Source organism: Nonomuraea aridisoli (assembly GCF_003236395.1).
Lineage (GTDB): Bacteria > Actinomycetota > Actinomycetes > Streptosporangiales > Streptosporangiaceae > Nonomuraea > Nonomuraea aridisoli.
In genome coordinates this window covers 1-46,446 of the sequence record NZ_POUD01000038.1, presented here as the reverse complement: position 1 = coordinate 46,446, position 46,446 = coordinate 1, and the positions used below count along the sequence as shown (strand labels likewise).

44 protein-coding genes and 1 pseudogene are annotated in these 46,446 nt (G+C 74.1%); 29 read left to right on the top strand and 16 right to left on the bottom strand.

All coding sequences use genetic code 11. The features are described from left to right. Window positions 1–298, bottom strand: a pseudogene (locus C1J01_RS12230) (hypothetical protein); the annotation flags it as partial. A 76-nt stretch (window positions 299–374) separates the two neighbouring features. Further along, window positions 375–1,775 (bottom strand): hypothetical protein, encoded by a 1,401-nt coding sequence (locus C1J01_RS12225; RefSeq protein ID WP_111179060.1) that lies wholly within the window; start codon window positions 1,773–1,775, stop codon window positions 375–377. A gap of 155 nt (window positions 1,776–1,930) precedes the next feature. On the opposite strand from C1J01_RS12225, the gene C1J01_RS12220 reads away from it, so the two are divergent. From C1J01_RS12220 to C1J01_RS12195, 6 genes are all read left to right on the top strand, one after another. Further along, window positions 1,931–2,587, top strand: coding sequence for a response regulator transcription factor (locus tag C1J01_RS12220; RefSeq protein ID WP_111179059.1), 657 nt, complete (start codon window positions 1,931–1,933; stop codon window positions 2,585–2,587). Continuing rightward, the gene (locus tag C1J01_RS12215) at window positions 2,584–3,744 is read left to right on the top strand and encodes a sensor histidine kinase (RefSeq protein ID WP_111179058.1); all 1,161 of its coding nucleotides are present in this window, start codon (window positions 2,584–2,586) and stop codon (window positions 3,742–3,744) included. Before C1J01_RS12220 ends, C1J01_RS12215 begins: the two co-directional genes overlap by 4 nt. Window positions 3,745–3,814: 70 nt before the next feature. Next, a complete protein-coding gene (locus C1J01_RS53020; RefSeq protein ID WP_111179057.1) occupies window positions 3,815–4,699 on the top strand; it encodes an ABC transporter ATP-binding protein in 885 nt (294 codons plus the stop codon). Further along, entirely contained in the window at window positions 4,699–5,421 is a 723-nt protein-coding gene (locus tag C1J01_RS12205; RefSeq protein ID WP_111179056.1) for an ABC transporter permease, read from the top strand. Before C1J01_RS53020 ends, C1J01_RS12205 begins: the two co-directional genes overlap by 1 nt. 44 nt (window positions 5,422–5,465) lie before the next feature. Beyond that, window positions 5,466–6,647, top strand: a complete 1,182-nt coding sequence (locus C1J01_RS12200; RefSeq protein WP_146615565.1) for a sensor histidine kinase — start codon at window positions 5,466–5,468, stop codon at window positions 6,645–6,647. Further along, the gene (locus C1J01_RS12195) at window positions 6,644–7,237 is read left to right on the top strand and encodes a response regulator transcription factor (RefSeq protein WP_111179054.1); all 594 of its coding nucleotides are present in this window, start codon (window positions 6,644–6,646) and stop codon (window positions 7,235–7,237) included. Before C1J01_RS12200 ends, C1J01_RS12195 begins: the two co-directional genes overlap by 4 nt. 3 nt (window positions 7,238–7,240) lie before the next feature. On the opposite strand, the gene C1J01_RS12190 is transcribed toward C1J01_RS12195, so the two are convergent. After that, window positions 7,241–10,090 (bottom strand): NACHT domain-containing protein, encoded by a 2,850-nt coding sequence (locus C1J01_RS12190; protein WP_111179053.1) that lies wholly within the window; start codon window positions 10,088–10,090, stop codon window positions 7,241–7,243. A 112-nt stretch (window positions 10,091–10,202) separates the two neighbouring features. Further along, a complete protein-coding gene (locus C1J01_RS12185; protein WP_111179052.1) occupies window positions 10,203–12,068 on the bottom strand; it encodes a propionyl-CoA synthetase in 1,866 nt (621 codons plus the stop codon). 45 nt (window positions 12,069–12,113) lie between these two features. On the opposite strand from C1J01_RS12185, the gene C1J01_RS49765 reads away from it, so the two are divergent. From C1J01_RS49765 to C1J01_RS53015, 3 genes are read left to right on the top strand one after another with little or no spacing between them, the layout of a single operon-like run. Next, entirely contained in the window at window positions 12,114–12,752 is a 639-nt protein-coding gene (locus C1J01_RS49765; RefSeq protein ID WP_235854393.1) for a nucleotidyltransferase domain-containing protein, read from the top strand. Continuing rightward, on the top strand, window positions 12,749–13,498 hold the full coding sequence (locus C1J01_RS49760) for a nucleotidyltransferase domain-containing protein (protein WP_181448709.1): 750 nt from the start codon (window positions 12,749–12,751) through the stop codon (window positions 13,496–13,498). The genes C1J01_RS49765 and C1J01_RS49760 overlap by 4 nt, the downstream gene beginning before the upstream one ends. Window position 13,499: 1 nt before the next feature. Further along, entirely contained in the window at window positions 13,500–16,223 is a 2,724-nt protein-coding gene (locus C1J01_RS53015) for an ATP-binding protein (RefSeq protein ID WP_111179051.1), read from the top strand. A 24-nt stretch (window positions 16,224–16,247) separates the two neighbouring features. On the opposite strand, the gene C1J01_RS12170 is transcribed toward C1J01_RS53015, so the two are convergent. Then, on the bottom strand, window positions 16,248–18,884 hold the full coding sequence (locus tag C1J01_RS12170; protein ID WP_111179050.1) for a DUF7825 domain-containing protein: 2,637 nt from the start codon (window positions 18,882–18,884) through the stop codon (window positions 16,248–16,250). Between the two features lie 106 nt (window positions 18,885–18,990). Between C1J01_RS12170 and C1J01_RS12165 the strand changes: the two genes are divergently transcribed. Next, window positions 18,991–19,956 (top strand): serine hydrolase domain-containing protein, encoded by a 966-nt coding sequence (locus C1J01_RS12165; protein WP_220039864.1) that lies wholly within the window; start codon window positions 18,991–18,993, stop codon window positions 19,954–19,956. 40 nt (window positions 19,957–19,996) lie between these two features. Here C1J01_RS12165 and C1J01_RS12160 read toward each other — a convergent pair whose 3' ends face one another. Beyond that, window positions 19,997–20,755: an arylamine N-acetyltransferase family protein gene (locus C1J01_RS12160; RefSeq protein ID WP_111179049.1), complete on the bottom strand. Its 759-nt coding sequence runs from the start codon at window positions 20,753–20,755 to the stop codon at window positions 19,997–19,999. Between the two features lie 36 nt (window positions 20,756–20,791). Further along, window positions 20,792–21,736, bottom strand: coding sequence for a GNAT family N-acetyltransferase (locus tag C1J01_RS12155; RefSeq protein WP_111179048.1), 945 nt, complete (start codon window positions 21,734–21,736; stop codon window positions 20,792–20,794). Window positions 21,737–21,865: 129 nt separating this feature from the next. On the opposite strand from C1J01_RS12155, the gene C1J01_RS12150 reads away from it, so the two are divergent. Further along, window positions 21,866–22,795 carry a TorF family putative porin gene (locus tag C1J01_RS12150; protein ID WP_111179047.1) on the top strand — a complete coding sequence of 310 codons (930 nt, stop codon included), beginning with the start codon at window positions 21,866–21,868 and terminating at the stop codon, window positions 22,793–22,795. Between the two features lie 21 nt (window positions 22,796–22,816). Then, entirely contained in the window at window positions 22,817–23,332 is a 516-nt protein-coding gene (locus C1J01_RS12145) for a hypothetical protein (RefSeq protein ID WP_111179046.1), read from the top strand. Between the two features lie 21 nt (window positions 23,333–23,353). On the opposite strand, the gene C1J01_RS12140 is transcribed toward C1J01_RS12145, so the two are convergent. Continuing rightward, window positions 23,354–24,151: a methyltransferase domain-containing protein gene (locus C1J01_RS12140; RefSeq protein ID WP_111179045.1), complete on the bottom strand. Its 798-nt coding sequence runs from the start codon at window positions 24,149–24,151 to the stop codon at window positions 23,354–23,356. A 141-nt stretch (window positions 24,152–24,292) separates the two neighbouring features. Between C1J01_RS12140 and def the strand changes: the two genes are divergently transcribed. The 5 genes from def to C1J01_RS12115 all read left to right on the top strand — a co-directional run bounded on the left by def (window position 24,293) and on the right by C1J01_RS12115 (window position 27,712). Continuing rightward, a complete protein-coding gene (gene def, locus C1J01_RS12135; protein ID WP_235854392.1) occupies window positions 24,293–24,832 on the top strand; it encodes a peptide deformylase in 540 nt (179 codons plus the stop codon). Window positions 24,833–24,840: 8 nt separating this feature from the next. Beyond that, entirely contained in the window at window positions 24,841–25,461 is a 621-nt protein-coding gene (locus tag C1J01_RS12130; RefSeq protein ID WP_181448708.1) for a helix-turn-helix domain-containing protein, read from the top strand. After that, entirely contained in the window at window positions 25,454–26,857 is a 1,404-nt protein-coding gene (locus C1J01_RS12125) for a pyridoxal phosphate-dependent decarboxylase family protein (protein ID WP_111179043.1), read from the top strand. Before C1J01_RS12130 ends, C1J01_RS12125 begins: the two co-directional genes overlap by 8 nt. Before the next feature lie 78 nt (window positions 26,858–26,935). Further along, window positions 26,936–27,352, top strand: coding sequence for a CBS domain-containing protein (locus C1J01_RS12120; RefSeq protein ID WP_111179042.1), 417 nt, complete (start codon window positions 26,936–26,938; stop codon window positions 27,350–27,352). Window positions 27,353–27,361: 9 nt separating this feature from the next. Next, complete coding sequence (locus tag C1J01_RS12115; protein ID WP_111179041.1) at window positions 27,362–27,712, top strand: MmcQ/YjbR family DNA-binding protein; 351 nt, start codon at window positions 27,362–27,364, stop codon at window positions 27,710–27,712. Here the strand turns inward: C1J01_RS12115 and C1J01_RS12110 are convergent. After that, window positions 27,709–28,569: an SDR family oxidoreductase gene (locus C1J01_RS12110; protein ID WP_111179040.1), complete on the bottom strand. Its 861-nt coding sequence runs from the start codon at window positions 28,567–28,569 to the stop codon at window positions 27,709–27,711. The genes C1J01_RS12115 and C1J01_RS12110 overlap by 4 nt on opposite strands. A gap of 84 nt (window positions 28,570–28,653) precedes the next feature. Beyond that, the gene (locus tag C1J01_RS12105; protein WP_220039863.1) at window positions 28,654–29,520 is read right to left on the bottom strand and encodes a hypothetical protein; all 867 of its coding nucleotides are present in this window, start codon (window positions 29,518–29,520) and stop codon (window positions 28,654–28,656) included. Between the two features lie 21 nt (window positions 29,521–29,541). On the opposite strand from C1J01_RS12105, the gene C1J01_RS12100 reads away from it, so the two are divergent. Further along, window positions 29,542–30,153 carry a class I SAM-dependent methyltransferase gene (locus tag C1J01_RS12100; RefSeq protein WP_111179038.1) on the top strand — a complete coding sequence of 204 codons (612 nt, stop codon included), beginning with the start codon at window positions 29,542–29,544 and terminating at the stop codon, window positions 30,151–30,153. A 52-nt stretch (window positions 30,154–30,205) separates the two neighbouring features. On the opposite strand, the gene C1J01_RS12095 is transcribed toward C1J01_RS12100, so the two are convergent. Further along, complete coding sequence (locus tag C1J01_RS12095) at window positions 30,206–31,081, bottom strand: D-alanyl-D-alanine carboxypeptidase family protein (protein WP_111179037.1); 876 nt, start codon at window positions 31,079–31,081, stop codon at window positions 30,206–30,208. Between the two features lie 102 nt (window positions 31,082–31,183). Between C1J01_RS12095 and C1J01_RS12090 the strand changes: the two genes are divergently transcribed. Genes C1J01_RS12090 through ptsP form a run of 8 tightly spaced genes read left to right on the top strand, consistent with a single transcriptional unit; the run spans window position 31,184 to window position 37,839 of the window. Continuing rightward, the gene (locus C1J01_RS12090; protein WP_111179036.1) at window positions 31,184–31,945 is read left to right on the top strand and encodes a DeoR/GlpR family DNA-binding transcription regulator; all 762 of its coding nucleotides are present in this window, start codon (window positions 31,184–31,186) and stop codon (window positions 31,943–31,945) included. Then, window positions 31,942–32,907, top strand: coding sequence for a 1-phosphofructokinase (gene pfkB / locus C1J01_RS12085; protein WP_111179035.1), 966 nt, complete (start codon window positions 31,942–31,944; stop codon window positions 32,905–32,907). Before C1J01_RS12090 ends, pfkB begins: the two co-directional genes overlap by 4 nt. Window positions 32,908–32,949: 42 nt before the next feature. Beyond that, entirely contained in the window at window positions 32,950–34,224 is a 1,275-nt protein-coding gene (mtlA, locus tag C1J01_RS12080; RefSeq protein WP_235854391.1) for a mannitol-specific PTS transporter subunit IIC, read from the top strand. A 3-nt stretch (window positions 34,225–34,227) separates the two neighbouring features. Continuing rightward, window positions 34,228–34,536 carry a PTS sugar transporter subunit IIBC family protein gene (locus C1J01_RS51210; protein ID WP_220039862.1) on the top strand — a complete coding sequence of 103 codons (309 nt, stop codon included), beginning with the start codon at window positions 34,228–34,230 and terminating at the stop codon, window positions 34,534–34,536. Next, window positions 34,529–34,954: a PTS mannitol transporter subunit IIA gene (locus tag C1J01_RS12075; protein WP_111179034.1), complete on the top strand. Its 426-nt coding sequence runs from the start codon at window positions 34,529–34,531 to the stop codon at window positions 34,952–34,954. The genes C1J01_RS51210 and C1J01_RS12075 overlap by 8 nt, the downstream gene beginning before the upstream one ends. Further along, entirely contained in the window at window positions 34,951–35,955 is a 1,005-nt protein-coding gene (locus C1J01_RS12070) for a zinc-dependent dehydrogenase (protein WP_111179033.1), read from the top strand. Before C1J01_RS12075 ends, C1J01_RS12070 begins: the two co-directional genes overlap by 4 nt. Before the next feature lie 14 nt (window positions 35,956–35,969). Further along, a complete protein-coding gene (locus C1J01_RS12065; protein ID WP_111179032.1) occupies window positions 35,970–36,251 on the top strand; it encodes an HPr family phosphocarrier protein in 282 nt (93 codons plus the stop codon). Further along, window positions 36,244–37,839 (top strand): phosphoenolpyruvate--protein phosphotransferase, encoded by a 1,596-nt coding sequence (gene ptsP, locus C1J01_RS12060; RefSeq protein WP_111179031.1) that lies wholly within the window; start codon window positions 36,244–36,246, stop codon window positions 37,837–37,839. Before C1J01_RS12065 ends, ptsP begins: the two co-directional genes overlap by 8 nt. Here the strand turns inward: ptsP and C1J01_RS49755 are convergent, their stop codons facing one another. Next, window positions 37,840–38,472: a hypothetical protein gene (locus C1J01_RS49755; protein ID WP_111179030.1), complete on the bottom strand. Its 633-nt coding sequence runs from the start codon at window positions 38,470–38,472 to the stop codon at window positions 37,840–37,842. Window positions 38,473–38,602: 130 nt separating this feature from the next. On the opposite strand from C1J01_RS49755, the gene C1J01_RS12050 reads away from it, so the two are divergent. Continuing rightward, window positions 38,603–39,244: a DNA alkylation repair protein gene (locus C1J01_RS12050; RefSeq protein ID WP_111179062.1), complete on the top strand. Its 642-nt coding sequence runs from the start codon at window positions 38,603–38,605 to the stop codon at window positions 39,242–39,244. An 18-nt stretch (window positions 39,245–39,262) separates the two neighbouring features. Here C1J01_RS12050 and C1J01_RS12045 read toward each other — a convergent pair whose 3' ends face one another. The 3 genes from C1J01_RS12045 to C1J01_RS12035 all read right to left on the bottom strand — a co-directional run bounded on the left by C1J01_RS12045 (window position 39,263) and on the right by C1J01_RS12035 (window position 43,511). Next, window positions 39,263–41,761: an ATP-dependent Clp protease ATP-binding subunit gene (locus C1J01_RS12045; RefSeq protein ID WP_111179029.1), complete on the bottom strand. Its 2,499-nt coding sequence runs from the start codon at window positions 41,759–41,761 to the stop codon at window positions 39,263–39,265. A 71-nt stretch (window positions 41,762–41,832) separates the two neighbouring features. Beyond that, complete coding sequence (locus C1J01_RS12040; protein WP_111179028.1) at window positions 41,833–42,867, bottom strand: aldo/keto reductase; 1,035 nt, start codon at window positions 42,865–42,867, stop codon at window positions 41,833–41,835. A 5-nt stretch (window positions 42,868–42,872) separates the two neighbouring features. Next, window positions 42,873–43,511 carry an SDR family oxidoreductase gene (locus C1J01_RS12035; protein ID WP_111179027.1) on the bottom strand — a complete coding sequence of 213 codons (639 nt, stop codon included), beginning with the start codon at window positions 43,509–43,511 and terminating at the stop codon, window positions 42,873–42,875. 23 nt (window positions 43,512–43,534) lie between these two features. Here C1J01_RS12035 and C1J01_RS12030 point away from each other — a divergent pair, with 23 nt between their 5' ends. Together C1J01_RS12030 and gnd are read left to right on the top strand one after the other, a co-directional pair. Beyond that, window positions 43,535–44,227: an HAD family hydrolase gene (locus C1J01_RS12030; RefSeq protein ID WP_111179026.1), complete on the top strand. Its 693-nt coding sequence runs from the start codon at window positions 43,535–43,537 to the stop codon at window positions 44,225–44,227. A 61-nt stretch (window positions 44,228–44,288) separates the two neighbouring features. Beyond that, window positions 44,289–45,713 carry an NADP-dependent phosphogluconate dehydrogenase gene (gene gnd / locus C1J01_RS12025; protein WP_111179025.1) on the top strand — a complete coding sequence of 475 codons (1,425 nt, stop codon included), beginning with the start codon at window positions 44,289–44,291 and terminating at the stop codon, window positions 45,711–45,713. A gap of 4 nt (window positions 45,714–45,717) precedes the next feature. On the opposite strand, the gene C1J01_RS12020 is transcribed toward gnd, so the two are convergent. After that, a partial coding sequence (locus C1J01_RS12020) for an acyl-CoA thioesterase domain-containing protein (protein ID WP_111179061.1) occupies window positions 45,718–46,446 on the bottom strand: 729 nt, incomplete at its 5' end.

Sequence of the window (46,446 nt, the reverse complement as noted above, 5' to 3'; positions counted from 1 at the left end):
CCGCCCACCCGGCCGCCCGCCGTCCGGCGGCGACGGCCGTGAACACCGCGATCAGCGCGGGCACCGGCCACAGCGCGATGGCGTACCCGAGCGTGAAGATCACCGCCGCCGCGCCCACGGACACGGCCAGCGCCGCCTCCGGCCGCCTGCGCCACCACGTCAGCCCGAGCACGGCGGCGGCCAGCAGCGCGTACCCGAGGGAGTCGAGGGGCCGGGCGCCCGGCTGATTGCCGTAGGCCATGAGCGTGGAGAAGAAGACGGCCGTCGCCAGGACGCACACCAGGGCAATCGTCTTCACACCTGCACGGTAGTGCGCCCCTTCCCGGCAGGGCGATACTCCCGCCGCGGTACCCGGGTACGGCGGGCGCGGGAGCCTAGGCGCGCCCGGAGGCGGCCTTCCGCCGGGCGGCGGACACCGCCCGCCGGATGGCGGGTGCCGCGGCCACGCAGGCCAGCGGGATGGCGGGCACGACGTAGCGGTGGTCGAAGTCGAGCGCCGCCACCGGCCCGACGAGCAGGACCATCGCCAGCGACCACGGCAGCAGCGCCTCGCTCCGCCGCCGCAGCGCGCCCAGGCCGCCCGCCACCAGCAGCACGGCGAGCAGCGGCCCGTGGAGCGGCCACGGATACCGGTAGGCGGCCAGGATCGACGCGTACGGCTCCACCGAGCTCATGCCGCGAATGTCGGGGTCGTACTCGCGTCTGACCTCCCCGATGAGGGCGTGCTGCTCGGGCAGCGGCCACGCGCCGCGCGGGAAGGACGTGTGGGGGCGCACCCGCTTCGGGTGGGCGACCGGCTCCCAGGTGAAGGCGAGCGAGGTGTCCCGGACGACCTCGCGCAGGTAGTCGAGCGGCTGGGCGGCGATCACGCGCAGGGCGAACGACCGGGCCAGGTCGTTGTGGGAGAAACGGTCGCCGGGCAGGAGGTTGAGCGAGGAGCGGGGGTGCCAGACGTACTCGGAGGCGGCGTCGGTGACGGTGCCGTTCGGGCAGAGGGCCGCCTCGGCGGGCGGCGGCCGGACGATCGAGCAGTCGGCGAAGGTCATGGTGCGGGCCCACAGGGCGACCCCGTCGGAGCCGGTCAGGGCGAATCGGCCGTGGTGCTGGGCGTACCAGCCGGCGTAGGCGGCCAGCGGCAGCGCCGCCGCGACCAGCAGGGCCGTGGTCCTGCGCCACGGCGTGCGGCGCACGAGCAGCCAGAGCGCGGCCACGCCGATCAGCGGGACGGCCGCCGTCCGGGTCAGGCCCGCCAGGGCGAGCAGGACGCCGGCCGCCGCGGCCGCCCGTACGGACGCCTCGGGCCGCCAGGTGAGCACCAGCAGGGCCGCCGTCACCAGGACGATCACCTGCAGGTCGGACAGCACCGCGTGCTCCAGGCGCAGGAACGCCGGGTCGAACAGCACCGGCACGGCCGCCGCTGCCGCCGCCCAGCCGGGCAGCGACCAGCGGCGCAGCAGCGCGTAGATCATCATGCCCACGCCGAGCCCGAGGGCGTGCTGCACCCCGGCGATCAGCTCCACGCTGCGGAACGGCCGCAGCAGCCAGAGGAACCACGAGTACCCCGCCGGATGGAAGGCCCCTTGCGGGCGCAGGTGCACGGCGGTGTCCAAGTAGGTGAAGGAGTCGTACCAGTAGAGCTGGGCGGTGTCGTAGCCCAGCATGACGAGCACGCGCAGTGCGACGGCCGGCACGAGCACCCACCAGAGCGCCCGGTGACCCCTGGACGTCCTGATGAGCGAGCCGTCCGGGTGCGGCCGTGTCGTGACGGCTGTCATGAACCACCCCTGAGACGCGGGCCGGGCGGTTCCCGGCCGTGGGCAGGCAGTTCAGCCCGTGGCGGATAACGCCGGCGTCACCCGAAGTGGTTATGCGCGCGTTATGCGATCTGGTCCACACTGGTTGCTCTTTGCCGACTGTCTGGGGGTACGGGGTGCGTGTTCTCGTCGCCGAGGACGAGCGGATGCTCGCCGACTCGATAGCCGAGGGTCTGCGGGGCGAGGCGCTGGCCGTCGACGTCGCCTACGACGGCGACGCGGCGCTCGAGCGCCTCGGCGTGCACGACTACGACGTGCTCGTCCTCGACCGTGACCTGCCGGGGACGCACGGGGACGAGGTCTGCAGGGCGGTCGTGGAACGCGGCCGGCTGGTCAGGGTGCTCATGCTGACCGCGGCCGGCGACGTGCGCTCCCGGGTGGCGGGGCTGGCCCTCGGGGCGGACGACTACCTGCCCAAGCCGTTCGCGTTCGAGGAGCTGGTGGCCCGGGTGCACGCGCTGGGCCGCCGGTCCAGGCCGGCGGACCCGCCGATGCTGGAGCGGGCGGGGGTGCGGCTGGACTGGGCGCACCGGCAGGTGTTCCGCGACGGCCGGTACGTGCCGCTGGCGCGCAAGGAGTTCGGCGTGCTGGCGGAGCTGCTGCGGGCGCGGGGGGCGGTGGTCTCGGCCGAGCTCCTGCTGGAGAAGGTGTGGGACGAGCACACCGACCCGTTCACGAACACGGTGCGCACCACGATGATGAAATTACGCAAGAAACTGGGTGAGCCCCAGGTGATCGTGACCGTGCCGGGAGCGGGGTACCGCATCCCATGAGCGTGCGCCTGCGTTCCGCGCTGGCCTGCGCGGCCGTGTTCTTCATGATCTCCGCGCCGGTCGTCGCCGGTCTCTATCTTGTCGTGCGATCGAGCCTGGAGTACCGGGGCTCGGTCCTCACTCCCGACTTCATCAGGGTCACGCGCGACCACCACCTGTACTTCGCGCCGCGGTACTCCGACGGGTACGAGCTCGCCCGCGGGTTCGGCATGCACGTGCGGAGCGCGTACCAGGACGACGTCCTCGGCGACCTGCGCACGTTCGGCTGGATCGCGGTGACCGCCGGGACGGCCGCCGCGTTCGGGCTCGGCTGGCAGGCGTCGGGCCTGGTGCTGCGCCCGCTCAGGAAGGTCACCGAGACCGCGCGCAGGGTGGCCCAGAGCCACGACCTGACCGAGCGCATCGGCCACCGGGGGCCCCGGGACGAGGTCGGCGAGCTGGCCGAGACCTGCGACACTATGCTCGAACGGCTGGCGCGCGCGTTCGACGGGCAGCGGCGCTTCGTCGCCAACGCCTCCCACGAGCTGCGCACGCCCCTGACGATCAACCGGACGCTCGTCGACGTGGCCGTGCGGCGGCAGGACGCCACCGAGGACGTCAAGCGGCTGGGCGAGTCGCTGCTGCTGGTCAACGCCCGGCACGAGCGGCTCATCGACGGCCTGCTGGCGCTGGCCGAGGGTGAGCGGGCCGTGCTCGACCGGCGGCCGTTCGACCTGTCGGACGTGGCCGAGCACGTCCTCGACCAGGCCGCGCGGGAGGCGGCGGAGCGGAAGGTGACCGTGCACCGGCTGCTCGATCCGGCCCCGACGGCGGGCGAGGCGGTGCTCGTCGAGCGGCTGGTGCAGAACCTCGTGGAGAACGCGATCCGGCACAACCACCACGATGGCGAGGTCTGGGTGACGACGCGGCGGCGGGCCGAGCGGGTGGAGCTGCTCGTGGCCAACACCGGGTTGCAGGTGCCGCCGTACGAGATCGAGACGATCTTCGAGCCGTTCCGGCGGCTGCACGGCGACCGGCTCCGCTCGGAGCGGGGCAGCGGACTGGGGCTGTCGATCGTGCGGGTGATCGCCGACGCGCACGGCGGCACGGTGACGGCGACCCCTCGCGAGGAGGGCGGCCTGACGATCACGGTGGAGCTGCCCGCCGAGCCGGCATGACATCCGTCATACGGGCCCGGCTGACGTACGGCACTACACCCGGTCCCCCTGCTCCGAGCAGGCTGTTCCCATGAACGCATGGGAATTCAAGGGCGTGACCAAGAGGTACGGCCCCGTGACGGCGCTCGGCGGCGTCGACCTGGACGTCGGCGAAGGGGAGACGGTGGCGCTGCTCGGCCCCAACGGCGCGGGCAAGAGCACGCTGCTGTCCATCGGGCTCGGGCTGGTCGCCCCCGGCTCGGGCACGGCCACGGTGCGCGGCCGCCCGCCGCTGGAGGCGCTGCGCGCGGGCGGGGTGGGGGTGCTGCCGCAGGACTCCGGGCTGCTGGAGGACGTACGGGTGGGCGAGCTGGTGACCGCGGTCGCCGGGATGTACCCGAGGCCGCTGCCGCCGGAGCGGGCGATGCGGGCCGCGGGCGTCGAGGAGCTCGCCGGCCGCCGCGTCGGGGCACTGTCCGGCGGGCAGCGCCAGCGGGTCAGGTTCGCGCTGTGCCTGGCGGGCGACCCCACCCTGCTCGTGCTGGACGAGCCGACCGTCGGCCTGGACGTGGAGGGCCGCCGCGCCCTCTGGCAGGAGGTGCGGGCCAGGACGGCGGCCGGGCGCACGGCCGTCTTCGCCACCCACTACCTGACCGAGGCGGAGGAGTACGCCGACCGGGTCGTCCTGCTCGCCGCGGGCGAGGTGGTCGCCGACGGCCCGGTGGCGACCGTCAAGGCGCTGGTCGGGGGCGCCGAGGTGCGCTGCACGCTCGACGGCGCGGACCCGTCCGGGCTGGAGGCGCTGCCCGGCGTGCGGCAGGTGAGCGTCGAGGGCCGCGCGGTCACGCTGCGCACGAACGACTCCGACGCGACGCTGCGGGCCCTGTTCGCCGCGTACGAGGGGGTCAGGGACGTGCGCCTGGAGGGCACCGACCTGGAGAGCGCGTTCGTGACGCTGACGGGAGGGCGGGGCTGATGGGCGCGTACCTGAGGCTGGAGCTGGTGCGCGGCTTCCGCAGCCCGGTGAACCTCGTCATGCTGACCGGGTTCCCCGTGGTCCTCTACCTGCTGTGGACCAACGTGCTGGACGTCGCGCCGCGGGGCTGGCAGGGCGACGCAGCGGCGTACGCGATGGTGTCGATGGCCACGTACGGCGCCATGGGCGGCGCCCTCTTCGTCGGGGGCGCCATCGCGCTGGAGCGGGGCAACGGCTGGCTGCGGCAGCTCGCGGTGACGCCGCTGCCGGCGCACGGCTACGTGACGGCCAAGCTGGTCAGCGCGGCGGCCGGGGTGCTGCCGAGCATCGTGGCGGTGCTGGCCGCCGGGGCGCTGCTGTCGGGCGTGCGCCTGCCGGCCGGCACGTGGGCGGCGCTGGTGCCGCTGATCTGGGTGGGCGTGCTGCCGTTCGCGGCGCTGGGGGTGGCCTTCGGCTACACCCTGAAGGGCCAGGCGGCCACCGTGGCCATGATCGCCGTCTACTTCGCGCTGTCGGTGCTGGGCGGGCTCTGGCTGCCGGTGGAGACCATGCCGGACGCCATGCGGACGCTGGCCGAGTACAGCCCCGCCTACCAGGCCGGCTCCATGGGCTGGCGGGCCCTGGCGGGGCAGCCGCCGGAGGGCGTCTCGCTGGCGGTGCTGGCCGGGTGGACGCTGCTGTTCGCCGCCCTGGGCCTGTGGCGTTACCGTCGGGCACTGTGACAGGCACTGTGACGGGCACTGTGGTAGGGACTGTGACGGGTGCTGTGACGGGTGCTGTGACGGGGGTGCAGACGCCGGTGCAGGAGCTCGACTTCAGCCGGGGCCGCAGGGCCGGCCGGGTGGGCTCCTGCGTCTGGTTGCTGCTGGTGGGCTGGCCGCTGTGGTCGTTCCTGTCGGGACGGCCGGAGCCGTGGGCCGTGGTGGCGGTGGTCGCCGGGGTGGCGGTGTTCGCCGCCTGCTGGGTGGCGATCATGTGGCGGATACTGAGCGGGCGGGCGGCCGAACCGCGGCCGTGGGCCCTCGCGGGGCTGGTCGTCACGGGGCTGGCGCTGATGCCGGCGTTCGGGCCGCCGTGGGCGTACGTGTCGTTCGTGTTCGCGGTGAGCGCGTTCGGCACGACGTGGGGCGGCCGGGCCTTCGCCGTCGCGTGCGCCGCGACGGCCGCCTTCGAGGTGGGCGTCCTGCTGTGGTATGGCGAGCCGTTCGGGCGGGTCTGGTGGGTGCCGCTCGTGGTGATGGCACAGGCGATGGCGGGCGACAGCCTGAAGCGGATGGGGCTGCTGATCGCGCGGCTGAACGCGGCCCGCGCCGAGGTCGCCCGGCTCGCCGTCGAGAACGAGCGGCTGCGCTTCGCCCGTGACCTGCACGACACGCTGGGGCACACGCTGACCTCGATCACCATCAGGAGCCAGCTCGCCGCCCGCCTCGCCGCCACCGACCCCGTACGGGCCTCCCGGGAGATGACCGAGGTGGAGGGGGCGGCGCGGCGGGCGCTGGACGAGGTGCGGCACGCCATCGCGGGCTACCGCGCGCCGTCGCTGTCGGAGGAGCTGGAGACGGCCGCCCGCAACCTGAAGGTGGCCGGGATCGAGGTGGCGGTCTCCCCCGCCGACGGGCCCATCCCCGCCGCTGCGGAGACCCTCCTCGCCTGGGCGGTACGCGAGGCCGCCACGAACGTCCTGCGCCACAGCCGCGCCCGCCACTGCTGGATCGACCTCGGGGTGGACGAGACGTCCGCCACCCTGGACGTCCGCGACGACGGCCGCCCGCCCGAGCCCGCGCCGGGCGGCGACGCGGCCGCCGCGCAGGACGCCGGGTCCGGGGGGAGCGGGCTGGCGGGGCTGGCGGAGCGCGTCGGCGCCGCGGGCGGCCGGCTGGAGGTGGGGATGCCGCCCGGTGGGGGCTGCCGGCTGCACGTGCGGGTTCCGCTGGGTGGCGGCTCGTGATCCGGGTGCTGATCGCCGACGACCAGGATCTCGTCCGGGGCGGGCTGGCGGCGCTGCTCGGGCTGGAGGACGACATCGACGTCGTGGCCGAGGTGGGCCGCGGCGACGAGGTCCTGCCCGCCGTACGGGAGCACGCGCCCGACGTGGTGCTCCTCGACATCGAGATGCCCGGGATGTCCGGCCTGGCGGTCGCCGAACGCCTCCGCGACCGCAAGGTGATCATCGTGACGACGTTCGGCCGGCCCGGCTATCTCAGCAGGGCGCTCGACGCGGGAGTCGCCGGGTACGTGGTGAAGGACGCCCCGGCCGCCGAGCTGGCCGCCACCGTCCGCCGGGTGATGGCGGGCGAGCGGGTCGTCGACCCCAGGCTGGCCGTGACCGCGCTGACCACCGGCCCGAGCCCGCTCACCCAGCGCGAGGCGGAGGTGCTCCGCACGGCCTCGGTCGAGGCGACCGTGGCGGACATCGCCCGCCGCCTGTTCCTGACGGAGGGCACCGTACGCAACTATCTGTCGTCGGCCATCGGCAAGACCGGCGCCCGCAACCGCGCGGAGGCCGTCAGGGTGGCCGAGGAACGCGGCTGGCTCTGACGTTCAGTCGAGCCGGCGCGGGTCGCCCGGGAGGAGGGCGTCCTGGTGGATCTCCCACAGGGCCGACTCCGGGATGCCGGCCTTGACGAGCTGGTCCCAGGTCGACAGCCGGTCGGTGGGGTCGGAGAGCAGGACCTCCAGGAGGGGGCGCAGCTCCGCCTGGTCGGCGTCCTGCTCGCGCCACAACGCGCCGAGCGCATGGTGCAGGGCGGGCGTGCGGACGCCGGCCGTGCGCAGCAGTTCCTCCAGGATGCCGGCGCGCTCCCGGAACGGCAGCGACCGCCCCTCCCCCACCGCCCGCAGCAGCAGGTCGAGCAGCCTGCGGTGGCGGGGGGTGTGCCCGGTGGCGACCGCGACGACCACGTCGCCCATGCCGCCGGCGTCCGCGCCCGCCCCGAGCAGGACGTCCTCCACGCCGTCCGTCATGATCCGGCGGGCCGCGAGGGCGGTGACGAGCCCGTCCCAGCCCTCCTGCCCGAGCTGCCCCTTCCACAGGTACGTCAGCGACGACCACCGCTCCAGATGGTCGGGCCCGCGCAGGATCGACGAGACGGTGACCGGCTGCTCGGAGGCGGCCACGATGAGGAGGGTGAGGTTCGCGGAGTAGGCGGCCAGGCGGCGGGTCATCGTGTGCCGTACCGGGCGGAAGCCGGTGAAGTGCCGCCGCGGTCGTTCGTGCAGGGAGCGCCGCAGCAGCCCGGCCAGCTGGTCCACGCAGCGGGCCCGCACCGCCGAGGGCACCTCGGCCAGCAGCTCCAGGAGGAACCCGACGGCCGGCCCGCGCTCGGCCAGGCACGAGTGGGACGTGACCGCGTACAGCAGGTCGTCGTCCACGGCCTGCACGAGGGCCAGCGGCTCGTCGCCGACCAGGCGGCGGCGCCGGTCGAGGTCGCGCACGGCGTACAGGGTCAGCCAGGCGACGAGGAACTCGGCGAACGTCGAGTGCAGGAAGGCGTGGCCGCCCCGGCGGACGAAGAAGAACCGCTCGGTGGCCCGGCGCGCCCAGTCGACCCGCGGCTCGTCCTCGCCCGGGTCCTCCTCGCCGCCGTGGCACAGGGCGGGCAGGTCGCGTTCGAGCGCCTCGTCGGTGATGACCTGGCTGCCGCGCGCCAGCATGGACAGCGCCACCGCGCCCAGCAGGACGAGCTCCTGGTCGATCGCCACGCGATGGGCGCCGCCGGTCTCGCGTTCGGTGTAGTCGCGCAGCAGCACCTCGTACAGGCGGGAGCGGGCCAGGGGGCCGTGGTCGTGCTGCAACGCGTTGCCGCCGGCGTCGTAGAGGGCGAGCAGCAGCAGGAGCAGCGGATGGCGGGCCATCTCGCCGTGCACGAGCGCCGCCTCGGCGGGCAGCGGCTTGAGGTCGCGGCGGGCGAGCAGGGCGCGGTTGGCCTGGTCCCAGATGTCGAGCCACTGGCGTACCTGGTCGTCGTCGAACGGCTGCAGCTCCAGCGCGAGCAGCCCCTCGGGGAAGCGGATGCGGTCGGCCACCACCGTGCGGCTGGTCACGATGACCGCGACGGGACGCCCGTGGCCGGCCTCGGCGGCCTGGAACTCGCGGACCCGCTCCAGGTAGTCGTAGCGGTGCACGCCGCCCTGGACCAGCTCGTCGAAGCCGTCGAGCAGGATCACCGGCAGCGCGCCGTCGCCGGCCGCCACGAGGTCGGCGTAGGCGACCCGCTCCCCCGGCACGGCGGCGACGGCCTGCTCGATCTGCTCGGCGACGCCGGCGCGGGCGCGTACGGCGCCGAGCTCCACCCGGATCGGCAGGAACTCCGAGCGGGCCAGGCGCGCGGCCAGCACCTCGGTCAGCTTGGTCTTGCCCGAGCCCGGCTCGCCCAGCACGAGCAGCGGCGCCTGCGTGGCGCGCAGCGAGGTCAGGTGACCGACCAGGAACGCCTCCGGGTCGGGCAGCAGCCGCCGCTCCTCCCACCAGGCGCGCTCGGCGGGCGCGGACTCGCGGGTCAGCTCGGCCACCCGGCAGCGCGGGCTCAGGTAGCCCTCGCCGAGCAGCGGCAGCGAGACGTCCTCGGGGAGCTTGCCGGCCAGCAGCAGCGGCTGGTCGAGGGCGTTGGCGGCCATCCTGACCCGGTGGATCAGCGGCCGGTCGCCGACGCGGGGCGGGGCCAGCTCGGCCAGCAGCCAGGCCACCCGCGACAACGCCGTGGCGCGCTGCGGGCGCTCGGTGACGAGGCTGCGCACCCCGAACTCATGGCTGTCGAGCGCCAGCGACCGGTAGTCCTCGTCGTAGGCGCGCAGGGCCAGGGCGGGCGGGCCCTCGGCGAGCAGCCGGGGCAGCAGGAGCCGCTCGTCGCCGCTCAGCTCGTCCCAGACGCTCAGGCCGCCGACGTATCCCGCCACGGCCTCGGACATGCGCTGGAAGACGCGTTCGACCTCCTTGCGGGTGTCGGCGTACGGCACGTGCGGCTCGGGCGTGGGCAGGCGCTCCAGCAGCAGCGCGGCCACCAGCCGGGCGAACCGCTCCCGGGTCGGCACGCCGTGGGAGATCGTCCCGCCGCGGTCGAGCCGCTCCAGCGTGAACGGCAGCCGCGCCTCCCCGAGCGCCCGGAAGTACGCCGACACGACGATGACGGCGTGCGCCGCGGCCAGCCGCTGGGTGCGGGTGAACCGGTCCAGGCCGCCCCTCGGCTCCGGCATGCGGCGCACGACGTCCTCGCCGAAGGCGACGATGGCCTCGCGCATGTCGCGCAGGCTCGTCGTGGCCAGCTGCCCGCTGCCGGCCAGCGCGTATCCGGTGCGCGCCGCGGTCGAGGCGAACCCGACGACCTTGACGAGCCTGCCGTCCTTGCAGCCGAGGATCCTCAGGGCATCGGCGTAGCTCGGGGTCTCGATCATGGCCTGCTCCCGGGGGACTGGGGATGTCCCATCATGCGTCGTACGCCCCGGTCGCGCAGGCGCCTTCGCCAGACGATCTCATGTCCCTTTCAACGGCGTCCTCACGGCGTCTTCACGGCGTCTTCATGGCGTCGGCGATCTCCGGCAGCGCCGCCGGGTCCTCGATCGTGGACGGCGTCGTGTACGGCCGGCCGTCGGCGATGTCGCGCATCGTGGCCCGCAGGATCTTGCCGGAGCGGGTCTTCGGCAGGCGGGCGACCACGACGGCGCGACGGAAGGCGGCGACGGGGCCGATGCGCTCGCGGACGAGGGCGACGAGCTCGCGCTCGACCTCCTCCGGCTCGCGCCGCGCGCCCGCCTTCAGCACCACGAAGCCCATCGGGGCCTGGCCCTTGAGCGGGTCGGCGACGCCGATCACCGCGCACTCGGCCACGTCGGGGTGGGCGGCGACGACCTCCTCCATCGCGCCGGTCGACAGCCGGTGGCCGGCCACGTTGATCACGTCGTCGATGCGGCCCATGACGTAGAGGTAGCCGTCCTCGTCGAGATGGCCGCCGTCGCCGGTCAGGTAGTGGCCGGGGTAACGCTCCAGGTAGGAGCGGGTGAAGCGGGCCTCGTCGCGGTAGAGGGTGGGCAGCGCGCCGGGCGGCAGCGGCAGCTTGACGGTGACCGCGCCCTCGACGCCGGGCGGGCAGTCGTTTCCGTCGGAGTCGAGGATGTGCACGTCCCAGCCCGGCACGGCCTTGGTCGGGGAGCCGGGCTTGACGGGCAGCCGTTCGATGCCGACGCAGTCGGCGGCGATCGGCCAGCCGGTCTCGGTCTGCCACCAGTGGTCGATGACGGGGATGCCGAGCAGGTCGGAGGCCCAGTGGTAGGTGTCGGGGTCGAGGCGCTCGCCGGCGAGGAAGAGGTAGCGCAGGCCGGACAAATCGTACTTTTTCGCGAAATCTCCGGAGGGGTCCTCTTTCTTGATGGCGCGGATCGCGGTCGGCGCGGTGAACAGCGTGCGCACGCCGTGCGCGGCCACCACCCGCCAGAACGCGCCGGGGTCTGGGGTGCCCACGGGCTTGCCCTCGTACAGGACGGTCGTGCAGCCCGCGAGGAGCGGGGCGTAGACGATGTAGGAGTGGCCGACCACCCAGCCGACGTCGGAGGCGGCCCAGTAGACCTCGCCGGGGGCGGCGCCGTAGACGTTGGACATGCTCCAGTGCAGCGCGACCGCGTGGCCGCCGTTGTCGCGGACGACGCCCTTGGGCGAGCCGGTGGTGCCGGAGGTGTAGAGGATGTAGAGCGGGTCGGTGGCGGCCACGCTCACGCAGCCGGCCGGCTCGGCGCCGGCCACGGCCCGCGCCCAGTCGAGGTCGCGTCCGTCGCGCAGCTCGGCCGCGCACTGCGGCCGCTGCAGGATCACGCACCGGTCGGGCGTGTGCCCGGCCTGCTCCAGCGCGGCGTCCAGCAGCGGTTTGTACGCCACCACCCGCGCCGGCTCGATGCCGCACGACGCCGACAGCACCACCTTGGGCCGGGCGTGGTCGATCCGCACGGCCAGCTCCCCGGCCGCGAACCCGCCGAACACCACCGAGTGCACCGCCCCGAGCCGCGCGCAGGCCAGCATGGCCACCACGGCCTCGGGGACCATCGGCATGTAGATCACCACGGTGTCGCCGGCCGTCACGCCGAGGCCGCGCAGCATGCCCGCCGTCCTCGCCACCTCGTCGAGCAGCTCGGCGTAGGTGTAGGTGCGGGTGGTCCCGGTGACCGGGCTGTCGTAGATCAGCGCCGGCTGGTCGGCGCGGCCCGCCGCCACGTGCCGGTCGAGGGCGTTGTGGCAGGTGTTCAGCCGGCCGTCGGGGAACCACCGCCCGCCGGCGTACACGGTGGCGGGCGTCTCGTCCCAGGAGATCCCGAGCGCCGCCTCGCCCCAGAACGCCTCGGGCCGCTCGATGCTGTGCCGGTAGGTGTCGTCGTAGCCGCTCACTTCTCGATCAGAACAGGCGCTCCCCCATGGCGCAAGATATGTCGGGTGAGCGAAGACATGATCCTTTCCGTGGTGGTGGGATCCCGCGCGTACGCGCTGGAGACGGACGCCTCCGACATCGACCGGCGTGGCGTGTTCGCGGCCCCCACCGCCGCGTTCTGGCGGCTGGACAAACCGCCCACGCACCGGGACGGGCCCCTGCCCGAGCAGTTCTCGTGGGAGGTCGAGCGTTTCTGCCGCCTCGCCCTGGAGGCGAACCCCACCGTTCTGGAGTGCCTGTGGTCGCCGATCGTGGAGGTGGTCACGCCCGCCGGGCGGCGGCTGCTCGGCCTGCGGGAGGCGTTCCTGTCGCAGCGGGCGCACCGGTCGTTCGCCGGTTACGCCCAGGACCAGTTGCGCCGCCTCGATCCGGAGCGGCCGAAGTGGAAACAGGCCATGCACATGATCCGGTTGCTGCTGAGCGGCCTGCACCTGGTGCGGCACGGCGAGCCGCTGGTGCGGGTCGGGGAGCACCGGGAGCGGCTGCTCGCGATCCGGCGCGGCGAGGTGCCGTGGGCGGAGGTGGAGGCGTGGCGGGCGGCCCTGTCGGCGGAGCTGGCCGCCGCCCCGAGCGTCCTGCCGCCGCTGCCGGACCGCGACCGGGTGGACGACTTCCTGGTCGGCGTACGCGAGGAGTTCCTGTGACGGCGTTGCCCGGCTGGCTGGCGGAGATCCCGGGCGGGCAGCCGTACCCGTCGGTCTTCGCGACGGTGAGCGGGGCCCACCTGTACGGGTTCCCCTCGGCCGACTCCGACGTGGACCTGCGCGGAGCGCACGTGCTGCCGGTCGCGGAGGTCGCGGGGCTGCGCGACGGCCCCGCGACGCTCGACCGCACGTGGACGCGCGACGGCGTGGAGGTGGACCTCGTCACCCATGACGTGGCCAAGTTCTGCCGGCTGCTGCTGGGGCGCAACGGCTACGTGCTGGAGCAGCTGCTGTCGCCGCTGGTGGTGGCGTCGTCGCCGGTGCACGAGGAGCTCGTCGCGCTGGCCCCGGGGTGCGTGACCCGGCATCACGCCCACCACTACCTCGGGTTCGCGCGCACGCAGTGGCGGCTGTTCGGCACGAGCGGCGAGCTGAAACCGCTGCTGTACACCTTCCGCGTGCTCGCCACGGGCATCCACCTGATGCGCACCGGCGAGCTGGAGGCCGACCTGACCCGCCTGTACGCGTACGGGCCCGCGTACCTGCCGGACCTGGTGGCGACGAAGCGGGCGGCCGAGCACGTCGCCGCGCCCGCCGGGCTGGACCCGGAGGCGGACATGGCGCGGATGACGGCCGCGCTGGAGGAGGCGCGGGAGGCGTCGCGGCTGCCCGAGCGGGCCACGGCCGGGGACGCCCTGCACGACGTCGTCGTCCGCGCCCGGCTCTCCGGCGGGCAGAATCGCTGACGTGGACCTGGTGGGCAGGCGCGACGCGCTGAACGCGGTCGCCGAGGTGCTGGCGGCCGGCTCCGGCGCCCTGGTCGCCGAGGGGCCGGCCGGGATCGGCAAGAGCCGCCTGCTGGAGGAGGCGGCGGGGCTCGCGCGTGCGCGCGGCATGACGGTCGCGTACGGACGCGCCACCGAGCTCGACCGCGTCGCCCCCCTCTCCACCCTCCTCCGCGCCCTCGCCCGGCTCGACGCCGGTGGACGGGATGACGGGCCCGTGAGTGTACGCGGCGGTGGCGGGGCCGACGGGTTCGCGGCCGTCGAGCGGGCCGGGGCGGTGATCGGGCGGGCCGCCCTGACCCGGCCGGTGGCGGTCGTGCTGGACGACGCGCAGTGGGCCGACGAGCTGACCTGCCTGGCGTTACGGCATCTCGTCCCGGAACTCGCCGGGTCCCCTGTGGTGTGGCTGCTGGGGCAGCGGCCGTTCCCCGCGCGGGCGGCGATGGACGCTCTCGTCTCCGGGGGCGCGCGACGGGTGACGCTGCCGCCGCTCGATCCCGGCGAGGCGGCCCAGTTCTGCGCGCTGCTGCTCGGTGCCGAGCCGGGCCCGTCGGTGCTGGAGCTCGCGCGGGCCGGTGGCGGCAACCCGTTCCTGCTGGAGGAGGTGCTGAACGGGTTGCGCGCGCAGGGCCGGATCTCCGTGACCGGCGGCGTGGCCGAGGCCGAGGGATCCGAGTTGCCCGCCGGGTTCGGCGCCGCCGTCGAACGGCGTCTGCGCGACCTGCCCGCCGAGGCGCGGCGGCTGCTGGAGGCGGGCGCGGTGCTGCGGCGGCCGTTCACCGTGCACGAGGCCGCGGGCCTGCTCGGCGCGCCGCCGGGCGCCCTGCTCGGTCACGTCGAGGCGGCGGTACGGGCCGGCGCGCTGGCCGGGACCGGCGACCGGCTGACGTTCCGGCACGACCTCATCCGCGAGGCGGTTTACGACGGCCTGCCGGCGGCGGTCCGGGCGGCGCTGCACCGCGAGGCGTCCGCCGTGCTGCGGCGCGAGGGCCGACCGGCGGCCGAGCAGGCCGAGCACCTGCGTCACGGGGCGCGGGCGGGCGACGTGGCGGCGATCCGGGAGCTGCGGGCCGCCGCCGAGGACATGACCGACGTCGCGCCCTCGGCCGCCGCCGACCTCATGCTGCGCGCCCTGGAACTGGCGGCCCCCGCCGCCCCGGGCACGCCCGCCGCACATGAGCGCCAAGGGCTCGCGGCGAGGGTGGTGCGGCTGCTGGCGTCGGCGGGGCGGCTCGCCGAGGCTCGTGAGGTGGCTGACGCCCGTGACGTCAGCCTGGGGCCGGCCGAGGCGGCAGGGGTGGCGCTCGGGCTGGCCGAAGCGCTCAAGCACACCGGTGACGACCGCGGCGTCATCCGGCGCACCGCCCGGGCGCTCGCCCTGCCCGGGGTGCCGGCGCGGGAGCGGGCGAGACTGCTGGCCGTACGCGCGCACGCGCTCATGATGGCGGGCGAGATCGACGCGGCCGACCAGGCAGCCGCCGCGGCGGTGGCGTCAGGCGAGGCGTTCGCGCAGGTGGTGGCGTTGGAGGCGCGTTCAGCGGTGGCGCTGTTCCGCGGCGGCGCCGAGGACGCGCTGCGGCACGCCGAACGGGCAGTGGCGCTGGCGGACGCGGCCGGGGGCGAGGCGGCACACCGTCATCCCCGCCTGTGGCTGGGCGCCGCGCTGACGGCCCTGGACCGGTTCGAGGAGGCGGAGGAGACGTACGCGGTGGTCGAACGGGAGTCCGGACGTCTCGGCACGGCGTGGTCGTCCCCTCTGCTCCACCGCTTCAGGGCCGGCCTGCTGCTGGCGGCGGGGCGGGTGGACGAGGCGGCGGCGGAAGCGGAGACCGGCCTGCGCGTGGTCCACCGCCTCTCCGCCTCCGCCCTCACCCCGGTCCTGCTCGGGGTGCTCGGCCAGGTCGCGCTCCTGCGCGGCGACCTGGAGGCGGCCCGCGCGCACGTGGACCGCGCCCGCGACCTGTGCGGCGACACCCCCGGCCTGGTGGCCGCCGAACTCCACTGGCGCCGCCTCCTCCTGGCCGCCGCCCCTCCCGACCGCACGCTCCCCCCGGCCGACCCGTTCAGCCAGGGTGGGAGGCCCGCTCGGCACGAGCGGGCGGGGGCGCTGGCGTACCTGGTCGTGCAGGAGCCGTGGGAGGCGGCGCGGCTCCGCGCGCTGCCGGGCGTGCGGGAGTTCGTCCGGGACCTCGCACGGCGCAATCCCGGCGTCAGGTCCTTGACGGCCGCGGCCGCGCACGTCGAGGGGCGCCTGGAGGAGGCGATCGAGCTGTATCGTGACGCGCCCCGCCCGCTCGGGCTGGCGGCGGCGCTGGACGCGGCGGGCCGGCACGCCGAGGCCCGCGAGGTGTATCGGCGGTGCGGCATCTTCCGGAGCCCCTCCGGCGATCAGCCTGAGGGTGCGGGCGACGACCGGCGGGGCGGCGGCGGGACCGGGCCCGCCTCCACGGCGGCGGGCGCTCACACCTGTACGCCACGGGACTGCGGGTGGGCGGCGTTGACGCCGGCCGAGTTGCGGGTGGTGCGGCTCGTCGCGCAGGGCATGACGAACAGGGAGGTGGCAACGGCCCTGTTCCTGTCACGGCACACGGTCGACAGCCACCTCCGCCACGCCTTCGCCAAACTGGACGTGCACAGCCGAGTGGAGCTCACCCGCCACGTCCTCACCCACGACCACCCGGACTGACCCGGAGGTCACGCCGGTGACGGGTCACCCGTGCGGGGAGATGGCCTCGTACAGGCGTCGAGCCTCGTGCAGCACGAGGCTCGACCCCTTGCGCGCGGCCATCTCCGCCAGCCCCGAGATCTCGCCTTCCGCGCCCGCGAGCACGGCCGCCCGCGCGGCGACCCCCAGCAGCTCGCCGAGTCCGGCGCGCGGACGTTCCCCCGGGCGGGGCAGCAGGAGCGGGAGGGCGACGGAGAGCGTCCGCCACACCTCGGCGTGGGCGCCGGCCGCCGTCAGGTCGCCGAGCCCGGCGGCGATGCGCTTGAGGATGACGAGTTCGTGCCGGATCAGCTTCCCGACCGCCTGCCCGAGCTCGGTGGCCGGGAACTGCCCGCGTGCGGCGAGCGTGAGCGCCGCGTCGGCCGCCGCCGCCCGCTGCTCGTCCCGGCGGTTCCCCAGCCCGGCCGCGATCGCGACCGCGGTGGCGGCGCCCACGGGCCCGTCGCCGTGGGCCAGGGCCGCCAGGGCCGCCATCCTGAAGTCGCCGGAGGCGTCGGCCGGCCAGGGACGGCAGCGCACGAGAGAGGCGGCCACGACCTCGCGGTGCGAAGGCATGATCACCGGCCACCACAGGGCGTCGCTCCGGTGGGACAGATAGACGTTGTGGGGTCTGCCCACCCACAGCTCCTCCAGCCAGGCGGGCAGGCCCGCGGGCGGCACGACCCTGGGCCGCAGGTGGCGGCCCCAGCCGCGAGAGGCATGGCCCGACGTCTCCTCGAGCGGCTCCCACTCGACGGCAGGGTCCGGCCACCCGCCGTCGCGGAACCAGGCGGCCAGCACGCGGCCGGCCTGCGAGGGCAGCTTCTCCGCGCGTACGAGGAGGTCGGGGTCGATGCGCCGGGGCAGCCGCAGCAGCGCCTGCCGGAAGTCGGCCGCGAGCGGCTCCGTGTCCCCCAGCCGCTCCATCCGTCGCACCACGGTCGCGGGGTCGACGTGGCCGGTGGGCGCGGTCGGCGTGGCGAGCAGCGCGGGAATCGTCTCCCCGCGTTCGAAGAGCTCGATCACCTCCTCCAGGCGCCGCCGGACGAGGCTCTGGGGCGGCCACTCGCTGGAAACGCGGTACGGGCTCATCCGGGCCAGTGACGTGCTCACGTGCCGGCTGTGCTCGGGCGCCACGACCGCCAGCGCGCAGCGGATCAGCAGGCCGTTGACGCTGTCATCGTGCAGGTGGCGGCCGAACAGATAGAGGTCGGGTTCGCCAGGCCGCGGCCGGGTCTCCTCCCACCACGGCCGCAGCGCCGCCGCCACGCCGTCGCGGTCGCGGTGGGTCAGCTCGACCAGCCCGGCCAGGACGCGCTCGCACCGCTGCGGCTCCTCGGACCAGCGCGCCCGCAGCTCCGCCACCAGCTCGCCCGGCGAGGCGAACGGCGGAGCGAGGGCGGGCGGCGCGGGCGCGTGCAGGACGGCTGCGACCGGGCGTTCCGGCTCCGCCGGGGCGATCGCGCCGTACGCGCTGGCCACGCGCTCACGCAGGTCGGCGGGCAGCCGGGCGGCGGCCTCGCGGATCGCCTCCCGGCCGGCGTCGTCCGCGTGCGGGGCCAGCTTGACCGCGAGCCGCACCGCGCGTTCCCTCAGCGCCGGGACGTCCAGGTCGAACACGGTGGCCAGCGCCGGCACCGCGCCGCCGCCTCTCGGCGCGGGCGCCCCCGCCAGCCACCGCACGGCGTACTGGACGAGCTTCTTCTCCGGACGGTACGCCAGCGACCCCACGGCCTCGGCGAACAGCTCGTCGTCCAGCAGCCCCGCGCTCTCGGCCCGACGCAGCTCCTCCAGCGCGAGCTGCGCCAGCGGCGGGGCAGCCGCCGGCAGCAGGCGGACGAAGTCGAGGACCGGGATCTCCTCCGGCTCCGGCCGCAGCAGCCGCCACAGCCGGACGAAGGGGGCGATCTGCTCGGCCGGGCCGCCGGTCAGGAACCGGCGCGCGCAACCGTCGATCACCGTCCGGCGCCGCCCCCGGCCCGCGGCGGCCAGCTCGGCCAGCTCACCGAGAACGCCGGAGTTCCGGCGCCCGTCCAGTGCCAGCGGCTCGGCCACGTCCTGCGCCTCGAACAGGCGCGGCAGCAAGGGCCCGAGCAGCGGATCACCGTCGAGGCCACGGCCGCCCATGCCTCGCCGCAGGACCAGCCGCCAGGCCCACCCGGCGACGAAGGCGTCGCCGTCCGGCGGCTCCATGCCCGTCTCGGCCACCAGCGCGGCGACCAGATCCCAGCCAGGCACGCCCTCCGTGCGCTCCCACCTGCGCCCGGCCGGCGGCCTCAGCCGTTCCGCCAACCGGGCGGCCAGGTCACGGCGCCACTCCACGGGACGGCGGCGCAGCAGGGACACGATGCGGTCGGCGTCCTGCTCAGGTGCGCGCGGCCGGCGCAACTCCCTGCGGTTCAGCCAGGCCGCCACCTGCTGGGCGCCGGTGAGGCAGGCCGCCCCCGCCAGCCGGTAGCCGGACGCCAGGCCCTCGATCTCCCACCGGGCCTCGAAGCCGCCGCGCAACTCCTCGGTCAGGTGGCCGGGGAGCCGGACGGCGACCGCCCGCCGGCCGAGGTCGCTCAGCCCGTCCAGGAACGTCACGAGGTCCTCGTCGTCGCCCGCCTCGATGCGGTCGAGAACCTCCAGCCAGGGATTCATGCGGCCACCTCGTTCGCCCGCGCGCCGCCGGCGGCGCGGTGCGCCTGCCCTAAACAAACGATCATGGCCCGGACCCTAACGACCGCCTCCGACAGTCCGCGCCGACGTGGCCCGACACGTCTGGGCGTTCGGCGACGCCGAAGGGATGCTCGATCGGGGGGCGTGCGGACTGGCCGATCCCACCGATCCCGGGTCCGCGATGCGGCCCGACACGCTGTTCGACCTCGCCGGCCTGACGAAGATCGTCGCCGTGTGGGCCGTCATCGGCCACCTGTGGGAGGAGCGGCGGCTCGCGCTGGACGATCCGCTGGCCGGCTTCTGGCCCGAGGTCGCCGGGCATCCGCTCGGCCAGGTCACCGCCCGGCATCTGCTCACCCACACCGCCGGCGTACCGCTGCGGGCCAACCTCCAAGCCCTCTACGGAACGGACCCGCGGGCCGTCCGGGACGGCGTCCTGCGTGAGGCCCTGCACCGCCCGCCCGGCGAGGCCGTCGAGTACACCGACCGCGCCGCCCTGATCCTGGGGTTCCTCGCCGAGTACCTCACCGCCGTCCCGCTGGACCGCCTCGCCACCGAACGGATCTGGCGGCCGCTGGGCATGACGGGCACCCGGTTCGGTCCGCTGCCGGCCTCCGAGCGGGCGCGGTGCGCGCCGACGGAGTTCGACCCCGGCCTCGGCACCCACCTGCGGGGCGTCGTGCATGACTTCTCCGCCCGCCTGCTCGGCGGCGTGTGCGGCGTCTCCGGCGTCTTCTCGCACCTGGACGACCTGGCTCGCTTCCAGCGGCACCTCCTCGGCCCCTCATCCGGGGTCGGTCACGGGGACGCCTGGATCACGGAATCCCTCCAGATCCACACCGGCGACCTCACACCCCGGCGCGGCCTGTTCTGGTATCCCAGCCGGGACAGCGGCGACGTCTTCGTCCATTACGGCTTCACCGGGACCGGCCTGTGGGTCTCGCCCAAGCGGGCGCGATGGGCCGTCCTGCTCACGAACAAGCTGTACCACTCGCGGGATCGACAGCCGTTGATGACCATCCGTCACGCGTTCCGCGCGCTCGCCTTCGGCTGACGACCGGCCATGTGTCGCTCACCACGCCGATCGAGGGCGGTCACCGCCCGAGGTGGGGCAGGAGGGCTTCGACGTCGTCGGGCGGGAGGTCCAGGGCGAGTTCGGTGGTGAGCCAGTCGGCCAGGTCTGGGGCGGTGGTGAAGGTGTGGTCCTGGAGGCGGATCCGGGCGCCGGCGGTCGTGCGCTGGGCGAGGACGTGGCGGGTGAACAGCGAGTGGGGGTTGCGGGAGACGTAGAAGTTCGCCACCTCGAAGTCGCTCGGGAAGTGCGGCTCGTCGGGCCGGAACGCGTACAGCTCCGTCTCGCCCGCGCGCAGGACCCAATGGTCGTCCTCGCGGCCGAGCCGCCACCGCCACGGGCCCGACTCCAGGGTCGCGCCGTCCTCGAACGGCATGGGCGCGACCAGCCCGTCCCCGCCGAACCCGACGTCCGCGAGCCACGTGCGGCCCTCCGCCTGAACGGTGAGCGTGGCGTGCGAGCGGGGCAGGTGGCGGCGGCCGAGGCGGATGCGGGCCAGGTGGCGGGTCACGGTGAAGCCGAGCCGTTCCAGCGCGGCGGCGAACAGCAGGTTGTGCTCGTGGCAGTAGCCGCCGCGCCCGCCGGTCACGAGCTTGTCCTGCAGGCCGCCCAGGTCGAGGAGGATCTCCCGGCCGAGGATCACGTCGAGGTTCTCGAACGGGATGGCCCGCACGTGCGCCAGGTGGACGGCGCGCAACGTGCGCGCGTCAGGGGTGCGCGGCCCGCCGTGACCGATCCGGGCGAGATAGGCGTCGAGGTCGAGCTTGTCGATGTCCCACATGGGGCCCACCTTCGCCGGTACGGCGGGCCAAGCGCATCACGCGTTCACGGGATTCGCCGACAGGACCAGACGGATGGCGAAATTTCGGTATCCGGCGCGTTCGAAGGCCCGCGCCATCGGCACGTTGCCCGCGTCCGTGTCGGCCACGATCCGCCGCACCCCGCGCCCGGCGTGGCAGCGGATGATCTCGCCGAGCAGGTCGTCGACGTACCCATGGCCGCGACGTTCCGGCACCACCCCGAGGTAGCCCACGACCGGCCCGGCGTCGTTGGCGGACGGCAGGGCCACGCCGGCCAGCTCCCCGTCCCGGTCGTACGCCAGCCGCCACCACGCCCGGTCCCCCGGCATGGAACGGTAGTCGCGCACGTCCTGCCGGGCCTGCTCCACCGGGTCGGTCGTGCGCAGCGCCTGGCGGGTGTGGAAGTCGAGCGTCCCCACCGCCACCCGGCGGAAGGCCGCCACGAACGCCTCGTCGTCGTCATCGCCGCGGAACTCCAGCCGCCGCGACGGCTCAGGGACTGGCGCGTCGTCGGCCGTCCAGGCGTAGCGCAGGCGTTCGAGCTCCTCGGTCAGCCCGGCGCGCCCGGCGGCCTCCCACCGCCAGGCCACGGCCGCGCCGGTCGCGGGGTGGTCGCGCCGGCCGTTCATGACGAAGACGTGGTACTCGGGCGCCTCGCCGTACCCGGCGTGGGCCCGCCGCAGCAGCTCGGCGGCCAGGCCCACGCGGTCGGCGGCCGACGGGTGGACGTAGAGGCAGTCCAGGGCGAGCGGGCGGTCGCCGTCCGGGAAGCCCCACCAGACGGCGCGGGCGAGGATCTCGCCGGTGCGCTCGTCCTCGGCGAGCCAGATGCGGTCGAGGCGGTAGTTGCCGCTGTCCAGGTACGACAGCAACCGTCCGGGATGGGCCCAGCTGATCGATTCGTCGACGACGCAGCCGAGCAGGCGGTCTAGGTCGTCCTTGACGGCCGTGCGGAAACGCATGCTTCCTCCGAGAAGCAGAAGCGGGCGCGATGGGCGCCCGGGAACGAGCGGAACATCACAGCGCCTCCTTTCTTCCTACTTTTCGGTTTCAGCGGCACTTTAGTCGAAATCTCGCGACAGGATGGGCGGGTGAGCTCCTACGACGACTACACGCTGCCCCTGCAGCCCCCGGTCCGGCTGCCTGGCGAGGCCACGCTCGCGGCGGCCGTGCGCGCCGCCCCTCTCGCCGCCGAGCTGAAACCGGAGGGCGACGACGCCGCCGTGCTGGCCGCCTGGACGCAGCACTGCCGCGAACGGCTCGCCGCCGACGAAGGGCTGCTGCTCGAACTGATCAGGATGTACCTGTCGCGCGAACCGCTCAAGGACGCGGCGCCCGAGACGCTCACGGGCCTCGGGCTGGTACGCCAGGAGGAGCCGTACACGCTGAGCTGGCTCGGCCTGTGGGCGGCGCGGATGGTCATCGCGGAGACCACCGGGCAGGACATCCCGGTCATGGGCTCCTTCGCCGACGCCGACGCGGCGACCCTGCTGCACGCCCTGCGCTCCTACCCGCGGGCCGAGCGGGCCGAGGAGCTGGAGGGGTGGCTGAAGGGCCGCGAGCGGGCCGCGGCGGCGTTCGAGATCGCCTCGGTGATCGGCGAGGTCAGCCCGCTCAGCCGCGCGGTCGGTGTGGAACTGCTGGGCTCCAGCCTCGGTGACGAGGGGCGGCTCGCGTTGTCGGGGCTGATCGGCGAGCCCCGGCTGGGCGCCGTGATCGCCGCCAGGGTCGGGCGGGAGGACCGCCGTCCCGCCCCGGAGGAGCTGGCCTGGGTGCTGGTGGACATGGCCGCGGCGCTGCTGGAGTTCGGTGGCGAGACCGGCGAGGTGATCGAGTCGGTCGCCATGGGGATGGACGCCGAGGAGCAGGCCGGGACGATCGCCATCCTCGCGTTCGGCGACCATCCGTGGACGGCGCGGGTGCTGCGCGTCTTCATCGACCACCACCCCGACGAACGGGTCTCCGCCGCCGCACGCAAGGCCCTGCGCCGCCTGCACGGCCTGGCGGACCTGCGCGCCTGACCCGGCGGTAGAGTCGAACCGATGACGAATCATGCGATCTCCCCTCAGACCGGGATGCCCGGCGACGCGTACGCCTGCACGTGCGGAGCCGTGCTGACCGGGCGGATGACGGCGGAGGTGCACGCCGCCGAGAACGGTCTCTGCTCGGCCTGCCTCGGCTCGACGGAGGAGGATCTCGCTCCGGGCCTGCGCCGGCCGTGCACGTCCTGTGCCGGTACGGGGCGGCGCAGCGAGCAGGTCACCTGGCAGCTCGCGCACGCCGAGGCGGAGCACCTGATCACTATGACCATGGTGCGCGGGGTGGTGGAGCACTTCGACGGCCCGTTCCGCCTGTCGGAGATCGCCGACACGATCAGGGACGGGCTCGGCCTGCCTCCCGGGCGGCTGCCGGTGGGGCCGCGGGTGCGGGACCTGCTGCTGCAGCTGCAGGCCGCGGGCGAGATCACCATGTTGTCGGCCCCGGACGAGATGGTCGGCACGGACATGGTGATCTACCGCGACCCGCAGTGGCAGCGCGCCCACACGCTCGGCCTCTGACCCGAACCCGAGCGAGGGGTCCTAGCCGGCCCGGCAGATGATCTCGCCGTGCAGGAGGGAGAGCCAGCCGTCCTCGGCGGCGGCCCACTCCAGCCAGCCCTCGGAGATGCGCCGCAGGTCGGCCTCCGTGGCGGCGCCGGTGGCCAGGGCCCGCTCGGCCATGGCGGAGCGCAGGACGCGCTCGCTCCACATGCCGCCCCACCACGCCCGGTCCTCCGGCGTGGCGAAGCACCAGGTGGACGAGGTGGCGGTGACGTCCGTGAAACCCGCCGCGCGGGCCCAGGAGAGCAGCCGCCGCCCGGCGTCCGGCTCGCCGCCGTTGCCCCGCGCGACCCGCTGGTAGAGCGCCATCCAGTCGTCCAGCGCGGGCACCCGCGGGTACCACACGAAGCCCGCGTAGTCGCTGTCGCGCACGGCCACGTACCCGCCCTGCCTGGTCACCCGGCCCATCTCGCGCAGCGCCCGCACCGGGTCGCCGACGTGCTGGAGCACCTGGTGGGCATGGACGACGCAGAACGTGTCGTCGGGGAAGTCCAGCGCGTGCACGTCGGTCACGGCGAAGTCGACGTTGCCCAGCCCGCGGGCGGCGATCTCGGCCCTGGCCAGGCCCAGCGCGTCCTCGCTCACCTCGGACGCCGTGACGTGGGCGACCCGGGCGGCCAGGTCGGCGGTGATCGTGCCGGGCCCGCTGCCGACGTCGAGCAGCTTCATGTGCGGCTTGAGGTGCGGCAGCAGGTACGCGGCCGAGTTCTCGGCGGTGCGCCAGCGGTGTGAGCGCAGCACGGACTCGTGGTGGCCGTGCGTGTAGACGGCGTCCATCGGCAAACCCCTTCGTTCGGCTCCGATCACGCCACCATAGCGCCATCTCATTATTCAAGAGAGAATGTCTTGAAATATGAGACATAGCAGGACATGTGCCTTCCGCTCGTACACTTGTCGCGTCTACCTGGAGGGAGAGCCGTGGGAGAGGTCCGGCCGATCGTGCACGTGGGCGACCCGGTGCTGCACCACCCGTGCGAGCCCGTCACCCGCTTCGACGACGAGCTGGCGGCGCTGGTCGCCGACATGTTCGCGAGCATGTACGCCGCCGAGGGCGTGGGCCTGGCCGCCAACCAGATCGGCGTGCCGCTGCGCGTGTTCGTCTACGACTGCCCCGACGACGCCGGTGAGCGGCACAAGGGCGTGGTGGTCAACCCCGAGCTGGAGCTGCCCGGCCTGGGCGAGCGGCGGCTCGACACCGGCGACGAGGGCTGCCTGTCGGTCCCCGGCCAGTACGCGCCGCTCCCCCGCCCCGACCGCGCCACGGTGCGCGGCCTCGACGCCGACGGCCGGCCGGTCACGGTCGAGGGCACCGGGCTGCTCGCGCGCTGCCTGCAGCACGAGACCGACCATCTCGACGGCCACCTCTACATCGACCGGCTGCCGGCCAAGCGCCGCAAGCAGGTGCTGGCCGCGTACCAGGCGGCACAATCCACTAAAGCGGACATTTCGCCGCTATAGTGGAAAACATGGACGGCGAAGGGGTGTTGTCCAGCGGGCTGTCCATGGCCGAGCTGGGCATGCGGGTCCGCGGCGAGCGGCGGGCGCGCGGGTTGTCCATCGAACGGCTGGCCGCGCTGAGCGGCATCAGCCGCAGCATGGTCTCCGAGGTCGAACGGGGCGCCAAGACGCCGACCGTGCTCGTGCTCGACCGGCTGGCCACGGCGCTCGGCACGTCCATCTCCCGGCTGCTGGACGAGCCCGCGCACGAGGCGGTGCGGGTGCTGCGCCACGCCGAGCAGCGGGTGCTGCGCGACCCGTCCGGCTGGGAGCGGCGCGTGTTGTCGCCGGTGCTGGACGAGGTGGAGTTCGAGTTCATGCGCACGACCCTCGGTCCTGGCGTGGACGCGGGCGAGTTCGCGCCGCACGCGCCGGGGTCGCGGGAGTACCTCGCCGTCGAGAGCGGCAGCCTGCGGCTGACCATCAACGGCAGGCCGTACGCGCTGGCGGCCGGCGACTCGGCGTACTACCCGGGCGACTGCCGCCACTCCTTCGCCAACGACGCCACCACCGACTGCGTCTACTACCTGGCCATGGAGCTGGGCGGAGTCGGGCAGCACGACATATGGAAGGACACGCCCGATGGATGAGCTGCGCCTGGCCGGAGCCAAGGCGGCCGAGATCATGGCCGACCACCTCGCGGGCGTCGCCGACCGGCCGGTCTGGCGGCCGGTGCCCGGCGACGAGCTGGCCTGGCTGACCGGACAGGACCTGCCCGAGGAGGGCCGCCCGCTCGACGCGCTGCTGGAGGACGCGCGCGAGCACGTGCTGCCGTACCCGATGGGCAACGGGCACCCGCGGTTCTTCGGCTGGGTGAACTCGCCGCCCAACCCGGCGGGCGTCGTCGTGGAGCCGCTGGCCGCGGCGTTCAACCCGAGCTGCGCGGGCGGCGACCACGCCGGGCCGCACCTGGAGCGGGCGGTGGTGCGCTGGCTGGCCGGGCTCGTCGGCTTCCCGCACCCGCCCGGCGGCGGGCTGCTGACCAGCGGGGCGTCCATGGCCACGGTGATCTGCCTGGCGACCGCCCGGCAGCGGGCGGCGCTGGCCGACGGGTGGGACGCCCGTGAGGAGGGGCTGTCCGGCCGGCCGGCCATGGTCATGTACGTCACCGAGGAGGGCCACAGCTGCCTGCACAAGGCGGCCCAGCTGCTCGGCCTGGGGGCGCGCAACGTGCGGACGGTGCCGGTGGACGCGGCGTACCGGATGGACGTGGCGGCGCTGCGTTCCATGGTGGCCGAGGACCTGGCGGCCGGGCTGCGGCCGTTCTGCGTGGCGGGCAGCGCGGGCACCGTCAACTCCGGCGCGGTGGACCCGCTGGACGAGATCGCCGACGTCGCGGCCGAGCACGGGCTCTGGTTCCACGTCGACGGCGCGTACGGCGCGCTCGGCATCCTGGCCGACGGCGCGGCGCCGCACTACGCGGGCCTGGAGCGGGCCGACTCCCTCGCCCTCGACCCGCACAAGTGGCTGGGCGTGCCCGTGGGCTGCGGCTGCGCGCTGCTGCGCGACCCGTCGGCGGCGCGGGCGGCCTTCAGCCTGGTGCCGTCGTACCTGGTGGACGAGAACGCCGGCGACCTGGGGTGGTTCGCCGAGTACGGTCCGGAGCAGACCCGCCCGTTCCGGGCGCTGAAGACGTGGGCCACCATGTCGTACCTGGGCCGGTCGGGCATCACGCGCCTGGTGAACCACACGACGTGGCTGGCGCGCAGGCTGGCCGAGCTGGTGGCGGAGTCCGGCGACTTCGAGTTGCTGGCGCCGGTGACCACCTCGATCACGGCCTTCCGGTACACGGCGGGCGCCGGCGACCTGGACGCGCTCAACCGGGCCCTGCCGGTGGCGGTGCAGCGGCGGGGCAACGCGTTCATCACCGGCACGCGGCTGGGCGGGCGCGACGCGCTGCGGGCGTGCTTCCTGCACCCGGACACCACCGAGCAGGACCTGGTCGTGCTGCTCGACGAGATCAGGCTGGCGGCCAAGCGGCTCTGACGCCGGATGCGGGTCGCGTCGTGATTCGCCCATCGACCCGGGTAGAGGGTGCGGCGACCGACCTACCAGGAGGTTCCCATGGCGAAGACCGTCGCAGATGTGATGACGTCGCACCCGGCGACCGTCGAGGGCGATCAGCCGGTGTCCGTCGCGGCCGCGCTGATGCGCGACAACGACACCGGGGCCATCATCGTCAACGACAACGGCCGCATGCAGGGCATCGTCACCGACCGCGACATCACGGTGCGCGTCATCGCCGACGACCGCGGCCCGGACACGCCGGTGCGTGAGGCGTGCAGCCCGTCGATCGAGGCGGTCGGCCCCGACACGAGCATCGACCAGGCCGTGCGGCTCATGCGCTCGCACGCCGTACGCCGCCTGCCGGTGGTAGAGGACGGCCGCGCGATCGGCATCGTGAGCCTGGGCGACCTGGCCGTCGAGCGCGACCCGGACTCGGCGCTCGCCGACATCTCGGCCGCGGAGGGCAACCGGTAGCGTGGCCGCATGGTCACCGTCGAGGACGTACGCCGGTTCGCGCTCACGCTCCCGCGCACGTCGGAGCACCTCATCCGCGACCGGGTGAAGTTCCGGGTCGGCAGCATCGTCTACGTGGCGTTCTCGCGCGACGAGACGCTGATGGGCTTCGGCTTCCCGAAGGAGGAGCGGGCTGCGCTGGTCGCGGCCGAGCCGGCGAAGTTCCTGCTGCCCCGCGAGTCGGACCTGCGGTTCAACTGGGTCGTGGCCCGGCTCGCCGCCCTCGACGCCGCCGAGACGCGCGAGCTGGTGCTCGACGCCTGGCGGATGTGCGTGCCCAAGAAGGTGCGCCTGGAGCAGGAGCGCGCCGCCCAGCCCTAGGCGAAGTCGGCGGCGTGGTCGCGGGCCCACTCGGCGAACGTGCGGGCGGGCCTGCCGGTGACCGCCTCGGCGGTCGGCATCGGCCCGAACGCCGCCGGGCCGGGCTCCTGCTCCTCCTCCGGGTCGGCCGCCTCTCCCGAGTAGTCCTCGAAGCCGGTGAGGAAGTCGGCGTTGGCCGCCGCGAAACCGCCCTGCGCCAGGTAGAGCTCCCTGGCGTGGGCCGCGGTGACCTGCTCCAGGCGGATCTCCTCGCCGACGGCCGCGGCGATGGCGCGCACCTGGTCACGGCGGCTGACGAACTCGGGGCCGTTCAGCGTGTACGCGACTCCGTGGTGGCCGTCCTCCAGCAGGGCGGCCACGGCCACGTCGGCGATGTCGTACTCGTGCACCGGGCACCAGGCCAGGTCGGGCAGCGGCTCGCGGACGACGCGCTCGGCGCGGATCGACGGGCCCCACAGCCAGAGCTTGTTCAGCATGAACTCCCCCGGGCGCACGTGCGTCCACTCCATCCCCGACTTCTCCACCGCCTGCTCGACCGGCAGGTGGAAGTGGTCGTCGTACCCGCCGGTCACCGCCCCCGACGACAGGACGACGACCCGGCGCACGCCCGCCCGCTCCGCCAGGCCGGCCACCTGGCGCGCGGTGGCGGCGTGGGGGAACAGGTACATCCGGTCCACTCCCTCCAGCGCGGGCCGCAGGCTCTCGGGGTCGGCCAGGTCGCCGCGCACCGGTTCGACGCCCTCGGGCAGGCGGGCGGGGTCTCTGCTCATCGCGCGGACGGTGACGCCCGCCCGGACGAGCCTCTCGACGACGAGCCGGCCGATGTTTCCGGTCGCTCCGGTGACAAGGACGCGCATGCCGCCATCCTGACGGGCCCGTTTTCCGGACGCAAACGCGAACAACGCGTTCACATACGGCGCTGACCTGGGAAAACTCCGGAATCAGGCCAGCCGGTCGAGGCCGAGGCCGCTGATGATGAGGCGTTCCTTGCGGTTGCCGAGCAGGCGGGCCGTCCAGTCGACGAAGCCGCCGTCGCCCACTTCCAGGCCCTTGCCGTGGACCTTGTAGCACAGGCCCTTGTAGTAGCCGCGCCCGCCGGCGCGCCCGGGGTCGGGCTTGGCGTCGAGCTCGGCCGCCACCCGCTCGAAGCGTTCGTCCAGGACGGTGACGCGGGCCTGCGGATCGGCCTCCCCGCAGGCGCGTACGGCGGCGGTCAGGACGGCCAGGTGCTCGGCCGCGTGCTCGCGCTCGAACGCCAGGTCGCCGGTGTCGCGTCCGGCGGTGACCAGCGCGAACAGGGTGAAGTGGGCGTGGAAGCCGGCGCCTTCGACCTGCTGGGCGCGCACCACGCGCTGCACGGCGGCCAGGCGCACCGTACGGGACGGGTCGGCGCGGCGGCGCGCCGCGGCCTCCAGGGCGAGGGCGTTGGTGGGGTCGGCGGCGACCTCGCTGTTCCTGATGGTGGTGACCACGTTGTTCTGGTCGACCGGGCCGAGCACGGCGTGGGTGCCGAGCGGCGCGACCGGCGCAGGTGTGATCACCTCGACGTCGTCCGGCAGCGCCGACAGCACCGCTTCCTCGGTGCGCCGCAGCCGGGCGAACGGCACCTGCGCGGGGGCGACGAAGCGGTCGTGACCGTAGCGGCGCAGCACGTCGGCCGGGGTGAGGCCGCGCGAGCGGCGGCGCATCACCTCCAGCAGCAGCGTGGTGAGGTCGGCGCCGGACAGCCGCTCGGCCAGGACGTCGAGGACCTCCGGGCCGCCCGCCTGCCGCAGCACCCGGGACAAAGGGGTTGATCGTTCGTCCATTCCCCACAACTATCAGTCATCATGACGGGGATCGACTGGGTTTCCTGGCACGACCACTACGACGAGCCCGGCTCGTCGCTGGAGCGGCGGCTGCGCGCGGTGCGGCGGTGGATCGGGGCGGCGCTCGACGAGGGGGCCTGCCGGGTGGTCAGCCTCTGCGCCGGGCAGGGGCGCGACCTGCTGCCGGTGCTGGCCGCACATCCGCGGCGCGGCCAGGTGCGGGCGCGCCTGGTGGAGCTGGACGAACGCAACGTCGCCGAGGCCCGGCGCAACGCCCCGGAGGGGGTGGAGGTGGTGTGCGGCGACGCCGCCGTGACGGACGCGTACGCCGGGGCGGTGCCGGCGGACCTGGTGCTGGCGTGCGGGGTGTTCGGCAACATCACCGACGACGACGTCCGCCGTACGGTCGCCACGCTCCCCCGGTTGTGCGCCCCCGGCGCGACGGTCATCTGGACGAGGGGCCGGCACGAGCCCGACCTGGTGCCGGTGATCTCCGCCTGGTTCGAGGCCGAGGGCTTCGAGCAGGTGGCCCAGGAGGGCGCCGAGTACGGTTACGGCATCGGCGTCCACCGCTACACCGGCCCGCCCGTGCCGCTGGAGCCCGGCAGGCGCATGTTCACCTTCCGCGCCTGACCACGGAGCCGGGCAAGGGTGGGCTCGCGTCACGGCGGGACGCGGTGAAGGGTCAGCGGGCGGCGTACCGATAGAGGTCGCGGGCGAGTGTGGTGATGCGCTTGACGGAGGCGTTCCACGTGCCGCCCGCCGGGTGGGCGGTGAGCAGCGCCATCACGTAACGCTCGCCCTTGCCGACCAGCCCGGACGTGTGCAGCACCGGCCGCCCGTAGTCGGGCACGCCCGACCCGGTGGCGCGCTGGGCGACCCACGAGATGGGCGCCCCCACGGCCTTGGCGTCGCCGCCGCACCTGACGGGCGGCGTCGTGCCGAAGCCCGACCAGCCCTGCTTGACCGCCCACGGCCGCGGCACCGCGTCGGGGATGCCGAAGGTCTGGTCGAAGCCGTCGGCCCCGCACGGCGTGGCCTTGCGCAGGTGGCCGAGGATCGTGTCCCTGACCCTGGGCTCGGCCCGGTCGAGCAGGTAACGGTAGGTGCGCACGATGTCGTACGCGCTCAGTGACGTGTAACCCCAGAACCCGGGCTTGGACGCGGGCGGCGGTGTGGTGTCGGACAGGCCCAGTTTGCGGGCCGTCCTGACGATGATCTGCCCCTTGCCGAGGCGGTCCCAGAACGCGGAGGCGGCGTCGTCGTCGCTCGAGCGCAGCATCACCTGCAGCAGCCTGGCGTCGGCGGGCGGCACGCTCTTGCGCCGCTCCAGGTAGTCGATCGCGATGAGGATCTTCACGACCGAGGCGGAGCGGTACTTCCGGTGGGCATTCCGGGTGGCCACGATCTTGCCGGCGTGGCGGTCGTACACCACCCAGGCCGCGGTCGTGCCGGCCGGGACGCGCGGCGGCTGCGCCGCCGCGGGCAACGCGGCGGCGTGGGCGGGCGTCGCGAGCGCGGCGACGAGCAGGGGCACGGCGGTCAGGGGTGTCGTTCGCACCCGCCTATACCTACCAGATCTTCGCACGACACCCTTGACCCGTCAACGAAAACGGGTATAAACACAGAGGAAACCAACTCGAAACGGTGGTGAATCAACATCATGTACGCCGAGGAACGGCAGCAGGAGATCCTGCGGAGGGCGCGGGCCGCGGGCCGTGTCGACGTGGTGACGCTGGCCGCCGAGCTCGACGTGACCACCGAGACGATCCGCCGCGACCTGACCGCGCTGGAGCGGGCGGGCGTGCTGCGCCGGGTGCACGGGGGCGCGATCCCCGTCGAACGGCTCGGCTTCGAGCCCGCGCTGGCCACCCGCGACGAGGTGATGACCGCCGAGAAGGAACGCATCGCCAAGGCCGCGCTGGCGGAGCTGCCCGAGGACGGGTCCGTGATCATCGACGCGGGCACCACCACGGGCCGCCTGGTCCAGGTGCTGCCCGCCGACCGGGAGCTGACCGTCGTGGTCAACTCCCCGCCGCTGGCCACGGCCCTGGCCGCCCGCGCCAACCTGCACGTGATCATGCTGGGCGGGCGGGTGCGCGGCAAGACCCTGGCCACGGTCGACGACTGGGCGCTGCGCCCGCTGGCCTCGCTCAACGTGGACGTCGCGTTCATGGCGACCAACGGCTGCTCGCTGGCCCGGGGCCTGACCACGCCCGACCCGGCCGAGGCGGCCATCAAACGGGCCATGGTCGAGGCGGCGCAGCGCAGCGTGCTGCTGGCCGACCACACGAAGTTCGGCAACACGTACCTGGCCACGTTCGCCCAGCTGGGCGAGATCGACGTGGTGATCACCGACACGGGGCTCGACGCGGGGCAGGCCGCCGAGGTGGCGGCGGCCGGCCCGGAGGTGATCCGCGCGTGATCCTCACCCTGACGCTGAACCCCAGCCTCGACCGCACCATCGAGATCTCCGCGCTCGACCGGGGCGCCGTGATCCGCGCCGCCACCGCCCACCTCGACCCCGGCGGCAAGGGCGTCAACGTCTCGCGCGCGCTGCTCGCCAACGCCGTCGCCTCGCGGGCCGTGGTGCCGTACGGCGGCGACGAGGGCAGGCAGCTCGTCGGCCTGCTGGCCGCCGAGGGGCTGGACATGGTGACCGTCCCGGTGAACGGGCGCACCCGGTCGAACGTCACGCTCGCCGAGCCCGACGGCACCATCACCAAGATCAACGAGCCGGGCACGGCGCTGTCGCCCGGCGAGCTCGACACGATCGCCGAGGCCGTGCTGTCCGCGGCTCACGAGGCCGACTGGGTGGTCGCCTCGGGCAGCCTGCCGCCCGAGGTGCCGGCCGACGTCTACGCGCGGCTGTGCCGCAGGTTCGCGGGCGCCGGCATCCACATGGCGGTCGACAGCAGCGGCCCGGCGCTCGAACACGCGCTCGGCGCCGCGCCCGCCCTGGTCAAGCCCAACCTGGACGAGTTGTCGGCGGCCACCGGCATGCCGATCACGTGTCTGGGCGACGTGGCCGCGGCGGCGGCCGAGCTGCGCGCGGCCGGGGCGCGGGCGGTGCTGGCCAGCCTCGGCGCCGACGGCGCCGTCCTCGTCGAGGACGACGGCATCTGGTACGGCGAGGCGCCCGTGACCGAGCCGCGCAGCTCCGTCGGCGCCGGCGACGCCATGCTGGCGGGCTTCCTGGCCGCGGGCGGCCGCGGTCCGGCGGCCCTGGCGCAGGCGCTGGCCTGGGGCTCCGCCGCCGTCCGCCTGCCCGGCAGCCGCATGCCGGGCCCCTCCGACATCGACCCGGGCCGCGTCGCCGTCGGCGCGCCCGACCTCGCGCGACCGCTCTCCTCGCCCGCCCTGCCCGCACCGGCGCACCTCCCATAAGCCGGCGGCTGATTTCTGCTCATCCCCGAAGGAGCACGTCCCATGGCCGACACCTACACACCCCCGGTCACCGGAACCGGGGTCAAGGCCACCATCCAGCGCATCGGCGGCCACCTGGCCGGCATGATCATGCCGAACATCGGCGCGTTCATCGCCTGGGGTTTGATCACCGCGCTCTTCATCCCGACCGGCTGGCTGCCCAACGAGACGCTGGCGCAGATGGTCGACCCGATCATCAAGACGCTGCTGCCCGTCCTCATCGCCTACACCGGCGGCCGGATGGTCCACGGGCAGCGTGGAGCGGTCGTCGGCGCCGTCGCGGTGATGGGCGTCGTGGTGGGCACGGACGCGCCGATGTTCCTCGGCGCCATGATCATCGGCCCACTCACCGCCCTGATCCTGAAATATGTGGACAAGTTCACCGAGGCGCGGACCAAGGCCGGCTTCGAGATGCTGGTGGACAACTTCTCCGCCGGCATCGTGGGCGGCGCGATGGCCGTGGCCGGCATGCTCGCCATCGGCCCGGTCGTCGAGACCGTCACCACCGCCGCAGGCAACGCGGTCGAATGGCTGGTCCACAACAACCTGCTGCCGGTGGCGTCCGTGCTCATCGAGCCCGCCAAGGTGCTGTTCCTGAACAACGCCATCAACCACGGCGTGCTCAGCCCGCTGGGCGTCGCCGAGGCCGCCGAGCAGGGCAAGTCGATCCTGTTCATGCTGGAGTCGAACCCCGGGCCGGGGCTGGGGCTGCTGCTGGCGTACCTGCTGTTCGGGCCGCGCACGCTGCGGCCGAGCACGCCCGCCGCGATGATCATCCACTTCTTCGGCGGCATCCACGAGATCTACTTCCCGTACGTGCTCATGAAGCCCCGCCTCATCCTGGCCGTCATCGCGGGCGGCGCGGCAGGGGTGTTCGCGTTCATCGTCACGGGGGCGGGCCTGGTCGCCACGCCGTCGCCGGGCAGCATCTTCGCCTACCTCGCGGTCACCCCGAGGGGCGGCTGGCTGGGCTCCGGCCTGGGCATCCTCGTGGCGACGGGCGTGTCGTTCCTCGTCGCCGCGGTCCTGCTCGGTTTCGGCCGGGGCGAGAAGGCCGAGCCCGAGGCCACCGAGCCGGACACCACCGAGCCCGCCGCCACTGAGCCCGCCGCCACTGAGCCCGCCGCCACCAAACCCGCCGCCACTGAGCCCGCGACCGCCCAGTCCGACACCATCAAGTCCGCCAAGTCCGACACCGCCAAGTCCGACACCGCCGAGCCGAACACCGCCGAGCCCGGCACCGCATCCACCACCGCACCCGTCACCAGGGAGGCCTGAGCCATGGCCGGCATCGACAGCAAGGACATCCACAAGATCATCGTGGCCTGCGACGCGGGCATGGGCAGCAGCGTGATGCTCGCCTCCACGCTGAAGAAGCAGCTCAAGGGCACCGGCGTCACCGTCGAGCACACCCCGGTCGACTCCATCCCGGCCGACGCCGACGTGGTGCTGTGCCACTCCGGCCTGGCCGCCCGGGCGCGGGCCGCCGCGCCGGGCAAGCCGCTGGTGGCGTTCCAGATCTTCCTGGGCGACCCGGCGGTGACCAAGCTGGTCGACACCATCAAGAACGGCGGCACGGTCGATGCGTGACGACCTGCTCGACCCGCGCGCCGTGCTGCTGCACGAGAGCGCCCCCGACCGCGACGCGGCCATCCGCCGCTGCGGCCGGGCGCTGGTCGAGGTGGGGGCGGTCGCGGAGGCGTACGTCGAGGCCATGCTCGACCGCGAACGCACCATCTCCACCTACGTCGGCGAGGAGGTGGCCATCCCCCACGGCACCGCCGCCTCCAAGGAGGACGTCGAACGCGACGCGATCTGCGTGGTGCGCTTCCCCGATGGAGTCGACTGGGACGGCGAGCGGGTCACCCTGTGCGTCGGCATCGCGGCCAAGGGAGACGGTCATGTTCCGCTGCTGGCGGAGCTGGCCGAGATCCTGCTCGACCCCGACCGCGCCAGGACGCTGCGCGAGGCCACCGAGGTCTCGCAGATCATGAAGGAGCTCACATGAAGGTCGCCAGATTCCACGCCCCGGGCGACATCCGCATAGAGGACGCCCCCGAGCCCGTCGCGGGCCCGGGAGAGCTGAAGATCAGGGTGCGCAACTGCTCGACGTGCGGCACCGACGCCAAGATCCGCAAGCACGGCCACCACCACATCGTGCCGCCTCGCGTGATGGGCCACGAGATCGCCGGCGAGGTCGTCGACACGGGCGCGCGGGTGCAGGTGATCGCCGCGATCCCGTGCGGGCGGTGCGAGGAGTGCCGGCGCGGCCGGCAGACGATCTGCCCGAACCAGGAGTCGATGGGCTACCACTACGACGGCGGCTTCGCCGAGTACATGACCGTCCCGGCGAAGGTGCTGGCCGTGAACGGCGTCAACGCCATCCCGGACGGCGTCGGCTTCGCCGAGGCGTCGGTGGCCGAGCCGCTGGCGTGCGTGCTCAACGGCCAGTCGCTGGCCCGCGTCGGCGCCGGCGACGACGTGGTGGTCATGGGCGCGGGGCCGATCGGCTGCCTGCACGTCCGCCTGGCGCGGGCGCGCGGCGCGGCCCGGGTCTTCCTGGTGGACGTCAACGCCGAGCGGCTGGCGATGGCCGCGGAGCTCGTCCGCCCTGACGCCGTCATCGACTCCGACCCGGTCGAGCAGGTGCTCAAGCTGACCGGCGGCCGGGGCGCCGACGTGGTGATCACGGCGGCGGCGTCGGGCGCGGCGCAGGAGCAGGCGGTGCGGATGGCGGCCCGGCAGGGGCGCGTCAGCTTCTTCGGCGGCCTGCCCAAGGACGACCCGATCATCGCGCTCGACTCCAACCTCGTGCACTACCGTGAGCTGACCATCGTCGGCGCGAACGGCTCCAGCCCGGCGCACAACGCCGAGGCGCTGCGGCTGGTGGCCGAGGGCGCGGTGACGGTGTCCGACCTGATCACGCACCGGCTCGGGCTGGAGCAGGTGCTCGACGGCATCGACCTGGTCAGCCGGGGCGCGGCCATCAAGGTAACCATCGAGCCGTAGAGGAGGCGCTCGACATGGCACAGCGTACGGTGACCGTGGCCTCGGCCAGCGGCCTGCACGCCCGTCCCGCCAAGCTGTTCGTGCAGGCGGCGATGAACGTGGGGGTTGCGGTGACCATCCGGGCCGGTGAGAAGACGGTGCCGGCCAAGAGCATGCTGGGCGTGCTGTCGCTGGGCGCCGTCCACGGCACGGAGGTGACCCTGGAGGCCGACGGCCCGGGCGCCGAGGAGGCGCTCGACACCCTGGCCGCGCTCCTGTCCCGCGACCTCGACGCGGAGGACCCGGCCCATGCCTGACACCCCCACCCAGGCGCTGGCCGGGCTCGGGGTGAGTCAGGGGCGGGCGGCCGGGCCGGTGGTCCGGATGGCGGGGCCGCCGGCGCTGCCCGCCCCCAGGCCGGTCACCGACCCCGGCGCCGAGGCGGCGGCCGTCGGCGCGGCGCTGGAGGCGGTGGCCGCGGACCTCACCAGGAGAGCCGCGGCCGCCGAGGGCGAGGCGGCGGAGATCCTGGAGGCGCTCGCCATGATCGCCGACGATCCGACGCTGCGCGAGGACGCCGAGGCCCGGGCCCGCGACGGCCTGGACGCGGCGCACGCCCTCGACGCGGCCTTCGCCCAGCACCGCGACGCTCTTTCCGCGCTCGGCGGCTACCTCGCCGAGCGGGCCGCCGACCTGGACGACCTCAAGCACCGGGCGGTGGCGTTCACGCTCGGCCTGCCGATGCCGGGCCTGCCCGCGCCCGGTCACCCGTACGTGCTGGTGGCCGAGGACCTGTCGCCCGCCGACACGGCGGGCCTGGGCCCCGACGTGCTCGCGCTCGTCACGGAGCGCGGCGGCCCGACGAGCCACACGGCGATCCTGGCCCGCAGCCGCGGCCTGCCCGCCGTCGTGGCCTGCCGCGGCATCACGGGCGTCCCCGGCGGCACGCTCGTCGGCGTGGACGGCGCCACCGGCGAGGTCGCCGTCGGCCTGACCGGCGAGGAGGCCGAGCTGATCCGGGAGCGCGACCGCGCCGAACGGGCCCGGCTCGCCGCGAGCCAGGGCCCGGGCAGGACCGCCGACGGCCACCCGGTCAAGCTGCTGCTGAACATCGGCTCGGCCGCCGACCTCGTCCCCGACGGCGAGGGCGTGGGCCTGTTCCGCACGGAGTTCCTGTTCCTCGACCGCAAGCAGGCGCCGCCGTTCGAGGAGCAGGTGGCCGCGTACGCCGAGGTGCTGGGCCGGGCGGAGAGCGTCATCATCCGCACGCTCGACGCCGGCACCGACAAGCCGCTGCCGTTCCTGGGCCTGCCGGACGAGCCGAACCCGGCGCTCGGTGTGCGGGGCCTGCGGGTCGACCGGGTGCTGGACGGCGTCCTGGACACCCAGCTGGAGGCGATCGCGGCGGCGGCCAAGGCGACGGGCGCGCAGGCGTGGGTGATGGCGCCGATGGTGACCACGGTGGAGGAGGCGGCCGCGTTCGCGCGCACCGCGCGGGCCAAGGGCATCGCCAAGGTCGGCCTGATGATCGAGGTGCCGGCGGCGGCGCTGCGGGCGCGAGCGCTGCTGCGGGAGGTGGACTTCCTCAGCATCGGCACGAACGACCTGGCCCAGTACACCTTCGCCGCCGACCGCCAGCATCCCGCTCTGGCCGACCTGCTCGACCCGCGCCAGCCCGCCCTGCTGGAGCTCATCGCGATGTGCGCGCAGGCGGGCGCGGAGGCGGGCAAGCCGGTCGGCGTGTGCGGGGAGGCGGCCGGCGACCCGGCGCTCGCGCCGCTGCTGGTGGGCCTGGGGGTGACGAGCCTGTCGATGGCGCCGGTGTGCGTGCCCGCCGTCCGCGAGGCCCTGGCCGGTCTCACGCTGGAGGAGTGCCGCGAACGCGCCCGCGCCGCCCGGGAGTGACTATTCAGGCCAGTACGGCTCCACCCGCTGGGCGGCGGCCACGACGGCGGCGCCGTCCAGCGGGGCGAAGGCCAGCTCGACGCCGCCCAGGGGCCACTCCACGGCGAACTCGACGTCCTGCGCGGGCGGCAGCGGCCACAGCCACAACGTGGCCAGGCTGACGTGCATCTCCTGGCCCACCCGGATCGCGCCGCCGGTGGGCTGCCAGCTCAGGCGCGGCCCCGCCGGCGGCTCCGCGTCCGGGCGCAGGGACCACCCGCCTTCGACGGTGGTGGCCTTGGTGCCGTCGCCGTACCGCACGCCGAACCGCAGCAAGCGATCCGGCAGCCCGCCGCCGTCGCCGCGCGATCTGACGGACGCCGCCGGGAAGAGCGACATGTGCAGCTCCCACACCTCGCTCGGGGAGAGCGCGCCCTGCCGCACGAGGATCTCCACCTCGATCGAGCAGCCGCTCCCGTACGCCCGCACGTACGGCACCGTGACGGCCACGTGCGCCGTGCGCGCCACCACCGTCCCGACCGGCACCACGACGCCCATCTCGTCGGCGGGCGGCGCGAACCACGGCGGCAGCGCCCACGGTCGCGGCGTGGGCCCGGCCACCTCTTCCCCAGCCGGGGGCGGCTCGAAGAACATGCCCCCATCCTCCCCGGCGCCCGCTCCCCCGCCCAGGCCCATTCACCGGAACCTTCGGGACGCCGGCGATCCGGCTTCCGCCGTAGGCTGCTCCCACGGACGGACAGGGAGGCTTGAGGTGGACGAGGTGATGGCCGAGCTGGCCGCGCTCGAGGACCCGAAGACCCGCGAGGTGAACGAGAGACACGGTGACGATCACGGCGTGAACCTCGGCAGGCTGCGCGCGCTCGCGAAGCGGCTGAAGACCGATCACGACCTCGCGCGCCGCCTCTGGGAGACGGGTGACACGGCGGCGAGACTGCTGGCGATCCTGATCAGCCGCCCGAAGGCGTTCGAACGTGACGAGCTGGACGCCATGGTGCGCCAGGCGCGCCCGCCCAAGGTGCACGACTGGCTCGTGAACTACGTGGTGAAGAAGAGCCCGCACGCCGAGGAGCTGCGCCTGGCCTGGTCCGCCGATCCGGACCCGGTCGTCGCGAGCGCCGGCTGGGCGCTGACCACCGAACGGGTGGCGAAGAGGCCCGAGGGCCTCGACCTCGCGGGTCTGCTCGACGTCATCGAGGCGGAGATGAAGGACGCCCCCGGCCGCCTGCAGTGGGCGATGAACCACTGCCTGGCGCAGATCGGGATCGACCACGCCGGGCACCGCGCCCGCGCCATCGCCATCGGCGAGCGCCTCGAGGTGCTCAAGGACTACCCGACCTCCCCGGGCTGCACGTCCCCGTTCGCGCCCGTCTGGATCGACGAGATCGTGCGCCGGCGACACGGTTGACCGGCGACCGCGACGGCGTCAGGCGGCGGGTTCGGGGTTGTGGGCGCGGAGGTGCAGGGCGTCGTCCCGGACGTCCACGGTGACGTCGCCGCCTTCGGTGACCTCGCCGGTCAGGAGCAGGGTGGACAGGCGGTTGTCCAGTTCGCGCTGTACGGTGCGGCGCAACGGGCGGGCGCCGAACTCGGGCTGGTGGCCGCGCTCGGCGAGCCAGTCCTTGGCGGCGTCCGTGACCTCCAGCCTCACGTCCTGGCCGCGCAGCCGCTGCCGGGTACGTTCGAGCAGCAGGTCGACGATCTGGCGGAGCTGGCCGGGTTCGAGGCGCTTGAAGATGATCGTCTCGTCGATGCGGTTGAGCAGCTCCGGGCGCAGGGAGTGCCGCAGCAGGTCCATGAGCTGGTCCTCCAGCCGGGGCGCGCCGGCGGGGGCGTCGAGGATGAGCTGGGCGCCGATGTTGCTGGTCATGATGACGATGGTGTTGCTGAAGTCGACCGTGCGGCCCTGGCCGTCGGTCAGGCGGCCGTCGTCGAGCATCTGCAGCAGGATGTTCATGACGTCGGGGTGCGCCTTCTCGATCTCGTCCAGGAGGACCACGCCGTGCGGGCGGCGGCGTACGGCCTCGGTGAGCTGGCCGGCCTCCTCGTAGCCGACGTAGCCGGGCGGGGCGCCGATGAGGCGGGAGACGGTGTGCCGCTCCTGGAACTCGCTCATGTCGACGCGCACCATGTGGTCCTCGCCGCCGAACAGGGCGGCGGCCAGGGCGCGGGCCAGCTCGGTCTTGCCGACGCCGGTCGGGCCGAGGAACAGGAAGCTGCCGATCGGCCGGTTGGGGTCCGACAGGCCCGCCCTGGCCCGGCGGACGGCCTCGGCGATGGCGCTGACGGCCTCGTCCTGGCCGATCACCCGCTCGTGCAGGTGCTCCTCCAGGCGCATCAGCCGGTCGCGTTCCTGCTGGGTGAGCTGGGTGACGGGGATGCCGGTGCGGCGGGAGACGACTTCCGCGATGTCCTCGACCATGACCTGCGGGACGGACTCGTCGCCGTGCCTGGCCCGCTCCACCTCCGGCCGGAGCTTGCCGATCTGCGTGGTCAGCTCCTTGGCCCGGTCGAAGTCGTCGGCGGCGACCGCCTGGTCCTTGTCGCGACGCAGCGCCTCCAGGCGTTCCTCCAGCTCGCGTACGTCGACGCCGGGCGTGCGTGAGCGCAGCCGCACCCGCGCGGAGGCCTGGTCCATGAGGTCGATGGCCTTGTCGGGCAGGAAGCGGTCGGCGATGTAGCGGGCCGACAGGGTGGCGGCGGCGTCCAGGGCCTCGTCGGTGATGCGGACCTGGTGGTGCGCCTCGTACGCGTCGCGCAGCCCGGCGAGGATCTCGACCGTCTCCTCGACGCTCGGCTCGGCGACCAGGACGGGCTGGAAGCGGCGTTCGAGCGCGGCGTCCTTCTCGATGTGCTTGCGGTACTCGTCGATGGTCGTGGCGGCGACGACGTGCAGGTCGCCGCGGGCGAGCGCCGGCTTGAGGATGTTGGCGGCGTCCATGCCGCCCTCGGCCGCGCCGGCGCCGACGAGGGTGTGCACCTCGTCGATGAAGACGACGATCTCGTCGGCGTGGGCGCGGACCTCGTCCACGACCTTCTTGACGCGTTCCTCGAACTCGCCCCGGTACTTCGTCCCGGCCACCATGCCGGTCAGGTCGAGGGCGACGACCCGGCGGTCCTTCAGGGTGTCGGGCACGGCGCCGTTCACGATGCGCTGGGCGATGCCCTCGACGATGGCGGTCTTGCCGACGCCGGGCTCGCCGATCAGGCACGGGTTGTTCTTGGTACGGCGCGAGAGCACCTCGATGGCCTGCTCGATCTCGTCCTCGCGGCCGACGACGGGGTCGATGGCGCCCTGCCGGGCCGCCTCGGTGAGGTCGCGGCCGTACTCGTCGAGCGAGGGCGTACCGGTCTCGCGCGGGGCGGGGCCGCCGCGGGCCGGGCCCGCGAACATGGCCCGCTGCAGCTCGTTCGCCGAGACGCCCTGCTCCTGCAGGAGGCGGGCGGCGCCGGAGTCGGGGTTGGCGGCGAGCGCGAGCAGCAGGTGCTCGGGCCCGATGTACGACGACTGCAGGGCACGCGACAGCCGCTGGGCGTCCAGGAGAGTGCGTTTGGCCGCGGGTGAGAGCGTCGAGGGCGGCTCGGCGGCGACACGGGGGCCGGCGGTGGCGTCGACCCGGTCGCGCAGCCGGCCGGTGTCCGCGCCGGCCGTGCGCAGGATCGCCTGCGTGACGTCGTCCTCGATCAGCGCGCGCAGCAGGTCGAGCACGTCGAGGTCGGCGGCTCCGCGGTGCGCGGCGCCCTCCAGCGCGCGGCTCAGCACCTCGCGGGCGGAGGCGCTGAGCAGCCGGCCCACGTCGACGCGGTGCACGCTGGGCCGCGACGGCGGCCAGCCCTCCGCACCGCCGAAGACCCGCCCCGTGAGCTCCTCGAAGCCACGGAACGGGTCTCCTCCGAAGAACGACCTGAACGGCATGTCGGACATCTTGCGCCCCCCTCGTACTCAGGGGACATCTAGCCGTCCGTACCGAAAGTCATAGCCAGTGTTCGGCAAAGTCACGGACGGCGGCGCAGCCTGGCGTCGGTGAGCTCGGGCGGCTGCCAGCCGGCGTCGGCCGGGTTGAGCGTGACGCCCGGCGGGACGATCTCGTCGATGCGGTCGAGCACGTCGTCGCTCAGCCGCACCTCGTCGGCGCCGAGCTGGCTCTCCAGGTGTTCCATGGTGCGCGGCCCGATGATCGCCGAGGTCACCGCGGGGTGCCGCAGGGTGAACGCGATCGCCAGCTGGATCAGCGTGAGCCCGGCCTCCTCGGCCAGCCGGGCGAGCTGCTCGACGGCGTCGAGCTTGCGCTGGTTGGGCTCCAGCTCCAGGTCGTAGCGCTGCGGCAGCCGCTCGGCGCGGCGCGTGCGCGGCAGCTCCTGGCCCTTGCGGTAGCGGCCGGTCAGCCAGCCGCCGGCCAGCGGGCTCCAGACGATGACGCCCATGCCGTACTTCTCGGCCACGGGCAGCACGCCGGCCTCGATCCCGCGCACGAGCAGGGAGTACGGCGGCTGCTCGCACACGAACCGCTCCAGCGAGCGCCGCTGCGCGGCCCACTGCGCCTCGACGACCTGGTGCGCCGGGAACGTGGAGCTGCCGACGTAGCGGACCTTGCCCTGGCGGACGAGGTCGGTCAGGGCGCCGAGGGTCTCCTCGACGTCGGTGCCCGGGTCGGGACGGTGGATCTGGTAGAGGTCGATCCAGTCGGTGCCGAGGCGGCGCAGGCTGTTCTCGACGGCCTGGAAGATCCAGCGGCGGGAGTTGCCGCGCTCGTTGGGGCCCTCGCCCATGACGCCGTGGCACTTGGTGGCCAGCACGACCTGGTCGCGCTTGCCGGACTTGGCGAGGGCGCGGCCGACGTACTCCTCCGACTGGCCGCGGGCGTAGACGTCGGCGGTGTCGATGAAGTTGACGCCGGAGTCGAGTGCCCGGTCGATGATGCGGGCCGACTCGTCGGGGTCGGGGTTGCCCCATCCGCCGAACATCATCGCCCCGAGGCAGAGCGGGCTGACGTGGAGACCGGTACGTCCGAGTACGCGATATTCAGTCACGCCTCTCACTCTGTCGCAACGAGCTCGATGACGGGAGTGTCGCCGGAGACGAGTTCGAGCGTGCGGTGGATCGTGCCGGGGTTGTCGAGCAGCGCCATGATGACGGCGGCCACGTCGTCGCGCGGGATCGAGCCCGGCGGCACCTCCGGGGCCAGCCGCACCAGGCCGGTGCCGGGCTCGTCGGTCAGGCGGCCGGGGCGAAGGATCGTCCAGGCGAGGTCGCGGCGGCGCAGGTCGTCCTCGGCCTCGGTCTTGGCCTTGATGTAGGCGGCCCACACCTCGTCGCCGCCGGCGGGCGGCTTGCCCGCGCCCATGGAGGAGATCTGGATGAAGCGCCGCACGCCCGTGCGCTCGGCCGCGTCGGCCATCAGCACGGACGCGCCGCGGTCGACGGTGTCCTTGCGCGGCGCGCCGCTGCCGGGCCCCGCGCCCGCGGCGAACACGACGGCGTCGGCGCCCTCGACGATCCGCGCGACCTCCTCGACGCCGGCCTTCTCCAGGTCGCACACCACGGCCTCGGCGCCCGTGGCCTCGACGTCGGCGACGTGGGCCGGGTTGCGCACCAGCCCCACCGCGCCCGATCCGAGCCGGGCGGCCAGCCGCAGCGCGATCTTCCCGTGTCCCCCCGCGATGATGATCCGCATGCCTGCCATGGTGTCATGGACGGATGGAGGACTTCCCCGAGGCCCCGGCGCCCGCGTTCCTGTTCGATCTCGACGGCACCCTGATCGACAGCGTCTACCAGCACGTGGTGGCGTGGCGGCAGGCGTTGTCGGGAATGGGCATCGACCTGTCGGTGTGGCGGATCCACCGGCGCATCGGCATGAGCGGCGGGCTGTTCGTCAGCGCGTTGTTGCGCGAGACCGGGCTCAAGCTGACACCGGAGCAGATCGAGGAGCTGCAGACCACCCACGCCGAGGCCTACGAGGAGCAGGCCCACTCGGTCCGGCCGCTGCCGGGCGCGGTGGAGCTGCTGGCCGAGCTGACCTCGCGCGGCGTGCCGTGGGCCATCGCGACCAGCGGCTACGCCCGTACGGCGCGGCTGGCGCTGGGCATGCTGGGGCTGCCGGACGACACGCCGATGGTCACCCGCGACCTGGTGCGCCGGGCCAAGCCCGACCCCGACCTGTTCCTGGCGGGCGCAGCGCTGGTGCGGGTGGACCCGCGGCACGCCATGGTGGTCGGCGACAGCGTGTGGGACCTGCTGGCCGCCCGCAGGGCGGGCGCGCTCGGCATCGGGCTGTTGTCGGGCGGGTATGGCAGGGAGGAACTCGAGCGGGCGGGTGCCTTCCGGGTGTACGCCGATCCGGCCGACATGCTCGACCGGCTGGACGAGCTCGGCGTAAGACAGGGTGACTGACGGGGAATATCCCTCCGAACTCGGAGGCTGGACCATCCGTATTCCCCATAGAGGAGCTGAGATGGACTTGGCAGACATCGGCGTCACCGGCCTCGCGACCATGGGGCGCAACCTGGCCCGCAACCTGGCCAGGCACGGGTACGCGGTGGCGGTGCACAACCGCTCGCACGGACGCACGCAGCAACTGGTCAAGGAGTTCGGCGGGGAGGGCACGTTCGTGCCGTCCGAGGACCTCGCCGGGTTCGTGGCCTCGCTGAAGCGGCCGCGACGAGTGATCATCATGGTGAAGGCCGGAGCCGGCACCGACGCGGTGATCGACCAGCTCGCCGAGCTGATGGAGCCGGGCGACATGATCGTCGACGGCGGCAACGCGCACTTCGAGGACACCAGGCGGCGCGAGGCGGCGCTGCGTGAGAAGGGCCTGCACTTCGTCGGCACCGGCATCTCCGGCGGCGAGGAGGGCGCGCTGCACGGCCCGAGCATCATGCCGGGCGGGTCGAAGGAGTCGTGGGAGGCGCTCGGCCCGATCCTGCAGGACATCGCGGCGCAGGTCGACGGCGTGCCGTGCTCCGTGCACGTCGGCCCCGACGGCGCGGGTCACTTCGTGAAGATGGTGCACAACGGCATCGAATACTCCGACATGCAGCTCATCGCGGAGTCGTACGACCTGCTGCGGCAGGCGCTGGGCGCGACGCCGGCCGAGCTGGCGGAGGTGTTCCGGGAGTGGAACCGGGGCGAGCTCGACTCCTACCTGATCGAGATCACCGCCGAGGTGCTCGACCAGGTGGACGCCGAGACGGGCAAGCCGTTCGTGGACGTCGTGGTGGACCAGGCCGAGCAGAAGGGCACCGGCCGCTGGACGGTGCAGAGCGCGCTCGACCTGGGCGTGCCGGTGACGGGCATCGCCGAGGCCACGTTCGCGCGGGCGCTGTCGGGCCACCCTGAGCAGCGGGCCGCGGCGGCGTCGCTGGCGGGGCCGAAGTTGTCCGGGGTGGAGGGGCGCGAGCTGGTCGAGGACGTGCGCCAGGCCCTGTACGCCTCCAAGATCGTCGCGTACGCGCAGGGGTTCGACCAGATGGCGGCGGCCTCGAAGGAGTACGGCTGGGACCTCGACCTCGGGGCGATGGCCACGATCTGGCGCGGCGGGTGCATCATCCGCGCCAAGTTCCTCGACCGCATCCGGGCCGCGTACGACGCCGACCCGCAGCTGCCGACGCTGCTGGCCGACCCGACGTTCGCCGCGGCGCTGGAGACGGCGCAGGAGTCGTGGCGGCGGGTGGTGACCACGGCGGTGCGGACCGGCGTGCCGACGCCCGGCTTCTCCTCGGCCCTGGCCTACTACGACGCGCTGCGCCGCGACCGCCTGCCGGCCGCGCTGGTGCAGGGGCTGCGCGACTATTTCGGCGCGCACACCTACCAGCGGGTCGACAAGGAGGGCTCGTTCCACACCGACTGGTCGGGCGACCGCACGGAGAGCCCGGCCTGACCGCTCAGCGCGTGCCGCGCATCGGCGGGTTGGCGACGGCCGTGACCAGGCAGAAGCCGATCGGCCCCGCCGCGTCGTGCATCGTGACCTGGCCGGTCGCGACGCCCTCCGCGCTCGCGTGCCCGGTGGCCTCCAGGCCGACGAGCTCGCCCTCGGGCAGCCGGGCCAGCGTCAGCGTGTAGTCGGCGTTGATGAAGCGCAGGCCGTCGGGCTGGGAGTTGCTGAGCGGGCTGGCGAAGTCGGCGGCCAGCGCGGCGCGTACGAGCGGGGTGAGCGGCTCGTCGTCCACCAGCGCGTGCGTCTCGCGCATCCACACCCGGCCGGGGCCGGGCAGGCCCCAGCCGGACAGCTGCCACAGCTCGAACGGCGGGATCCAGCCGCCGCGTCCCTGGGCGGGCGGCCCGGAGGGGGGCTGCTCGTCCCACGGGGGCGTGGTGACGGCGCGCTCGCCGTCGGGCTGCTCGCCCTTGCGCAGCAGCACGGCGGAGACGCGGCCGATGGCGCCCTGGGAGGTGGAGATCACCGCGTCCGCCACCCGGATCCGGCGGCCGTCCCTGACCAGGGAGGTCTCGACGGTGACCGGCAGCAACGGGCTGTTGCGGAACAGGTCGACGGTCAGCCGGGCGAAGTGCAGGCCCGGCTCGCCGTGACGGTCCTCCAGCGCGCGGGCGGCGAGCCCGCCGAGCAGGCGGCCGTGCAGCATGTCGGGGGACCAGGGGCCCCGGGCGTGGGG

What these genes read in the sequence shown, in the direction of transcription:
- C1J01_RS12225 (WP_111179060.1), bottom strand. Translation starts at nt 1,775, where the DNA reads ATGACAGCCGTCACGACACGGCCGCACCCGGACGGCTCGCTCATCAGG.
- C1J01_RS12215 (WP_111179058.1), top strand. Translation starts at nt 2,584, where the DNA reads ATGAGCGTGCGCCTGCGTTCCGCGCTGGCCTGCGCGGCCGTGTTCTTC.
- C1J01_RS53020 (WP_111179057.1), top strand. Translation starts at nt 3,815, where the DNA reads ATGAACGCATGGGAATTCAAGGGCGTGACCAAGAGGTACGGCCCCGTG.
- C1J01_RS12205 (WP_111179056.1), top strand. Translation starts at nt 4,699, where the DNA reads ATGGGCGCGTACCTGAGGCTGGAGCTGGTGCGCGGCTTCCGCAGCCCG.
- C1J01_RS12190 (WP_111179053.1), bottom strand. Translation starts at nt 10,090, where the DNA reads ATGATCGAGACCCCGAGCTACGCCGATGCCCTGAGGATCCTCGGCTGC.
- C1J01_RS12170 (WP_111179050.1), bottom strand. Translation starts at nt 18,884, where the DNA reads ATGAATCCCTGGCTGGAGGTTCTCGACCGCATCGAGGCGGGCGACGAC.
- C1J01_RS12160 (WP_111179049.1), bottom strand. Translation starts at nt 20,755, where the DNA reads ATGTGGGACATCGACAAGCTCGACCTCGACGCCTATCTCGCCCGGATC.
- C1J01_RS12155 (WP_111179048.1), bottom strand. Translation starts at nt 21,736, where the DNA reads ATGCGTTTCCGCACGGCCGTCAAGGACGACCTAGACCGCCTGCTCGGC.
- C1J01_RS12145 (WP_111179046.1), top strand. Translation starts at nt 22,817, where the DNA reads ATGACGAATCATGCGATCTCCCCTCAGACCGGGATGCCCGGCGACGCG.
- C1J01_RS12140 (WP_111179045.1), bottom strand. Translation starts at nt 24,151, where the DNA reads ATGGACGCCGTCTACACGCACGGCCACCACGAGTCCGTGCTGCGCTCA.
- C1J01_RS12130 (WP_181448708.1), top strand. Translation starts at nt 24,841, where the DNA reads ATGGACGGCGAAGGGGTGTTGTCCAGCGGGCTGTCCATGGCCGAGCTG.
- C1J01_RS12125 (WP_111179043.1), top strand. Translation starts at nt 25,454, where the DNA reads ATGGATGAGCTGCGCCTGGCCGGAGCCAAGGCGGCCGAGATCATGGCC.
- C1J01_RS12120 (WP_111179042.1), top strand. Translation starts at nt 26,936, where the DNA reads ATGGCGAAGACCGTCGCAGATGTGATGACGTCGCACCCGGCGACCGTC.
- C1J01_RS12115 (WP_111179041.1), top strand. Translation starts at nt 27,362, where the DNA reads ATGGTCACCGTCGAGGACGTACGCCGGTTCGCGCTCACGCTCCCGCGC.
- C1J01_RS12110 (WP_111179040.1), bottom strand. Translation starts at nt 28,569, where the DNA reads ATGCGCGTCCTTGTCACCGGAGCGACCGGAAACATCGGCCGGCTCGTC.
- C1J01_RS12105 (WP_220039863.1), bottom strand. Translation starts at nt 29,520, where the DNA reads ATGGACGAACGATCAACCCCTTTGTCCCGGGTGCTGCGGCAGGCGGGC.
- C1J01_RS12100 (WP_111179038.1), top strand. Translation starts at nt 29,542, where the DNA reads ATGACGGGGATCGACTGGGTTTCCTGGCACGACCACTACGACGAGCCC.
- C1J01_RS12090 (WP_111179036.1), top strand. Translation starts at nt 31,184, where the DNA reads ATGTACGCCGAGGAACGGCAGCAGGAGATCCTGCGGAGGGCGCGGGCC.
- mtlA (WP_235854391.1), top strand. Translation starts at nt 32,950, where the DNA reads ATGGCCGACACCTACACACCCCCGGTCACCGGAACCGGGGTCAAGGCC.
- C1J01_RS51210 (WP_220039862.1), top strand. Translation starts at nt 34,228, where the DNA reads ATGGCCGGCATCGACAGCAAGGACATCCACAAGATCATCGTGGCCTGC.
- C1J01_RS12075 (WP_111179034.1), top strand. Translation starts at nt 34,529, where the DNA reads ATGCGTGACGACCTGCTCGACCCGCGCGCCGTGCTGCTGCACGAGAGC.
- C1J01_RS12070 (WP_111179033.1), top strand. Translation starts at nt 34,951, where the DNA reads ATGAAGGTCGCCAGATTCCACGCCCCGGGCGACATCCGCATAGAGGAC.
- C1J01_RS12065 (WP_111179032.1), top strand. Translation starts at nt 35,970, where the DNA reads ATGGCACAGCGTACGGTGACCGTGGCCTCGGCCAGCGGCCTGCACGCC.
- ptsP (WP_111179031.1), top strand. Translation starts at nt 36,244, where the DNA reads ATGCCTGACACCCCCACCCAGGCGCTGGCCGGGCTCGGGGTGAGTCAG.
- C1J01_RS49755 (WP_111179030.1), bottom strand. Translation starts at nt 38,472, where the DNA reads ATGTTCTTCGAGCCGCCCCCGGCTGGGGAAGAGGTGGCCGGGCCCACG.
- C1J01_RS12050 (WP_111179062.1), top strand. Translation starts at nt 38,603, where the DNA reads ATGGCCGAGCTGGCCGCGCTCGAGGACCCGAAGACCCGCGAGGTGAAC.
- C1J01_RS12045 (WP_111179029.1), bottom strand. Translation starts at nt 41,761, where the DNA reads ATGTCCGACATGCCGTTCAGGTCGTTCTTCGGAGGAGACCCGTTCCGT.
- C1J01_RS12035 (WP_111179027.1), bottom strand. Translation starts at nt 43,511, where the DNA reads ATGCGGATCATCATCGCGGGGGGACACGGGAAGATCGCGCTGCGGCTG.
- C1J01_RS12030 (WP_111179026.1), top strand. Translation starts at nt 43,535, where the DNA reads ATGGAGGACTTCCCCGAGGCCCCGGCGCCCGCGTTCCTGTTCGATCTC.
- gnd (WP_111179025.1), top strand. Translation starts at nt 44,289, where the DNA reads ATGGACTTGGCAGACATCGGCGTCACCGGCCTCGCGACCATGGGGCGC.